The sequence below is a fragment of the Paenibacillus sp. J22P218 genome (assembly GCF_056269195.1).
Genome location: NZ_JBWDNL010000004.1, coordinates 230,687 through 288,357 on the forward strand (window position 1 = coordinate 230,687; position 57,671 = coordinate 288,357).

The following is a 57,671-nucleotide window of genomic DNA, read 5'->3' on the forward strand; positions in this document are numbered from 1 at the left end:
CGACATCCGCAGCAGATCGTAAAGATACGAACCAAGATAACCTTCGTCGAAGTCGTTCACATCGTACACAAGCGCGCCCTTCTCATTGCGGAACGCACCGAAGTTCTCGAAGTGCAGATCGCCTTGAATCCACGTCGGACGCGCAGGCGAAGTATGATAGGAAAACCATTCACGGCTTATGTCAAAATAAAATAAGTACGCGCTCCCGCGAAAAAAAGAGAATGGCGTCGCCGACATTTTGCGGTATTTCTCAGCTCGTTTGTCACTCTCCAGCATCATGATCTTGCTATCAAATTCTTGGAAGATCGCGGACAGTGTCCGCTTTCTTAATTTGTTGTGAGTCTGTTTAACCCGCTCGGTCCATTTTGCATCCATAGCTCTCTTCCTTCCTCCTTGCGAATCTTAAGTTACCAATACGTCAATAAATCTAGTCGGTTGCATGCTAACATTCTACACGGAGGAATGAATTTCCTGTTTGAATATGGAAGATGGCTGCTTCACGCCCGCTGCAGACGCAAATATTCGCTCACCATAGCGAGTCGCCAAGGCACAATCATACCGAACGCTAACAAATAAAAAATAGCGCCGGTCTGCGGAATCGACATAAATTCCTCTACAGCTTGATGCATAACCAAACGGATGGCGAACAATACAATAATAATGACGATAAACGCCTTGGAGCGCCTCACGTAAATGTCCGATTGCACGCGCTCAAGCCTCGTCGTTACGATAAGCGGAAAAGCGAACAGCAGCAGTCCCGTGCCGAAGGCGGACACTCCCCACAACCACGGGATGTGGGTAATCGGGGCAACGAACATGATGAAGCCGGTCGCCATGCCTAGCGGCGGTATGATAATCTTCTTCAGCGTAGTAGGTTTCTTGCCAGCCCTCATGCGCAATATAATAAGCGTTACACCAGCGATAACGGATACACATACAGATAAGAGCTGAACGATAGGAGCAGACCAAAACAACTTGCGTAACCTCCGATTCCGCCCTATTAAGAGGCGGGCAAATAATAGATTTAGTAATTGTATTTTACCACATCAGAATGTTTAAGTACTTTACAGCGATAAAGCGTAAAGTAGATCATTCAGATTGGCGATAAAAACTTCAGCTTAAACGCGGACGTTCATCCTCGACATGCTTCGATAGGAGTTTTTCTCACCACAACAGAATGTTGAACATAACCAAACAAGCAGGCGCCGCAAATCGCGGACACCTGCTCGTTATTTAGTATGAACCGCGAATATGCGGATGAACCTGCTCCTTGTAGAAGACGCGCAGTCTCTCCATCTCCTCATCGGAGAACGACGGTACGTTCATAGCTGCAAGGTTGTCTTCTACCTGGCGCACGTTGCGGAAACCCGGTATGACGCAAGTGACTGCAACATGATCGAGCAGCCAGCGCAGCGATGCCCGCGTCATATTGTCACGGCCTTCGGCGATCCAGCGCAGATGCTCGGCAAGCTCGACCCCTTTGGCGAAGCCAAGACCGGCGAACGTTTCGCCGACATTGAACTGTTCGCCGTTCTCGTTGAAGCGGCGATGGTCGTCCTCCTCGAACGTCGAGGCATTCGTGAACTTGCCCGTGAGCAAGCCGCTCGCCAGCGGCAACCTGACCAGTATGCCTACGCCCTTGCGATGGGCTTCATCAAGCAAGCTCTCAAGAGGTTTTTGGCGGAAAATATTAAAAATAATTTGCAGCGCCCTTACATTCGGCTGCTCTAGACAGAACAAGCCCTCTTCAACCGACTCGACGCTGACGCCGTACTCGCGGATCTTCCCTTCCGCCTTCAGCTTGTCGAGCGCCCCGAACACGCTGCCGTCCTTCAATATGGCAAGCGGCGGGCAATGAATTTGGTACAGGTCGATTCGCTCCCTCTCCAGCCGCTTCAGACTCGCCTCGCAATACGCGCGAATCGCCGCCTCCGAATAGGTAGCCGGATCGTGAATGTCGCCCGCCCGGCAAAACTTTGTTGCTATGTAGATAGAATCTTCTTTGCCCTTCGTCGCCCTTGCGAGCAGTCGCTCGCTGCGGCCGTCGCCGTATACGTCTGCCGTATCGAAGAAGTTGACGCCCGCATCCATTGCGGATGCAAGGGCGGCAAGCGATTCTTCGTCGCTCGTATTGCCCCATGATCCTCCGATCGCCCAAGTACCGAAGCTGATCTCACTCACATGAAGCTCTGATGATCCTAAATGACGGTATTGCATAACGGAATTCGACCTCCAACGCTTGAATTTATGCGCAATATGGATATGGTAATTGCAGCGCTTTCTTAGCCGCTCCTCCATCATACCCCTCCCGCCCGTGCACATGCAAACACAAACGGGAAGCCGCTTCTGAATAAGCGACTTCCCGTTTTTTTCGGTCATCCGTGTACGCGTTAGCCCCGAGGAATAAAACCGCAGCGCCGGACCGCGCTGTCCCGCTGTACGGGAATTCTGATTATCGCCAACCGGCGTTCCTTGATGTGATAAGGTTATGCGCGTGGCCTGTCATGAAATCAACATGAACGGTTCATGAATAATAGATGAAAAATGAAGCGGAGACATTTAATCGGCTAGCCGATAACCGACACCGCGCACCGTCACGATATATTTGGGCGCAACGGCGCTGTCTTTCAGCTTTTTGCGAAGACTCTTTATATGAACGTCAACCACATTGCTGCCTCCATAGAATTGAAGCCCCCATACCGTATCCAGCATCGATTCCCTCGTAAGAACAGAACCGTCCGACTTCAGGAAGAAGAGCAGCAGATCGTATTCCGTCTTCGTCAAGTCGATCCGATTGGTCCCTTGAACGACGGTCATCTTCTTCTTATCCACGCGAATATCCTTGAAAGCGATCGTTTCATCGGACACGCCTGCAACTGGGCGATTCATTAACATCTGATTAATTCGGTTCAGCGCCTCATCCGGGCTGGCAGGCCATACGAGCAGTTCCGCTCCGCCAAGAGCAGCTTCGCCGTTGTGGTTAGACGATTGCTGATCCGTCAACACGAGAACAGGAACGCCGGATCGATCGGCAAATTCTATTAATGCAGCGCCGTCCTGAAGCGTGTTGCTGCTCCCAGCCCGCGTAACCGGAATCGCATCATATACGAGCAGCTCAGGCTTCAAGCTCTGGAGCATGCTCGAATCAAAGTCATGAAGCGAGAACACATCGAAGCATTCCGCGGATAAAGTGATTAGCAGTCCTTTGACCCGCTCAGGCAATGGACTGATGATCATAACGCGCTTCGTTAGCGAACAAAGCACGCCGCCTTGAACAGCTTCTGCTGTCCCGAGCATCGATGCACCGACGACAGCATCCATATCCGTATTAACGATTACTTCGTCGCGCATTGACCGCACACTCCTTCAAGCACGACATGAGCGTGCGCAATCGCATACCCTGTAGACGATTGAACCGATTTAATCCACGCTTCCGGCAATTCGTCCATCACTTCATCAACCCGTCCGCATTTCGAGCAAACAATATGCTGATGCTCCTCTGTCCGGGCATCGTAGCGGCTAACCGCCTCGCCAAGCTTTAACTCCCGGATAAGTCCGACATCCGTCAAGTACCGAAGCGAATTGTATACCGTCCCATATGCGAAGTTAAAGCCTTTGCTGCGAAGCCGATCAATGACGTCGGCCGCTGTAGGATGGTCCTCAGCATGCTGCACCACTTCGTAGATTGCTTTGCGCTGTATCGTTAAATTAATTTTGGTCATTAGGAATCACCTTCTCATTAATATGATTTAGACTAAGTATAAATCTATTTGTAGAGTTGGTCAATTGAAGGTTATGGAACGTTATCCGGATTAGCCGCTTGATCAGCGTTTTCGTTATATTGACACAATAACCGTTATAATGACCTTCATTGCCTCGGAAATACACTTTAGTTTGCGCATTTTTAGATTGTTAAAAAAATATTGTCGAATTAATTATCTGAATATTTACAAAATTAAAAAAATAGAATATACTTAGCCTATCTCAAACGGATAGGAGGTAGCCGCAAGCATCACATATCAATTGTCCATTTGGGAATCTTGATTAACTCGCCGCTTACGGAGGCGAATTCCATAAGAGAGGGGATAGTCCATTGAAGGCTGTTAGCGAAGCATGTCTTCCATAAAAGCAGAAAGGAGTATCCGAAGTGTTAATCCAAGACATGCGGGGAAGCAGAGTCGTCCATCGTTGATATCGAGCTTGTCATCCGGTACTTATCGAAAGGGATTGATCGGAAAATAATGAATACATGCAAAGGGATTGGAGCGTTAAAATAAATTGAATAATAGTAGCAAGTGCACGTAAAGGGATTCTGGTTATCATCGATAAGCAGAATCCCTTTTTATGCGTTTGCAATACTTTATAAGATAGGCGATAACAGCCTTGAGACCGATTCCTTGAACTTATTCATAAGCGGACGAGACATATACAGCTCCTTGGTTAACTGCTGGCAATATTCGATATCTTGCTCGAAAATGCGTTGCAGCTTGGCAGCCGTCTGCGTATTATATAGAAACGCATTCATCTCAAAATTAAGCTTGAAGCTTCTGATGTCCAGATTCGCCGTTCCTACCGAGGCAATCTTGCCATCGATAACGAGCGTCTTCGCATGAAGGAACCCCTTCTCATACATGAACACCTTCACTCCGCCGGCAAGCAGCTCCCCCAAATACGAATGCGTCGCCCAATAGACGAAGAAGTGATCGCGCTTGCGCGGCAGCATAATACGCACCTCGACACCCGATAGCGCAGCGATCTTAAGCGCCGTCATCAAGCTCTCGTCGGGAACAAAATACGGCGTTTGGAGGCAGATCGTTTTTTTGGCGGCATAGATCATTTTGATATAAGCGTCTTTGATCTGTTGGTACTCGGTATCCGGTCCGCTCGCGACGAGCTGCATATCGATATGTCCGACCCGCTCTTCCCTATACGGAAAGTAGTTCTTGTCCAGCTCGATTTTGCCGGAAGCGGCCAAATTCCAATCCATGAGAAACTGCGCTTGCATTTGCAGCACCGCATTGCCCTCGACTCTTAGATGCGTGTCGCGCCATTCGCCGAAGTGGGCATTCAAACCCAAGTATTCATCTCCGATGTTGAAGCCGCCAATGTAGCCAATAGCGCCATCGATAATCGCAAGCTTGCGGTGATTGCGGTAATTGATCTTCATATTCACATAAGGAATGCGCGAAGGGAAGAAAGCCGCCTCCTTGCCGCCTGCCGCCCGCAGCTCAGAGAAGAAGCGGCGCGGAAGATTGGAGCTTCCGATATGATCGTACAAGAATCTAACCTCGACGCCTTCGGACGCCTTCACCGCAAGCGCCTTAACCAGCTTGCGTCCCAGCTCATCGTCCCGAACGATATAATAGACGAGATGGATATGATGCTGCGCCCCTTCGATGTCGTGCAGCAGAGCGTCGAACTTGCGATTGCCGTCCGTGAAGATCTCGACCGCATTATTGTTTGTAACGACCGCGAAGCTCGAATTCAAATTCATGTACATCATATCTTGATACTGCTGCATCTCGCTGTCGGCGAACGTAAATTCTGAGCTCTTCAGCTCGCGCTTCTGCCGATCAACCGTATCTTCAATAATACGCTGATTAACGCCCATGAGTTTGGTCAGCTTGCGTTTGCGAATTTTCTGGCCCAAAATCAAATAAAGAACGAAGCCGAGAACCGGAATGAACAACAGCACCATAAGCCAAGCCCAAGTTGAGCTGGCGTTTCGCCGCTCCAAGAAGATAATCGTGATAGCCAAAACAATATTAAGAACCAATATGATCGATACGATATTCTGCATAATTGCCATACATCTGTTGCACCTCAGTCACAAGTAAAAGTTAATGCGATCATACTCTATGCCCGAAGTATGTTCAAGTCTGAAAGTATGATAAAGTATGATATAAATATCAAGCGTATAAAGCTGACAAGGCCCTGGCGGCGACAGAAGCAGCACGGGAGGAACAATGATGGACTTACGAAAGCTTCGATTGGACGAACAAGCTCTTAGCACATTCAGCGAAGAGCGTGATGAATATGAACGAGACTACTCACGAATTATACAATCGCCCGCATTCCGCAGACTGCAAGGAAAATCGCAGGTGTTCGGCGCAGGTTCGGGCGACTATTATCGCACAAGGCTGACCCACTCGCTTGAGGTGTCGCAGATTGCGCGCGAGGTGGCACGAAGGCTTGGCAAGCAATACTCTTTTCTTTCCTTGGGTGAGCATCCTGGTCTTATGCTTGAGCCAGCCGTTGTGGAAATCGCCGCACTGGCGCATGACCTTGGGCATCCGCCATTCGGTCACAAGGGCGAAGAAGTTCTTAATTCGCTACTGAGCGAGGAATATGGCATTAAGTACGAGGGAAATGCGCAGAACTTCCGAATCCTGATGTTTCTCGAGAAACGCGCGGGAAGCGGCAGCGGGCTCGATCTGACAGCAGCGGTACTGCTGGCCGTGAACAAATACCCTTACGGGCTTGACGAGCCTGGCAGGCTCAAGGGCGTATACGGTACGGAATGGACAGAGATCGAACAGCTGCGAAACCTATGGAACATGCCCTTAGGCTGCTCCACTCTCGAAGCGCAGCTGATGGACCTATGCGATGATATCGCGTATTCCACGCACGATATCGAGGACGGAATTCGGGCCGGCAAGATTCAGATGAACCGCGCCTTCTTCGAAGACAGCCGCCTCATCGACCATCTCGTACAAGAGATTGTGAACGACAAAGGCAATATGGGCGTCGGCTGGGACCAGGTCGACATCCCTGCGATGGTGAAACGTGTGCTTGGCTCTTATTTCGAGCAATGGGAGGCGCTGTATGTCGGCTGCGACCGTGAGCCTTCGCGTGCAAGACGCGAGATGAAGGCGCGCTGGGTAAGCATCTTCGCCGGCAAGGTTGGCATTATTGACGATCCCGATAAAGGCTGGAAGAAGGTAACGTTCGTGGACGGCGGCAAGCAGGACATCGAGCTGCTGCGCACGATGGAAATATTGAAGAAGCTGGCTTGGGTAACGCTAATCAAGGATTTCCGGGTACAGCGTCTCCAAATGCGCAGCGAAATTATGATCCGCCGTCTGTGGGACAGCTTCAAAGTCCCCGAGTACGGCCGCCTTCTTATTCCGCCGGATTGGATCGATAACTTCGAGCATCACCGCAGCAAATGGAGTTGGCCGCGCTTCGTGGCGGATTACATCTCCGGCATGACGGACGCATACGCCGAGAAAGTGTATGCCGAGTTATATGCGAGCAAGTCAGGCTCGATTTATGAGGTAGACTAAAAAAATTAACAACAAAGCCGCCAATGCAATGAGATGCTGAGCATCTCTCCTGCCTTGGCGGCTTTATTCATGTTCTACCTATATGTTGCTTACCGCACTGGCCGCAAGCGATGTAATGTAGTCGAAGAAGCGGTCCGGATCAACGTCGTAGACGAGGCTGACCGGTCTGCCTCCTTCCTTCTCGATCGTACGGCCTTGGCTAGGTCCTTCGTCAATAACCGCGCTATGAACGGTCTTCACCTTAACAAGATCCGGGTTGCCGAGGGCGGCCGTCGTCAGCACATCCCACAAATAATACGTGGAGTTTGTCTCCATATACGTAAGCGGCGGACATACAGCATAACATTGCCCTACGAAATCAACACCCTCATGCTTGCGCAGCGAAGCCCAGCGGTTGCGCACCGCTACCGTTAGCGGCACTTTAATCGTACTTTCGAGTGCAACGAGCGTAATGGCAAGAGGGCTTGCCCAGACCCTGGCTGCCGCCTCCGGATCCCAATAAGCGTTCCACTCAGCCGTTCCGTCATGCTCCGGCTCCAGCACATTGCCCTTCTCATTAAATGTTCCGCCCATCCATACGAGACGCTCAATTTTGTCCTCAATGTCCGGCGCTTCGTCCAGTGCTCTAGCCAGATCGGTGAGCGGACCCGTGAATAGCAGCGTCACCTTCTCCTCCGACTCGCGCAGCTTCTGAATCATATGCTTATGGGCAGGCAGATCGGCTACGGCCGTCACCATCGTTCCCGATTCGTTCAAGATCGGCAGCGCATCGACATAGAACGTATGCATCCGCCATTCCGCAGGAAACGGATTAACGCCGCGTGAATTCGACCGCGCAACCTCGATAGCATCGCTGGCAGCGGCGCTTCCGAAGCGGTCGATGATTTTGCGGCTGGCCTTCACGCCCGGTTCCAAGTAGCCGTCTGCAGGAATAACGGAAACGCCCGTCAGTTCGACATTTTTCATCTGAAGCAGCAGAAACAGCGATACAAGATCGTCAACCCCGGCATCGTGATTAAAATATAACTTCATATCCATCGCTCCTGTCTATTTTCAAGTACAAGTTCAAAAAGTCAGGTTTTCAGCACCGAGAAGGTTGAAAGAAGCTAGGAAATGAGAAGCGGAGCGTAGCAAAAAGCTACGTGAGCATCGGAAGTTCCGGCTGAATTCAAGATTCGATGTCGAGTAAGCTACCTGATATACTTCGTGATCAAAATTGGACTTTTTGAACAACCTCTTCAAGTATAAAACGATATATCGTTTGTCCATCCTATTGGTGAGGAGGTGAATGTCAATGGCTAAGGATGTATTATGTGAAGTCAACTCCTGCAAGTATTGGGCAGCGGGTAATCATTGCGCCGCATCATCGATTTATGTCGTCAGCAACCGCGGCAAACAAGCAAGCAATTCCGAAGAAACCGACTGCAAGACGTTCGAACCAAAGATTTAATCGCACGAAAACGTCTTACATTAACAATGAGAAAGCGACGCAAGGCGACTGCCCGCGATCGGCTGTCCTAACCTTCTGGATCCGATTGGCTCTGTCTTCCTTGCGCCGCTGCTATTGCTGCCTATTTGCTGACCGGTATAACGCCGTAATGCTCCTCAAGCGTATCCCCGCTTTGCACAAGCTCTTGCGCCAATTCTTTGCCTACATAACGCAGATGCCATGGCTCGTATTGATAAGTCGTAATGTCATCCTTGCCTTGCGGGTAACGCACAATGAATCCGTAATCCGCCGCATGCTCGTCAAGCCATGCCGACTCCGGCATATCGCCGAAGCAGTCTTCTACCGCGCAGCTGCCGTCGCTGGCCGTTACATCGATAGCCAGTCCCGTCTCATGCTCGCTTGTGCCAGGCACAGCACTGTATGTTTTAGCTTTCTCGAGGCCGTCTTTCTTCACATAGCGGTCAAAAAGCGACGTTTGCGTCGCATGCGAACGATAAGCAGATACGCCCGCAAGCGGCATGCCGTCCGCGTCTGCCGCAGCAAACAGTTGTTCAAGGGCGGTTGCAGCTTCTTGGCGCATCTTTCGCTTCTCGATTTTTTCATTAAATACGAATCGCACATCGGGATATACCAAGTCAGTAGGATTGTAATCCTCAGGCAGCTTGTTGACTGGATTAACCAATGCCGTTACGCTATCCGGCTCGGCAACGACGACCATTTCTTCCTGCGTCCTTACGGGATATTCAGCTTGAACGTCAGGCGTGGCGCTTGGCTGCACCACGGTTTCTCCGGGATCGGCTTCGGCTTGTCCATCGCTAGCGAATATATTGCCCCACATCGTCTCCAGCGTTCCTGTCTTCACGAAGGAATAACCGATTGTGATGAGAAGGCATAATAATAAGATGAATCCTATTCTTCTTCGTCTTTTCATATTGCACCTCTTGCATTTATTTTTTTCCTAATAATTCTAATTCATTCATGGTATATGCTGAATACTTATTGTATAACAAAGTTATAGACTAGTGTAACCCGCCAAAAGTTACACTCCAATCGTTAGGATTAAATGAAAATAATGAGAACATCAATAATTCCGAAAATGATAATGATGTCAGTAAATTTTGTATTGGACAATGAGGGGTCATTTGCCTTTGACATTGCGTGCTGAAAAAGAGCATAATGGTTGTAAATGAGTCGTAAACATTTATATTACTTGAAGCTTGCTGGCTACTCCGGGAGATAGCCTGTTTTTGCTGTGAAAGGTAGGCGATTATGTGTCATCTATAGCACCGAAACGTATCCTGAGCACTCGTCCCATCCTATTTTTCTCGTTTATTCTGCTTCTCAAAAGCTACTTAACTTGGATGGTTGTTTTTGAGGGTGGCGTATCGTGGACGACAATACTCAAGGAAGTTCCGTTCGTTCTCATCGTATTCTGCTTGATCGAATGGTTCGCATCGAAGCGGAAGCTTGTTTATTATTTGATTGCCAATCTAGTAATGACGCTTATACTATTCGCCGTTCTTATGTATTACAAGTATTATGGCGTCATCGTCACATACTTTGCTTTGGCCCAGGTCAATCAGGTTACCGCCGTCAAGAACAGCGTGTTCTCGCTGATGGACCCGTATTATTTGTTTATTTTCACCGACATCATCATTATGGCCGTTCTTCTGTTCGCCCGCAAAAAAGCGATCAACTGGAAGAAGGAAAGCTCCAAGAAGGAAAACAAACGTCTCGTTGTCGCTTTGTTTACGATTTCGATCGGCTTGTGCTTATTCAATATCCTGCCTAACCGTGCCAGCATGAATGAAATCGTGAAGGCTGAGCAGATGGGCATTCTCAACTATGAAGCGTACATGATTTTCTCGAACAAGGATCTCGAGTACGTCGACCCGAATCAAATTACGCAGCCGAAAATCGATTCGCTCAAAAACGCTCAACCGCCAATTGAGCCTATACTTTATAAATCGGCCGAAGGCAAAAATCTGATAATAGTTCAGATGGAATCTTTCCAAAACTTTCTCGTCAATCTGACGATCGACGGAAAAGAAATTACGCCGAACTTCAACAAGCTCGTGAATGAGAACTATTATTTCAAACATTTTTACCAGCAGGTTGGACAAGGCAACACGTCGGACGCTGAATTCGTCGTCAACTCGTCGCTGTATATACCGCCGCGCGGTGCAGCAACGCAGATGTACGCCGACAAAGAGCTTCCAAGCCTGCCGAAGCTGCTGAAAGCAAACGGTTATGATACGACTACTTTCCACACGAACGTCGTTGAGTTCTGGAATCGCGGCGAGCTTTATAAGGCGCTTGGATTCGACCGATATTACGATCAGAAGTTTTTTGGACATGAAGATACGGTATTCTTCGGTCCTTCCGATGAAATGCTGTACGCGAAGACTGCAGCCGAGCTGGAGCGCATGAGCGAAAGCGGCAAGCCGTTCTACTCGCATGTTATCTCGATGACATCGCATCACCCGTTCTCGATACCGGAAGACAAGTATCATATGGAGCTTCCAGAACGCTATGAAGGCACGTTCGTAGGCGACTACATTCGCGGTCAGAACTATGCCGATTATGCGCTTGGTCTTTTCATTCAAGACTTGAAGGATCGCGGCATTTGGGATAACAGCTTGATCGTCATGTACGGCGACCATCTCGGTCTTCCGATCTACTCGCTGGATCGCGATGACAAAGAGCTGATGGCTGAAATTTACGGACGTGAATACGGTTATACCGATATGATTAACATCCCGCTCGTAATCATTAACCCTAGCGCTCCTGAAGCGAAAGTGTATGACCAATTGGGCGGTCAGATTGACGTATTGCCAACCGTGGCGAACTTGCTTGGCGTATCGCTCGACAATCAAATCCACTTCGGCCAGGACTTGTTCAATCAAACGTACAATGTGCTTCCGCAACGTTATTATTTGCCGAGCGGCTCGTTCTTAAGCAGCCAAGAGCTGTTTATGTCTGGCAGCGGCTATGATGACGGGAAGCATCTTCCTCTCGCTGGCGACGGCGTGAACGAGCAGGAAGCAACGGAAGACGAGTACCAGCGTGCGCTGGAGCTTCTCAAGCTGTCCGACAGCTACGTGAACTCGTTGCCGAGCTGGAAGACAGATAAGTAAGTAACCGATAGCCAGCTAAGCTGATAGTTGAATATACAGGTGAAGAACACCGCTTATCCTTTGGACGAATGTCCTTGGGATGGCGGTGTTTTTTGTATGATTTTATAAACTTTTCAAAGGGGTGTTTTGGAGATGAGGAGCATTAAAGAGTGGGGTGTGCAAAGCGCGTTGGGAAATGAGTTAGGATCGGCATCAAAAGAGTATGAGTCATGGCTTGCCTCACACATGGCAAAGAGGGCAGCAACAAGCGAACGGAAACGCCGATTAGTGGAGGGTGAGCGGTTCAGCGAGCAAGTATTCGCAACGAGCGTATGGTGGGATGCAGTTGGGAGCTTCGACTACTTGCATCCGGAATACGAAATCAATGATTTTCGTGATGGCAGCCGCTTTATTTATTTTGCTTATGTAAGGCCTCCCTATCGGATCGCTATTGAGATCGACGGTTATGGGCCTCATCAGCGCAACGCCTCAAGGCGCATATTCGGCGATGACCGATTCAGGCAAAACCAGCTTGTCCTTGACGGCTGGCATGTCATACGATTTGCTTATGATGATGTACGGGACAAGCCGCGACAATGCCAGCAATTTATCCAGCAGCTGCTTGGGAAACTATATGGACTCGAGCATAGCCACTCTAACTTAACGGCTGAACTTTCCGCTTATCATCGCGAGCTGCTGCGATGGGCCTTACTGCACAAGCGAGTCGTTCCAATACGCCCTAGGGAGCTGGGACGTGTGTTAGCCATAAGCGGCCCAACTGTGCGCAAGCTATTGCATCAGCTCGTTGAGCTCGGAATGCTGGAGCGAGCGGCGGGTAATCAGCGTATCCGCTCGTATAAGCTCACGAGCAAGGCTTATAAGCTGCATTTGTAGAAGGCGCGGAGCGACCGGAGCGGTGAATAGCGCAACGTTCTTGCGCTATTTGAGTCGCTTTGGGGTTTGTGTGCAAAATAGCGCAACGTTCTTGTGCTATTTCGGTTGTGGCGGCGCTCATACCGGAGGTTGGAGCGACCGGAGCGGTGAATAGCGCAATTTTCTTGCGCTATTTAGGGTGGTTTGAGGTTTGTGTGCGAAATAGAGCAAGGTTTTTTCGCTATTTCGGTTGTGGTGGCGCTCATACCGGAGGTTGGAGCGACCGTCATGGTGAATAGCGCAATTTTCTTGCGCTATTTAGGGTGGTTTGAGGTTTTGTGCGCGAAATAGCGTAAATTTTTTTCGCTATTTCGGTTGTGGTGGCGCTCGTACCGGAGGTTGGAGCGGCCTTGGCGGTGAATAGCGCAATTTTCTTACGCTATTTAGGGTGGTTTGAGGTTTATGTCCGAAATAGCGCAAGGTTTTTTCGCTATTTCGGTTGTGGTGGCGCTCATGCGCCAGCAAAACAGAAAGGGATACCCCAAAGCGCTCACAAGCGCTTTGGGGTATCCCTTTGTTCGTTAAAGGCTCTTAGCCGCCTCGAGAACTTCGGCTGCGTGGCCTTCTATGTTCACGCTGCGCCATTCCTTGGCGATCTTGCCTTGCTCATCCAGCAGGAAAGTCGAGCGCTCAATGCCCATGAACTCTTTGCCTTCCCAGCTGCGAAGCTTCCATACACCGAACAGCTCCGACACGGTATGCTCCGTATCCGACAGCAGCAGGAACGGCAGCTCATGCTTCTCGATGAATTGCTCATGCGACATCAGATCGTCTGGGCTAATGCCGATAACAGCCGTATTATGCTCAGCGAACTGTCCATTGAAGTCGCGGAAGTCGCAGGATTCGGTCGTACAGCCCGGCGTCATATCCTTCGGATAAAAATAAATAACAAGCTTCTTGCCTGCATAATCAGCGAGTGCCGCTTCCTTGCCGTTAGATGCCTGCAGCTTGAAATTAGGCACCTGATCTCCTACCTGCAAAACCGTTTGTCCCATCGCATATTCTCCTCTACTCTACTTATTATTAATTAATTTTGCTCGATGACGAGCTGTTGACCGCTCTCATATAAATGCAACTCACCGAGACCTCGTATGTCGGCACGTATAGGGAAGCTCTCCGCCGTCTTATTCGTGAAGTGCCACCTGCCCCCTACCGTTCGAATAATGAACAGACCTTCATCATCGCCGATCGGATTGAAGCTGTCATCTCTCGTCTTGTACGTCGGTATACCAAGTGCCTCGAGTGCATCCACTGCTGACCGCACATGGTGTGCCGGCAAACCAATTTCGCTAATGTTCAGCACATCCTGCTTCGCATCGAAAGGGCGGTCCACCTCGTTACCCATCGTATGACGCGCAATCAACTCCAATATATTACCCGCTGGATCGGCAAAATAGACCGAATGCGAATTCCACAAGGCACTATATGAGACATCCTCACCTGCCTCAACGCCTAGCTGCACATGCCGGCTGATCCAAGCCTTCGCTTCATCCAGCTTATTCGATGGAATATTGAACGCAAAATGGTAATAAGGATCGTTTTCTGCGCTCTCCACGGATACGAACGTCAATCTAGAGTAGCCCGCTTGAAACGTAACACGCCCGATCAAGCCTTCGTCTACAATCGGAAACTGCAGAGTTTCGTTGTAAAAGGATATAAGCCGATCCAACGGCTCAGCTGTTAGGAACTCCGCTCTGTCAATGAACATCGCATGCTTCATTCCTCTCGTAAAAGATAGACGCGCCCGTTACGAACGACTTAACGGTTTCGCGAGCATCGTTACCCGAACCGCCATATAAGCCCCATGCCAGCATGAGCTTCGTAATCGCAGCTTCTACCGATAGCTTCTCGATCACAATCGCTCCCGCCTCAATCAGCTTCAGCGACGAGGAATACATAGAATCGGAGCTGTCCTTGACCGGACAAAGGTAGACGTCAATCTGCTGTGCCTGGCAAGCTTCAATAAATCGAGTTAGGGAATACGGTTCTTCATCTACCGCGCAAGCCGTTCCCGAATGATGAAGATCATGCAGAATCGCCTTCGGCCGCCGCTCGTCAACCTCGCCAAACCGATAATAGCTATAGTTCAATCCCGGATAAGGCTTCACGTATACGATGCTTGAGTCTATAGCAGGCGATTCACTTTGCCATTTCGCCAAGCCGGTATCCTTCCGGCCGCGAAGCTGCTCGGGTGTCGGATTATGGTCATGCGCAAGCCGTACAAACTTACGATTGACCATTTTGCCATAAGGCAGGTCATACGGACAACGAAACTGATCGGTGAACGATTCGCATTGCGTAATCCGAGTACCGAGATAGACAATGGGCTCGCCCTTGTCGTTCGCATAGACGACAAAAACGCCCGGCAGCTCGCCATCCAATATGTAATCTATCGAGTGGCTGAAATTGCCGAGGCCATTGCTCCGCTCGTCTTCTAAAGGATAATTGCTCGCCGTGAACACGAGCGGAATCGTAATATCAGCGAACAAGTAGCTGAACATCGCCGCTGAATAAGCGAGCGTATCGGAGCCATGTGTCACAATAATGCCCACATAGGACCGCCAATCCGCTTCCTTGAGTGCGGCGGCTAAAATGCCCCAATGATTCGGCGTCATATTTTCGCTCAAAATATTAAGAGGCTGAATCGTATCCAATACGACTTCGTCGCGCTTCAAGCCGCTAGCCTGATAAGCGTCAAGCAAGGCATACGAGCCTGACTCATTCACCTGAATCTCGCGACCCGCGCTTCTGCTGCCAATGGTCCCGCCTGTAAATACAATTAATAAGCGCTTCATAGACTTTACTCTTCCTTTCACCTAATCGACTATCCCTCTTATCGTATCGGCGATGCAGGAGAAGGTCAAACGGCATATAGAGATAGTGTAAGCGAATGAAGCATCGTCCATTCATCGTTACGCTTGTATGTTCCTACTCAGGCGATCGTTCCCACATCTCGTCAAGCTGTTCCAACAGTTGCTCTCCCGTCCAATCTCCACGCAAGTACTTTCTTAGCATGTCCGGTCCATTTTGCGTGTAATCCCCATTTTGAGCAAAGCCGCCTAATGTTCTCGTTCCCGCATAGCGTACAGGATTGTTGTTCATAAGAATATACGGAGCGAACGCGCCAGTCTTGAAAAACTCCGAGTCGTCCACATTGTTATAGATCGGTATAACGCCGGTATCTTTGGCGAACTTCATATGGTTGTCTGTCGACGATAGGAAGGTGATCAGCTCCCATGCCTCGTTCTTATGCCCGGACTTGGATGATATTCCCCATCCCGCCCCGCCGACACTGTAATAAGACACCCCATCGGGACCAGCTGGAAGCGGAGCAGTAGCCCAGATGCCGTACGCAAGCTTCTCCTCAATAAGCGCGATCGCGTCTGAATCTTGAATCAGCATCGCCGTCATGCCGTTCGCGAACGCTTCTACCTGCTCGTTGAACCCCCAATTAATAGATTCCGGAGGCGACGTGTCGGCGTATATATTACGATACAGCTCTATAGCTTGGAGAGCTCCATCATCGGCAAATATAGACTTGCCGTCATGTCTGTACATCGGATCTCCCAGGTTCACATCGTCGCTGTTGTACGCCTGGATGATCTGATTCAACATTCGGGTTGCACCCGTTCCACCGCGGAAGGCATAGCCGAATTGGTTGCGCGGAGCGCTCGTAAGCTGCTTCCCGACAAAATACAACTGCTCCCACGTTTCAGGCACTTGAAGCGCCTTGGCTTCGAACAGATCTTTGCGATAATACAATTGCGACTGGTATAGACCGCTCGGAATGTAGTAAGGCGTACCGTCTAGATTGGTTGCAGCGGTACGAGCGTTCTCGCTTAACATGCTATATTGATCCCATTGCGCAACATAGGGCTGAAGATTTTCAATAAGTCCCTCCGAGACAAAGGATTGCAAATTGCCGGTTCTCACTTCTACAATATCTATCCCTTGCTCCTCGCCAAGCAGCTTCATTATCGTCTTATCCGCCGTGGCGTAGTCGGTTGATACGAGTTCAACCTTAATGCTTGGATGCTGCCGTTCAAAAGCTTCAATAAGCGTCTGCAGCGATTTGGATCGCACATCATTAGGCAAGCTCTGTGCAATCCTAATCGTAATACGATCCGTCACACCAGGCGGACTGCTTTCTTGTCTGGTTATGTTCTCGTTATGAGAGGCGCATCCACTGAGCAAGATAAACACAAGTACGAGTAGTAGCAAAAGCTTATTCCAGCCGCGCTTCCTCCACTTGTTATCCATTCCATACCCTCCCCGTAGCGCATTTCGTTGCGTCCTACCTTATTTATCGGTCGGCAACTCCCCATACAATACAGTTACGGCCTTGTTTCTTAGCGGAATATAATAAAATATCAGCTGCTTTCACGACATCGTCCGTCCATTCCCCGTGACAACGCGCCAAAAATCTGCTTTCGTATGATAAAAATAGTAAGCGTATACAATTCCAGCAACTACTAAGAAAAACCATCTGAGCAAGGAGAAGATTCTTTCGAGAAAGTGGTCGTTTTTGAAGTTCATGGTTTCAGCACATCCATTGAGGATCAAATGAGTAACCTTGGTCTTATTTTACCACAACGGGCTGTCTAGATCATCACACCGATGGCAGATTACCTTTCCGCTCCAAGCTTTGCTTAAATATTTTCCGATACTGTAAATAATAATAATAATCATTGTCAATGATGATAAGAGCCACACAATGACGAAGATGGAAAAAACGGATATTGACTTCAATGCGATATATCGTTAACTTAATATTACGATATATCGTATTATACAAGCGAGGTGAGACCTACTATGCATCCACATAAAGAACCTGGCTCCGGCAAACGTTACTTCGGCCGCGGCGGCGTGAAGATTGCGCTGCTCAGACTGCTCGCCGAGGAGCCGATGCACGGCTATCAGATTATGAAGACGCTGGAGGAGCAATCCGGCGGTCTCTATATTCCTAGCGCAGGCAGCATCTACCCGACACTGCAAGCACTGGAGGAGAAAGGCTTCGTCTCGGTCAGAGAGGACGACGGCAGCAAAAAGGTTTACTCGATCACCGAACAAGGCCGATCCGCGCTCTCCCTGCTTCCCGAACGTCCCAAACGGGACGAAGACGGGAAACTGCCTCCGGAAGTGGAGGCCTATCGATTCGAGAAGATGAGACGCAAGCTTGGCCTATCGAACGAGTCCTTCGACCTGCTTCGTCTTGTGACGCGCGCCGAGCAAGAAGCTTCGGCAAGCAAGGAGTTATCGTCCAAGCTTCAATCGCTGTTATCGCAGCAGCAGCAGCAGATCAATTCGTTGCTTGATGCATACGCACAGCAGGCGACCAGCGCTATCGAGGAAACGGAGTGATGCGAGCATGAACCCGAATCCAGGTTTTATGGGCAATCGAATGCCGCCTTTACCGGCCAAGAAACCAGCTCGCGGCAGCATATGGAGCATGTACAAGCGAATGTTTCTCCATGTGCGAGCGCAATGGATGCTCATGGCAGCCGCCTTCATCTGCATCATTGCCGTGTCGCTGCTCGAGTTCGCCATTCCGCGTCTTACGCAATGGACGATTGACGACATCATTCCGAGTCAGCGTTACAACAGCTTGATTTGGGTAGCGCTTGGCGTGCTAGGTACGGCGCTGCTGCTAGGCCTGTTCAATTATTTAAGCAGCTTATTAATGGCTTCTGTCGGCCAGCGCGCCGTATACGACATACGCGGCGAGCTGTATCGGCATATCCAGCGGCTTGATATCGGCTTCTTCGACCGCAACCGCACAGGCGATCTAATGTCGCGCGTCACGAACGATGTGAACATGCTTCAGCAGCTCGTCTCGTCGGGCATGATGTCGATCATAACCGACTGGTTCACCTTCATCGCCGTCGCTGCTTATATGATGTGGATCAACTGGCAGTTAACGCTCATCGTGCTCGCAACGTTTCCGCTTATGCTTCTTACGACGCAATTTTTCGGCAAGCGGATGCGAGCGGCCTTTAAGAAAGTGCAAGAGACGGTAGCCGAGGTAAGCAACCATCTGCAAGATACGTTATCATCCATTCGACTCATTAAATCTTTTTCCAACGAAGACTTCGAAGCGGAACGCTTTGCGCTGCGAAGCGAGAGCAATATGAAGGCGAATCTGCATGCCGTGAAGACGCGGGCTGTGTTCGAGCCGGTGATCGACATGCTCTTGTTCATTGGACTCGCTGCCGTATTGCTGTTCGGAGCACGCTTCACGATGGACGGAAGCATGACGATCGGCACCATCGTTGCCTTTATGGCATACCTTCGCCTGCTGCAAAATCCGATCCGCCGCTTCAGCCGCACCATTAATACCATTCAACAATCGGCTGCCGCTTACGAGCGAATCGTCGATATATTAGGCACGCAGCCGCAAATTGCCGATGCTCCGGATGCTATTGCGCTGACCCACGTGCAAGGGCACGTCGTCTTCGACAACGTCAGCTTCGCCTATCACAATGATGTGCCGGTGCTGTCGAACTTTGAATTCGAGATTGCTCCGGGGAAGATTACCGCCATCGTCGGATCTTCCGGTGCCGGCAAGTCGACGATAACGCATTTGATGACGCGGTTCTATGACCCTCAGGAGGGTACGGTATCGCTCGACGGCATTTCGCTTAAGCAATTGAAGCTGGCGTCCTTGCGCTCGCATCTTGGCATCGTTTCGCAGGATATTGTGCTGCTGAACGGTACGATACGCGAGAACATCGTCTACGGGAAGCAAGGCGCGTCCGATGAAGAAATCGAGGCTGCCGCGCGGGCCGCAAGCGCGCATGAATTCATTATGTCGTTCCCGCAAGGTTATGACTCCCAGATCGGGGAACGAGGCGTGAAGCTGTCCGGAGGACAAAAGCAGCGCATATCGATCGCCCGCGCCATACTGAAAAATCCAGCCATCATCATACTGGACGAGGCAACCTCCTCGCTCGATACGGAATCCGAGAAGTCGATTCAAGATGCTCTCGCGCACTTGCTCGAAGGCCGCACCTGCCTCGTCATCGCGCATCGGCTGTCAACGATTCAGCAGGCCGATACGATCTACGTGCTCGATAAAGGCGTTATCCTCGAATCCGGCACGCATGATGAGCTGCTTACGGCGCAAGGCAGGTACAAGCAGCTATATGAGCTGCAGTTCCCTCAGCAGGAAGCTGCGGCACCTGCCGCTGAACCACAGCTGGAGCTGCAACGAACGAAGAAATTTTAGTCGCATTATCAAGTCTCGCGAAAAAAGACCTCATATTCCACTATCCAGTGGCGTATGAGGTCTTTGCGTTACATGAATTTCACCACGCCCCATGACGAATAAAGCTAAAAAGTATATCTTTTCCATCAAATTCAGCTTGCTTGTGAGAAATAGATATAGAAACTATCTCTATCCCTTATACATAACGCTTCAACACCACTTACTGACCGCCTTCTCGACTGAATAAAGCTAGAAAGTATACCTATTCCACCAAATCGAGCTTACTTGCGAAAAATAGATATAGAAACTATCTCTATCTCATATAAAACAACAAAAAACCGTCCCAACAGCCTACTGGCTATTGGGACGGCCTTTTTCATTTATCAACAAACCTCTGACTTACTTCTGGTCATGCGAGGCAATGCGAGCTCGCTGACCGTGCGAACCGATGGAAGCGCCGGAGTCGGCATCACGCTCGCGTCCCATGAACGGCCACCAGTTGGCTGGGCCGAACATGCGAACCATGACCGGTATGAACAACGGCAGCATAACCATCGCATACAAGAACAACCCGCACAGGACGATCGTTGCGATTTGCAGCAGCGACATGACTCCCGATGGAAGCATCGCCGCGAACGTGCCGCCGAGAATGACGGCTGCGGACATAATGACGGTACCCATGTTTTTCATCGCTTCAAGGATCGCCTCGGAAGGCGACAGGTGACGATATTCCTTGAATCGATCCATTAAGAAGATGCTGTAGTCGATGCCGAGCGCCACCAGCATGACGAAACCGAAGAACGGCACGGCCCAGCTGACGCCCGAGTAACCAAGCAAACGTACGAATATAACTTCCGTAATCGCCATCGAAGTGTAGAACGTAACGAGCAGAGAGGCGATCATATAGAGCGGCATAATGATTGAACGGAACAGCACGATCAGAATGATCGCTATGCCGATCAGCATGAGCACAACCGTCTTCGAATAATCGGCCGACGATATATTGCTCAGATCGTGGTTCATGCTCGTCACGCCGCCGATCGCAATCTCGGCATCGCTATACGCCGTGCCTTGCAGAGCCCGTTCCACGGCTGCTTCCAGCGAAGGAACTTCAGCCATTGTATCTTGCTCGTAAGGATTTGTACGGAATACGACATCGAACTTAGCCGTATGGCGATCCTCGGACATATACACATGAAGTGCCGTTTGGAATTCTTCGTTCGCAATCGCTTCTTCGGGAATATACCAGCCCGTCATTTGTTTATTCGGCGATTCTGCCAAACCATTCAAGTAACCGCCAGCCGACTGCAGGCCATCCGTCACTTGCGTAAGTCCGCTGACACTATCGTCGAGTCCGCTTGTCAGTTCGCCGAGCTGATCACCAAGCGCCGTGAAGCCCGACTGCAGCTCCTTCTGCCCTTCTGTCAGTTGACCAAGACCCTGCGTTACGCCCGGCAGCTTGGAAACGATCTGCCCCTGGCCTGCCGCTGCCTGCGCAATGCCCTTCTGCAGCTCGGCAATGCCGGCTGCCAATCGTTCAAGTCCGCCTGCAAGCGCGGATTGGCCTTGCGAAGCTTGCGTGAAGCCTGCATTCGCCTGCTTCATGCCGGTATTGATTGCGCCAAGCTGCGCGTTCATCTGCGCAAGCTGGGCGTGAACGCCGGCAGCGCTTTGCTGCAGCTGGCCGAGCGCGCCCAGCGCCTCCTGGAATGCGGCATCTTCCGCCAGTCCAGGATAGTTGTCCGTCAGCCCGCTTAAGCCTTGCTGCACGCCAGAGAGCCCTTCCGCCAGCTTCGCCTGCTCAGCGGCGACTGCGCTATAAGCGCCGGTCAACTGATCGAGACCGCCGCCAAGCTGCTCATAGCTGCCCGCAAGTTCCTTGCTCGCAGCAGCCAATTGAACCGCGCTGGCATGCGCCTGCTCAAGCCCAGCGGTTAATTCCTTCGCTCCGGCCGAGCCGTCCAGCAGCCCTTGCTCGATCTTGCTCAGACCAGCGCCAAGCTGCTCGACGCCCGTCTTCAGCTCATTCGTGCCGGAGGCGAGTTCTCCAGCACCGTCGACCGCTTCGGCCAGCTTCGGCGCATTCTCGTTCAGCGCGCTGCTCGCCTCGGACAAGCCGCTGCCGATCTTGCCGAGCCCTTCGCCGCTCTGTCCAAGTCCATCCTCGAGCGTACCGACCTGGTCGGCGACGAGGAATTGCTCCATCGCCTCGCCCATCGGCCGCGTGGCGCTGCGAACCGCCTTCACGCCTTCGGCCTTCGCCAGCTCGCGGCTCGCCTGCTCCAGCGCCGCCAGTCCCTCCGGCGTATCCAGCGGCAGATCGGTCTTCACGACGACCGTCGTTGGCAACGATTCGCCTGGTCCGAACCCTTCCGCAATAATATTGAATGCTTTGACGGAATCGTATTTGTCGCCGATCTCGTCAAGCGAATTGAATGAGATAGAGCCCTTATAAGCGGTGAGGAACGGTACAACAATAACCGCCAATATAACAAGCGCCCACACCGGTTTCTTCAGCGAGAAGCTTCCGACAGCGCCCCATAGCTTGCTCGGCTTATGCTCCAATGAGCCTTTCGCCGGCCAGAACAGCGCCTTGCCCAGCACAGCCATAAAGAACGGGACGATGGTGAACAGCGCAATGAGCAGCACCGCTACGCCAACAGCGACCGCAACGGCCGAACGATACAGCATAAACGTCGAGAAGCCGATTGACGCGAAGCCGACCAGCACCGCAAGCCCGGAGAACAACACCGTTCTGCCTGCCGTGCGATACGTATGAACGATCGCTTCCGTAATGTCGCCGCGATGGGCCAGCTCTTCCTTGAATCGGCTGATCAACAGAATGCAATAGTCCGTGCCTATCCCGAACAAGACGGCAACGAGGAAAATTTGCGTAAAGTTCGATAGCGGAAAGTCAGCATACTTCACGAGGAATGCGACTATCGACTGTGAGGTGAGGTAAGTAAAGCCCACCGCCAGCAGCGGCACAATCGGCGCAACCGCCGAACGGAAGACGATGAATAAGATGATAAGTATGAATCCGACCGTAATAAGCTCCGTCTTCTTAAGCCCTTCCTGCGAGCTCTGCACAACATCCTCGGAGATAATCCAGTTGCCGGTATAATAATGCTCAATGCCAATGTCGGACAGCGACTCGTACAAACCGTCCTTCAGGTCGACCAGCTCCCGGTCGCCGGCCTCTACGCTCAAAAGGGTCAGAACGGTGCTGCCGTCCTCGGACACCATCTGCGGCTTCAGCTCAGGCGTATCGAAGTGGCTTGTAACCGACGTGACGCCGATCGCCTCGCCTTCCGCCTTCAACTTATCGACGCCGCCCTTCACTTCGGCTAGGTCGCTTTCCGATAAGCCGCCTTCCTTATGGAAGACGAGCACGGTCGCCATGCCGCTTGCGCCATCGTCGCCTCCTACTTCCTTCACGAGCTCGCTAGCGATATGCGAGGAGTAACCTTCCGGCACGCCGATCTGTCCTTTGGTCCGTACAAGCTCCCCCATTGCCGGCGCGGTTATCATCAGCCCTGCTGCCACCGCAATCCATAACACAAGCACTAACCACTTCAGCTTCAGTATGACTCTCATTCTCTCTCTGCTCTCCCTTCACGATTACGCTTCATAGCCTTACTGTGGTTTGCCTAGCTCATGAGCGAGCTTCTCGAACGTCTGAATAAACGTGATCGCTTCCTGCTCGTCGAACGGGCTGATATACTTTAGCAGCAGCTCATACATCTTCACGTCCATCTCGTCAAAAAGCTGCTTTCCCTCCTCGGTCAGCGCTAAATAAGTGACGCGACGATCCTTCTCGTCAGGCAGACGATAAATCAGATTCTTGTCGAAAAGACGATTGATAATGGCCGTAATCGAGCTTTTGCCCACGCAGAAAATATCAGCCAGCTCCGAGGACGTGCTTCGCCCCTGGCTATGCAAATATCGCAGCGTCGAGAACTGGTCGATCGTCAGCTCTTCCGGCATCAGCTCGCGTATCAAAGCGTTTAATCGGCGGTTAACCAAGAAGTGGGCAGCCTCGTAGCGATGTATAATTTCTTTGGATAGTTTGAGATCCATTCCCGCATCAGATCCTCCTTCTCTGTCGTAATGGTCCGAACGCTAATGACTCCAATGACTCGGACAAACTAATTCTACTGTAGAACTATTCGATAATCGAACTATATCAAAGACCCGGTTCGAATGCAACGCGTCAATCATGAACATATCGTGAACGGACTCGAATTGTCCGATTGATTTTTGCCGCGGAACATTTATATAATATTGGCGAAAACGAAAGGAACGAAATAAATACATTTGGAGGTTGGACGCGTGTACGATATTGGAATTATCGGAGCTGGACCCGCAGGAGCAAGCGCAGCGATCTTTAGCGCGAAGGCAGGCAAAAAAACAGTCATGTTCGAAAATAACAAAGGGATGACGAAGCGCGCATGGTTCGAGAACCATTACGGCGTTGTCGAAATCGGCGGTCCCGATCTCATCGAGACAGGCAAGAAGCAGGCGCTCAAATTCGGCACCGAGATTAAGGAGGAAACCGTTCAGAACATTACTGTCATCGAAGGCGGTTTCAAGATTGAATCCGATGGCGGAGCTTACGAGGCAAAGCATGTCCTGCTCGCTACCGGAGCCGCAACTGACCTTGCCGAGCATATCGGCGTTCAGACAAAAGCGGGTACAGAGCCGCGCATCAAGACGGTAGTCGCTGTCGATCCAAGCGGCAAAACGAACATTCCCGGAATCTGGGCCGCTGGAACGGTAGCAGGCGTAAGCGTTCATGCGATCATTACGGCCGGCGACGGCGCCAAAGCTGCTATCAACATCATTAGCGAAATGAATGGCGAGCGTTATGTCGATCATGACGTACTGAAAGCTTAGTTTTCAAGTTTGCGCAAAAAAAGAAGGAATTTAGAATAAATTGTCGAATATTAGGTGAAAAGCCGGATAGGCAAAGGGCAAACTATGCGAAAGCATAGGACGCAAAGCTACGGGTCTACAGCGTAATGACGCCATGATCGCCGGGTTACCCTAATGATTCGTGACCGCAGGAGGGTGCCGTTTGGCATCCTTTTTTTATTGTCAAATCCAACCGTAATCGTTCCATTGACATATTACCAGGAGGCCCGAATTGAGTACTGTACAGCAACCGAAGCGTAATCGATGGATCATCGCCCTGTCCTTTCTACTATGCACGCTGCTCGCTTTAATCTGCGAGAGACTTGGCTATCCCTTTCTATATGGCATAACATTCACCTTTACAAGCGTATTCCTGTTAGTCGGACTTCGCTTGTTCGGGTTCTGGCCCGGATTGCTTGCCGCCGCAGTCGTGCATACGATTGGGACTCAGCTTATGGATCAATCTCTATTCCATTACATCGGACTGCTGGAAATTGCCATTGTCGGTCTGCTCGTTCGCAAGTTCCCGAGTCACCTGTTCGTCTGCGACGCTGCCTTTTGGCTGCTTATCGCCGTTCCACTAACGTATATTACTCATGTTGGTCAATATAACGCTATGGGGACCGATCTGATGCTCGTTACGTCGATTGTGGCGATCAACGGACTGCTGAACGCGCTGTGTGCCGATATTGCCCTGCAATATTTGCCGCTCTCAAAGTGGTCCGGCATCGCTCGCAATTGGCGCAGATCCAGCTCCCTCAACCGCGTCATGTTTCATTTCTCGATCGTGTGCGTTATACTGCCGTTTCTATTGAATATTTACATTAGCAGCACGGGCTCATTCAAGGAAGCCAGCCGCCACGCCGAGCAGCTTTCCAGCAACGTAGCTTCGATGATCGGAAGAGAATATATGGAGAGCAGAATCCGATACGACGACAATAAGTCCGAGGCCACGCTTGCATACCTGCAATCGCTGATTGCCAAGCATTCGTCCGCTCTATACACCATTACCATTACGGATGGAAGCGGCACTGTCATCCCTTGGAACGGCAGCATCCGCAATGACACCTCAAGCTACCGGATTAACAAAGCGTTAAGCAACAACCTTCAATTGCTTATTCCTGTACGTAAAGAGCATCCGCTCCATATCTCGACTTGGCATGAAGGCAAGTTCCGTTACGCCTCGCCCATCCATGATACGGGCCTCATGATCCATATCGATATTCCTTTACATAACTATCAATACTATCTTTTTAATAAATACATCACGCATTTCATTTATTTAATTACGCTCGCCTTATTCGCCGCGCTTGTTGCGTTCTTCATTAACCGCTGGCTAGGCAGAAGCTTGAAGCGATTAGCCGAAGCGACGAACAATCTGCCGAGCCGCCTGAAGCAGGAAGACATGATCGAATGGCCTTCCAGCAATATTTTCGAGATTCACGCCTTAATTAGCAACTTCAAGCAAATGGCGGTCAATCTCGTCCATATGTTCGGTGAGACGCAGAAAAACAGCGAGCGCCTGCAAGCCCAAGCGTATATGCTTGGGCAATCGGAGGAGAAACTTCATCGCCTCGCTTATTACGACATGCTGACAGGTTTGCCGAATCGGCTTCACTTTACGAAGCATATTCAAGATATGATTACGATACATGCCGGTAATGAGCATAAGATTGCCGTTATGTTCGCCGATATTAATCGCTTCAAGCAAGTAAACGATACGCTTGGCCATGCAACCGGCGATAGACTCCTGAAGCAGGCTGCCAACCGCTTCGCAGAGACAGCAACGAGCTTCGATGTATTCCGTCTCGGAGGCGATGAATTCGTCTTCGCCGGCTCATACACCGACGTTGCCGAGGTACACGACATGGCGGAGAAAATCGGTGAAGCATTCTCCAAGCCCTTCGAAATCGACGGCATGTCGCTTTACTTAACAATCAGCATTGGCATTAGTCTATATCCGCTCGACGGCGAAGATATCGACACCGTTATTAGCAACGCGGATATCGCCATGTACAGCGCCAAGGAAGAGGGCGACGGCTGCTACCGCTTCTACAAGCCGAAGCTTGCCTCGGTCATGACAGAGAAGATGCACTTGGAGAACGGACTCTATAATGCGCTGCAAACGAACCAATTCTCCTTACACTATCAGCCGAAAATGAGCGCCTCGACAGGGAAGTTATGCGGCATAGAAGCGCTTATCCGCTGGCAGCATCCCGAGCTGGGCCTTATTCCGCCAGATAAGTTCATTCCGCTTGCCGAGCAGGCGGGCTTCATATTAGAAATTGACCGATGGGTGTTCCGCGAGGCTTGCCGCCAGAACAAAGCGTGGCAGGATGCGGGTTTACCTCCGATATGCGTATCGGTTAACATCTCGGGCAGACATTTTTTCCAAGGAAACTTAATCGAAATGATCGTATCCGCGTTAGAAGATACGCAATTATCGCCGGAATACGTCAGCATTGAAATTACGGAGGGCGTCTTCATGCGCAATATGGAGCAAGTCATTGAAACGATCCAGTATTTGCGCAAGCTCGGCATCTTAATTTCGATGGACGACTTCGGCACCGGATACTCAACGCTTAATCAGCTGCAAAGGCTGCCGATCTCCGATGTGAAGCTGGACCGCTCGTTCATTCAAGGCATTACGACCGACGAGAAGAAGTCCTCGATCGTTCGGGCTATTATCGAGCTTGTGCACAGTATGGATATGAGGGTCGTGGCAGAAGGTGTTGAAACCGATGACGAGTCGCAATTTTGCAAAGAGCTGAAGTGCGATGAACTGCAAGGCTACTTGTTCAGCAAGCCTCTTCCGGCGCATCAGTTCGAAGCGCTGCTGGCCGGCAGTGCCGCATAAAGCACTGCATAAACAACGAATGGCAGTACAGGATTAGCCTCCTGTACTGCCATTGTTCGTCTTAAGCGCTTGCCCCGGTTTCGGCTTGAGATGCCGATTCACTTTCGCTTGCCTGTGCCCCGTTCTCCGCTGCCGGCTTGTCACCTTTCTGGGCACCGCGCGCCCCGTTAGGACGCTCCCCGCGCGGACCTTTGCCGCCATCTTGAGCGCGCCCTTGAAGCTCGCCGGTTACAAGCTTCTCAGCCTGCTCAGCCAAGGTTGCAAGCTTCTCGTCATACTGCTCCTGCGTCAACTCTCCCGCCGCAAGCTTCTCGGCGAGTTTGGCTTTCACTTCGGTTATGTGAGCATCAATAACGGTTTGTACGGCTATGCCTTTCTCGGCAGCAAGAGCCGCAATCGTTTTCCCGCCATCCAGTGCTTCTTTAAGCTCATCCGCTCCTAGGCCTAGCGCTGCAGCTACCGCTTCAAGCCCTCCGCCTCCAAGGCCCTTGCCGCCGCGACCGTCATGCTTGCCTAGCCCCTGTCCGCCGCCTTTGGAATCGAGCAGCTTCTCCGCCTGCTCGGCAGCCGTCGGCTTCGTCTTCTCTGCTTGTCCATCCTTCTGCTTATCGGTGTCCGCAGATGCGGCCGGGGCGCTCGCACGCTCCGCCTCCAGCCATTCGATTAGCTTCGCTTTCAACTCTTCGCGAGTTTTGCCCTGCGCCACTGCGATTTCGCTGAGCGTACTCGTCTTAAGCTGTGTCTTCAACGCTGCTTCATCAATAGCCAAGTAAGCGAGAAGCTGTTCTTGTATGTTTCCGAGGCCATGTCCGCCGAATTGTCCGCCCTTGCCCTTCTTCTCTGTACCGTCAGCAGCTTTGCCGTTTTGATTTGAGTCGGTCTGGGCAACGTCGGCCGAGGCTGCATTCACATATTGACTGCTCCAAAGCACGCCGCCTCCTAGTGTCAAAGTAAGCGCGATGGCTCCTGCCGTTATCGCTTTTGCTTTCGGTTTCAATTGAAGCATTCGTAATTCCACCTCTCATCGATAATGTTGTTACAGGAACATCCTACCCTCGCTTCCTTAATTGTCCTTTAAAGCCGCCTGAAAGTTAGCTGAATTCGGCTCAGAAGCTTATATATTCAACACTTTTCTAACATTGATTCTCGCATTTTTCTAATATCCCATTGTTATGCTTATTGCAGAAAATACAACTAGAATTGTCGATTCCACAAATTACCACCTACATAATCCGACATAAATCGACGATATTCATCATAATCAATGTTTTGGAGAGTGATGAGATGTTCCGTGCGTTCAACAGAAGTTTAGTAGTGGCAAGTTCAATTGTGTTAGCTTTATTATTAATTATCGTTATCGGAGTTACGGAGACGTTGTCCTATAACAGCCAAAAAAGCGCCTTTACGCAGGAGATTAATCGTACCGGTGAAACACTCGGTGCCCAGATGGAAGCCAGTTACTTCTTGCTGGGCCGCGGCTACGAGGAGATTAAGGCTGGCGGCGATACGGAGGGCGATGTTTTTCAACAACTTAAGCAGCTGCTGGACACGATGATAAAGAACGAATTAGTGGCGAATGCTTATATATACATGCCCGAGGTAGCTGAACAAGACGGGAAAAAGATCGCGACCGTTATGCAAAGCAACGATGCGCTTCATGCTGCCGGTTTTGCTCCAGGCGACACCTATGAGATTCCGGAAATTTTGCAGCCAACGTTCACCGAAGCGTCGGCAGACGGATTTGCGGTTTCCAAGGTTTATGAGGACGAGATTGGGCAATGGGTCACCTTAATGACTGAGCTTCAATCTAAAGATGGTCAAGTAGTAGGCATGTTCGGAGTCGATATCGACTATGCTTTCATTAACGCCAAGCTTAGCGAGCTATTATGGAAAAGCATTATCATTGCTGTAATATTCTCAGTCATTGCTATACTAATAGCTGTCATACTTATCCGTTTGGTGCTTAAGCCGCTCAAGAGACTGGCAGAAGTGTCGGCGTTAGCCGCTCAGGGTGATCTTACGCTTGCCGTTGCGGTTAAAGGGCAGAATGAAATTTCCCAAGTAGGAACCTCGTTTAACGCGATGATCGCAAGCCTGCGCGAGCTGGCAGGTAACATTAGCACGACTTCAGGCGAGGTTGCGGGTGCTGCCGCCAACATGCAGCAGAGCGCGGAGCAGACCTCGCAAGCAACGCAAGATGTGACAGAAGCGATTCAAGAGGTAGCCGTTGGTTCAGATACGCAGTTGCAAAGCTTCCAAGAATGCCAGCGTGCAATGACGGAGATGACCGTCGGCATACAACGTATTGCGGAATCAACCTCTTCCGTATCCGAGCTAGCCGCAGATACAAGCCAGCTCGCTTCCGAAGGAGAGAGTGTCATTGATTCTACCCTGCAACAGATGCACGAGATTGAAGAGCATGTATCGACGACCGTCGCCACTCTTCACGAGCTGAAGGAGCAAAGCGATAAAATCGGCGGCATCCTCGCGATGATCGGCGATGTCGCGAATCAGACGAATTTGCTGGCGCTTAACGCATCGATCGAGGCAGCGCGTGCCGGCGAGCACGGCAAAGGATTCGCTGTTGTCGCTCATGAAATTCGCAAGCTGGCTGAGCGTTCGAAGGAATCATCGGAGCAGATTGGCGCGATTCTGCACAGCATCGGCAGCGGTACGTCGCATGCGGTGCTGACGATGGAGAAATCGGCAGTCGCAGCACGAGAAGGATCAATCGTAAGCGCGAAGGCAGGCGAATCGTTCCGCGCCATCGTTACGTCGATCCGCGAAGTATCCAGCCAAGTGCAAGAGGTATCCGCCGCTTCCGAGCAAATGTCGGCCGGCAGCGAGCAGATCGCCGCTTCGCTTGACCAGCTCGAAGGCATTGCAGCTACATCGGCAGATAACGCGCAGCGCGTAGCAGCCGCTTCCGAAGAGCAGCTCGCCTCGATGCAAGAGGTCGCAAGCTCATCCGAGCAGCTTCGCAATCTGGCGAATACGCTGAATGAAACGATCGGACGCTTCAAAACCTAATTTATCATTTCACGCTAACCCCTCCTCCTTATATATAAAGAAGGCTAGCCTCTCCTAATGGAGAAGCTAGCCTTCTTCGCTTATATTGCCTACTTCACTATCTATGAACCCAAACTCACTAATTACGCTGAATGTTACCGCTCTCCGCCAAATAATGAAGCAAAGCTCACTGCCCATGAAGTTAGCTTCACGGCTAATGAGGTTTGCCTCACTAATCCCCGCAATCAGCCAATATCACCACTTTATAGTGAGATTTAATTCACTATTTCATAAGATCCTTCACTATTTCCCGCTCGGCAAGCGGCAAGGAGCAGGCAGGCTTCAAACCGCCTTATGCCGGCTGCGTCGCGCCGCCCTGCTGCAGCTGATACATCGCGTAATATTTGCCGCGATGCTCCATCAACTGCTCGTGATTGCCGCGCTCGACGATCTCGCCGCGGTCGAGCACGAGAATCTGATCGGCCGCGCGAATCGTCGACAGCCGATGCGCGATAACGAACGTCGTGCGCCCCTTCTTAAGCACATCGAGCGCCTCTTGAATGATCGCCTCGGTCTCCGTATCGATACTCGCCGTCGCCTCGTCCAAGATCAGAATCGCGGGATCGTATGCGAGCGCCCGCGCGAACGAGATCAATTGACGCTGGCCTGCCGACAGCGTGCTGCCCTTCTCGATAACCGGCGCGTCAATACCGCCCGGCAGCACGCTGAACATCTCGTAGGCGCCGACATCGCGCAGCGACTGCTCGACCTTCTCCCTGCTGATCGCCGGGTTATCCAAGCTGACGTTCGAGGCTATCGTACCGGTGAACAGGAACGGATCCTGCAGCACGATACCCATATGCTGGCGCAGCAGCTGCTTCGGTATATCGCGAACTTCCTTGCCGTCCACGACGATACGGCCCTCATTAATATCGTAGAAGCGGAACAGCAGATTCAAAATCGAGCTTTTGCCCGAGCCGGTATGACCGACAAGCGCGACCGTCTCGCCCTGCTTCGCATGGAAATCAATGTTCTTCAGCACGTATTCGCCTTTCTTGTAAGCGAACGAGACGCGCTCGAACTGCACATCGCCCTTGTAACGCTCCATCGTGCCGGGCACGACGTCGATGCCTTCCTCGTCCATGAGCAGAAACACCCTCTCGGCCGATACGCGCGCTGTCTCTAGGTTGGACAGCTGGTTCACGATACCGACAATCGGCGCGAACATCCGGTTCATGTAATCGACGAAGGCGTACAGAACGCCGACCGATACAGCCGTGCCGAACCAATCGCCCCAGAACAGCCAGATGACAATGAGGAACAAAATGTTCCGCACGACGTTAACGAGGTTATGGGATGTAATGGAGTTCAAGCTGAGCAGCTTGTTCTGATACTTGTAATAATGCTCGTTGAGCGCCTCGAATTCCTTGTTCGTCTCCTCTTGGCGACGGAACGCTTGAATGATCGGCATCCCTTGAATCGACTCGTTAAGCATGCCGTTAATCTCGCTCAGCTTGGAGCGGATAATGCGGTTATAACGCGCCGCGAACTTGCGGTAGACGATAATCCATACGATAAGGATCGGCACAAGCGGCAGCGAAATGAGCGCCAGTCTTGCATCGAGCAGGAACAATGCCCCGTAGATCGCCGCCATATAAATAATGCCCGTAAAAAAGTTTGCCAGCACCGCGACATACAACTCGCGGATCGCCTCGGTATCATTCGTGATGCGCGAGACGACCTGACCCGCCGACAAATTGTCGTAATAGTTAACCGGCAGCCGCTGCGTATGCGCGAAAATGTCGTTCCGCATCCGGCGGACGATCTTGTTCGCCGACGTCTGCAGCATCAGCCGCTGGCCGTACGTGAACACAGCCACAAGCAGCAGCAAGCCGAAGTACAGCGCCGCCATTGTCAGCAAAGCCGGAAATTCCGGCTTATAGAAGCTATACAGCTCCGAGGACGAGAGCTTGGTCACGGGATAGCTCGCTTGCTCGCCTGTTTCCTTGCTCGTTATGGTCATCGTGTCGTCCGTGACGACACGCTTGCCGTCCTCGAACTTCAGCAGCTCTTCCAGCCAGTAGAACTGGCGCACCGATTGAAGCACGCGAACCTCTGCGCCCTTCTGCTCACCCGCAGCGAAGTGATCCTCCCGCTTATACCATTTATCTTTATAAAGAACCGCATACGGCTGTTCTGCCGAAACCTCATGCCACTTCTTCTCGATGCCGAGAATGTTCTGGTCAATCATTCGCTTAGCGATGAACGGTCCTGCAAGCTCCGCGCTGACCGCAAGCACGAGCAGCAGCAGCGCCAGCAGGATCGGTTTCTTATAAAGCATGGCGTATTGAAACAACCTCTTGCCCGTTGTCTGTTTCATTGTCCTTCACGCCCCTAAATTATGAATCTGCACTTATTACTCTTCGATAAAAGCTTCCAACTGCTGGCGATCGTATTGCTCGCGATACCAGCCGCCGTTCTCCAGCAACTGCTCATGCGTGCCTTCCTGTACGATGCGTCCTTCGTCGAGGACGATAATCCAGTCCGCATGCTGCACGGCGGATAGCCTGTGCGTCGTAATGAGCGTTGTCTTGCCGACGCGCTCCGTACGGATGCCGTCAATGATTTCCGCTTCCGTCTTCGCGTCTACCGCGGACAAAGCGTCGTCCAGCAGCAATATTTCCGGATCGGCGATAAGCGCCCTGGCGATGCTGACCCGCTGCTTCTGCCCGCCGGACAGCGCAACGCCCTTCTCGCCTACCATCGTCTGGAGACCGTCCGGGAGGAACTGAATATCCTTCGCGAACGAAGCGCGTTGCAGAGCACGCTGCATATCTTCATCCGTCGCATCGCTCTTCCCAAACATAATATTTTCCTTCACCGTTCTCGAGAACAAAATCGGCTGCTGCGGCACATAGCCAACCCAGCGCAGCCACTCCTGCGTGCGCAGATGACCAATCGATGAGCCCGAGATCGTAATATCGCCTTGTCCAAGCGGGTATTCGCGCAACAGCTGCTTCAGCAGCGTCGTCTTTCCGCTGCCGGTCCGACCGACAATGCCGAGCGTCTGGCCTTGGCGAAGCGTGAACGACACGTCCGTTAAGTTGTCGACAGTCGAAGACGGGTATCGGAACGTAACATCTCGGAACTGAAGACCTTCCGGCTCCTTCACCGCAACCGGATCGGAAGCTTCGGGAACGTCCGGCTTATAGCCAAGCGTCTCGTTGACCCGGTCGAGCGAAGCGTTGCCGCGCTGCATAATGTTGATAAGCTCGCCGATGGCGAACATCGGCCAGATGAGCATGCCGAGGAATACGTTAAACGAGACAAGCTCGCCAAGCGTAATTTCATTATGGAATACGAGATAACCGCCATAGCATAAACCGATTAAGTAGCTCGTTCCGACAAGCACTTTCATCGTCGGCTCGAACAATGCGTCGATCTTGGCGACTGCGATGCTTTTGCCTAGTACTTCCTTCGTCTTAGCCTTGAATCTCGATTCACTCGCTTCCTCCTGTACGAAGGCGCGAATAACCCGCACGCCCGCTACGGACTCCAGCACCTGGTCGTTCAGGTCGCCGAAGGCGTCCTGCGCATCCATGAACCGCTCGTGAATCTTCTTGCCGAAGTAGCTCATCGCCAGCGCCATAAGAGGCAGCGGCAGAAGCGAAGCCAGCGTCAGCTTCACGCTGATAAGGCCGGCCATGACGATCAGAATCGTAATCATGAACAGCGTCGAGTCGACGAGCGTCAAGATGCCGAAACCGGCTGTCGTCGCCACCGCGCCAAGGTCATTCGTCGATCGGGCCATTAGGTCGCCCGTACGGTTACGCTCGTAGAACGTCGGCGTCATCTTCAGGAAATGCCGCATCAGCCTCGACCGAAGCAATCGTTCCAGCACGAATGCGCCCCCGAACAATTGATAATGCCATACATATGTAATGACATACCCGATAATCGTTAAAGCGATCCAGCTGACTACAATAAGCTGGAAGTCGGCGTCGCCCAGCACGCCTTGGTGAATGCCGTCAATCGTATAACCGATCAGCCACGGCGGAATAACATCGATGAATCCCGTCAGAACGAGGAGCGTGATCGCTAGCGTATACCGCTTCCAGTTCATCCCGAAAAACCATTTTAATTTTTTGAGTACAATAAACATCCTTCTCTACCACACCTTCCGCTATCCATCCTTACGACATTCTTCCCTTAGAAAAAACAAAAGAAGCGCGCCGCCGCAACGACACGCTTCTTCCTTCCGCCGCGGGACGTGCGGGCAGCCTGCGAACAGGCTGCCGCAACCCGATTGCGGCAAACGAAAAGGCGCAAAGTTACGGTAACGTAACCCTGCGCCCCTATTGACGGGTATACTCCCTTATTACTGGGAAATGACGCGCGGATGGATTACGTTATTCATGTTGAAACGATGAATCATGATTCCTGCTGCAATGGCTCTCATAAATTTCCGCATGTAACGTAACCCTCCTCTCGAATAAAATCTAATTGTCACTTTACCATCCGTTGAAAACGATGTCAACCACAAAATTACAGTCCCTGTCCCTTTACAAAACCTTCGCATCACAATAATTTTAAGTTAACATTCAACTTGTATTCTAGTTGAGTACCAGTTATGTTAACGGAATAAACGGGTCTAGATGAAGGGAGCTTATACGATATTATGACGACGACAACGCAGCAAGTTAACGATTCCGATGTAAAAGTTCTGCCTTTCCAGGGCGTACTTAACTTCCGCGACATGGGCGGATATGAGACGAATGACGGACGCAAGGTGAAGCGCGGGCTGCTCTTCCGCTCGGCCGAGCTGACAGGCATGACAGAGAGCGACCGCGAGCTGTTCGCTTCGCTTAGCATTAAGACTGTGTTCGATTACCGCGACGACAAGGAAGCCGAGCTTAAGCCGGACCCTCTCTTCGACAACGTAAATAACGTTCGAGTTCCAGCGATGAACCAGCCTCATAATACAGGCGATATTCGAGAGATGCTGAAGTCCGACCTGTTCCGCAATATGTCCGTCGAGACGTTTGCCGACATGTACGTACAGATGGCCATCGACAACGCCTCCTTCAAGAAGCTGATGTCGCTCCTTCAGGAATCGGAGAGCCTCGGGCTGCTGCACCACTGCGCAGCCGGACGCGACCGTACCGGCATCGGCAGCGCCTTCATTCTGCTTGCTCTCGGCGTCGATCGCGAGACGATTATTGCAGACTACCTGATCTCGAACGTCACGCTTGTCTCGATGAACGAGAAGATGAAGGAGCAGCTGGCGGGGCTTCTCGACGAAGAGCAAATGGAGCGCTTGTCAGCGATGTTCCAGCTTCGCCGCGAGTTCATGGAAGCCGTATTCGGCGCTATCGATACGAAGTACGGCGACACGAACAGCTTCCTGGAGCAAGAGTTCGGCCTCGATGCCGATAAGCTCGCAGCGCTCCAAGACCGCTGTCTGGAATAGTCGGCCCTAAATTATACGCAAAGGACCTTCTGCTTCCACTGTAAAGTGGAGGCAGAAGGTCCTTTTTCGATTGTCCGATTCCTATTCGGAGATATGAATGGATTTCATCCAAGCTGAGCTAAATGACATCGAATACGCAGTTTGATTGGATTGTGTACAACCAAATGGACAGAGGAACCCTGCAGAGGAGCTAAAATGCCGGTTTTGACTGTATGTTTTCCACTCAAAAGTCGCTTAACAGGCGATTGGAGCCGATTAGACTGTATGAAATACAGGCAAAAACATCATGTCAGCTGGAGAGGCCGGGTGCTCAGGATTGGAATGATTATACGACAGCTTTCTTCTGGTCCATCGGTGACCAGGATGAGATTGCACGTTTCCTCTACTATTCGAAAAATGGCTTTTGGCCAAGCGCCGTACTCGCCACCGCAGACTACATGCATGAATTTATCGCCGCTGGATTGGCTGATCTGCCTAAGCTGCTCGCTCCGGAGCGTTTATCCGAGCCGCGGGACATGATTCTGCTTCTTGATGGGCGGCTGCGCTCCCTTCTCCAGTCGCATAACGTACACATCGCCGAATTTGAGACACTTCAGCAGCTAAAGCTGTTACTAGACCGTCGCGGTTAGCTCCTACTCGGCGTTCCGTCACAAATCGTTGCCTTTTGCTGTGTTTTCAATCACATATATAGCTTCCTGCGATTGTTTATACTGAGGTTGCATTCCTATCAACACAACCATTCGTATAAACCTCCAGGAGGGGATATTTCGTGTTAAGCAACAATACAGTAGCCATTATCAAATCAACCGTTCCGGTTCTCGAAGTGCACGGACTTGCCATTACGAAGCGTTTCTATCAAATGCTGTTCGCAAGCCATCCCGAGCTGCTCCATATTTTCAACCATGCGAACCAGAAGCAAGGAAGACAGCAAACGGCGCTTGCCAATACGGTGTATGCGGCCGCACTGCATATTGACCGTCTGGCAGACATCCTGCCCGTGGTCAAGCAAATCGCGCATAAGCACCGTAGCCTAGGCGTGAAAGCGGAGCATTATCCGATTGTCGGGCATCACTTGCTGCAGGCGATCAAGGACGTCCTTGGCGATGCTGCGACGGATGACATTTTGCAGGCTTGGGGTGAAGCTTACGGCGTCATTGCCGATGTCTTCATTAGCGTAGAAGCTGAAATGTACGAAGAGGCGAAGCGTCAGTCCGGAGGCTGGGACGGTTGGAGAGCGTTCACTGTTGAGAAAATAGTAGAGGAAAGCGACGTTATTACCTCCTTTTATTTTGTTCCGCAGGATGGCGGAGCGCTTGCTCCATACGAGGCAGGTCAATATATAAGCGTCAAATTGGACATTCCCGGCGAGAAGTATACGCATATACGTCAATACAGCTTGTCCGATAAGTCAGGCAACCCTTACTATCGCATTACCGTCAAACGCGAAAACACGCTGCAGGATCGGCCGGCCGGCATCGCATCCGTGTACCTGCATGAGCATGTACAGCAGGGCGATGCGTTATGGCTGTCGGCGCCTGCCGGAGATTTCACGCTGAATACGAATGACGATCGGCCGCTTGTCCTGCTCAGCGGAGGTGTCGGCATTACGCCTATGCTTAGCATGCTCTATACAGCTCTCGCACAACAGCCCGGTCGCGAGATTACGTTCATCCACGCCGCGCAGAACGGAAATGTTCATGCCATGAAGCAGGAAGTTGAAGCGCTGCAAAATAGACATCAACATCTCAAAGTCTATTATGTGTATAATCAACCGACCATACGCGACAGAGAGCAACAAGCCTTCCATAAAGAAGGGCATGTGGATCTAGCTTGGCTGCAAACGGTCGTCGCTTCGCCGGACGCGCGCTTCTATTTCTGCGGCCCCGTCCCTTTCATGAAGACCGTATACGGTATGTTGAACGAATGGGGAGTCGCTGCGGCTCACATCCGCTACGAGTTCTTCGGACCTTCCGGCAGCCTAATCGCGGAATCAGAAGCTTGAGCGCGAAGCAGCCGATTGACCGTCTCGCGGCGCAGGCCGATCAATTGGCCGATCTCGTCCTGCGTCAGGACGTCCGTTAGCGAAGATGCACCGATATATTGACGGAACCATTGCTGCAGCTTGATCAGCTTGTCCATCGGCTTCACCTGCGACAATTGATCAATACGCTGCTGCAGCATGCGAAGCTTGCTTTGCAGAAGCAAAGCGACCTCCTGATATTTCTCCGGACTGCGAGCCAGTTCTTCATACCATTCGCTCGGCTGCAGCATGACCACCTCGCTCGTAACGAGCGCAACAGCCGTGCCGTGGTAGGGCATCGGGCTAATCAAGGAATGGTGAGGAATCGTTTCATCCGGCGTAATAATATTAACGAGAAGCGGATTCCCGTCCTCGTGCGTTCGGACGATCTTGAGCATGCCGCTGCGGAGATGGTAGAGCGATCCCGACTCCCCTTGGCGAAACAATATTTCTCCTTTATGCAGCAGCATTTCGCCACTCCTTCATTTGTTAATGTATACCATATAACGTCGTCCATCTCTATGGCCGGCGTTTTTTTGTGTTATAATACTTGTTGCTGCGCCTGCGTTACGTAAGCGCCGAAGCTATTATTCTCATCAAAAAGAAAGAAGGATCCAATCATAATGACCATTAAGTCCGTAGCTATCTGTGCTTATATTGTTCTGATCTACTGGATCTCCCTGCATGTTCCGATTATGCATACTTTATTTTTCCCTACGCTGGGCGCATTCAGCCTGTTGTTCATATCGAAGCCTTTCAAAAAGGATGTCGTCGGAAAAATCGCCTTTGGCGCAATAACCGCATCGCTGATCGGCTCGCTGTGCATGCACTTCAGCACCGGCGTTCTGTCGATACTGTTGAATACGGTCGTCGTGATGTGGCTGATCCGCAAGTTCAAATGGAACGCTCCGCCCATTCTGGCCGTGTCCTTTATCCCCTTCTTCACCCAGCCGTCAACGGTATGGATTACGCCGTTGTCCGTAGCGGTATCGCTGCTCGGATTGCTGCTCTTCCTCTATGCCGCCGTTCGCCTGGAGCGCAAGTTCGGCGAAGCCCCGCTGTTCATCCGCCGCAGTACAGAACAAGAGGCGCCAGAACGCGCTGCGATGTAATTTTAACGCTTTTAACGCCTCCACTCCTCCGGCAACAAACGGTTGTAATGAGGCTGCAAGTAACGGTCGTCAATAAGCATCAGCGTGCCGCGATCGGTCTCCGAACGAATGAGACGTCCGCCTGCTTGCAGCACCTTGTTCATACCGGGAAAGACGTAAGCATAGTCATAGCCGCTCTTCCCCTGCTCGTTGAAGTAATCGCGAATCATATTTCGCTCTAAGCCTAACTGCGGCAGTCCCACGCCGACAACGACGACGCCGACCAATCGGTCTCCCGCCAAATCAACGCCTTCGGAGAAAACCCCGCCCATGACCGCAAACCCGATCAATGATCGCTCCTTGCCCCCTTGGAAGCTGTCCAGGAACTGGTCCCGCTCTTCCTCGGACATATCTTTCTGCTGCAGCAGTACCTCAGTCTTCTTCTCATTCTCATCCCTCATCGGCCAGCTCTCCATAAAGGTCTGATGGACCGCATTCATATACGCGTAAGAGGGGAAGAATATGAAGTAGTTGCCAGGCTTCTCCGCTACCAATTGCGCAAGCTGACGAGCAATCGGCGCATACGAATCATCGCGATCCTGATAACGGGTCGACACCGGCTTCACGATCACTTCAAGCTGTTCCTTATCGAACGGCGAAGCGACGGCCAGCGTATAGTCTTTCTCTCCCGCCCCAAGCATGTCCATATAATAAGAAACCGGAGACAGCGTTGCCGAAAAATAAATATGGGATCGATACCCTTTGCCCATCAATTGCAGCATTTGCGAAGGATCGAGACAGAACAGTTTCACGCGAAGCTCATTTTTCGTGAGTTCCGTCAACGTCACATATTTATCGTCGTAATGCTTAGCGGTACGAATGAAGTTTTGCGCGGCAAAATACGTGTCGAGCAGCAGCTCGCTTACACTTCGCCCTCCGGCGAGCAGCCGTTCCGCCGCAGCGGCGAACGTTTCTACTAGCGCTACAAGCTCCGCTGGAAGCAGCTTTTCTACAAGCTGCGGCGAATCCTCGCTCCCCTTGCGAAGCGCAATGAAATAATCATTAACCGCCTTGGCTGCTTTGTAGCCTGCCTGATCCGTTCCCTTCAACTCTCGCTGCAGCGCAAGGAACGCCGACTTCACCAGCTCGGCCGAATACATCTCGCGCGCCCTGTCCACTAGATTATGCGCTTCGTCGACAAGCAGCGCGGTCTTGCGCTTCTGCTCATTATATTGCCGCTTGAACGAAATGCGCGGATCAAAAATATAATTGTAATCGCAAATGACCGCATCTGCCGCGTAAGCGAGATCCAGCGAGAATTCGAACGGACATACCCGGTGAGTCTGCGCATATCGCTCGATGATCGAACGCGTGATGACCGTCTCGTTAGCGAGTATATCAAGCACCGCCCCGTTGATCCGGTCATAGTAGCCTTCCGCGAATGGACAATGCTCTTTCTCGCAGCGCACTTCGTCCTGAAAGCATATTTTATCCTTTGCCGTAATCGTAACCGTATGCATCCGCAGTCCCTGCTCATCCATCAGCAGCAATGCATCCTCAGCAGCCTTCCTCGTTGTTGTGCGAGCCGTCAGATAATAGAAGCGCTGAAGCATGCCGGTTCCAATCGCCTTGACTGCCGGGAACGTCGTCGAGATCGTCTTGCCGATGCCCGTCGGCGCTCTGGCGAACAGCCGCACGCCCTCATCGATCGACTTATAGACCGCGCCGGCCAGCTTGCGCTGTCCCGCACGATAGGTCCCGAAAGGAAAGCCGAGCGATTCGATGCTCGCATCCCGCTCAGCTGCATGACGAACGCGAAGCGCTGCATACGGAATATATTGATGTACGACTTCCTCTACGAATCGTTCGAGTTCCTCGAAGGAAACGATACGATCGAATTGCTGCAGCCTGTCGGTCTGCGTATGCACATAGGTCAACTGCACCCGCATCTGCGGCAATTGCTCATCCTTGGCATACATATAGGCATAGAACATCGCTTGCGCCCAGTGCACCGGATAAGAGTGCTCGGTTATAAGGTCTAGTTCCCCGGATGTTGACTTAATCTCATCTATCGTGATAGCAGGCTCGGTTGCAAGCAGTCCGTCGCATCGGCCATCCACCGCAATGACGAGACCTTCCGCCTCGATGTCCGCCTTCAAATATACTTCCTTGCGGTCAAGCTCACCGTACTGCTGCTGAATCCGCTGATGCGCTTTCGTTCCTTCATGCAAAGCGTCTACCGCATTCAGCTTCACGTCGATGCTGCCGCTCAGATAGACATATTCGACCAGATGCCTTACCGATATCGCGATCGTACTCGGTTTGTCTGACATGACTTAGCTCCCCGACTCCTCCAAGAACATTTGTTCCTCTATTGTATCATGATCAGCGGCAACAGACACAAAGAAAAAGGCGTCCTATACGGACGCCTTCTCCCTACTACTCCTCCGTCTCTTCCTCGGGATGCAGCCCGACGCCGTTCAGCAGATCCGTGCCGTGGAAATCCTGCTCCGGGGACGCCGGGTCTATCGGGCTGTTCATTGCGATGTCATCGGCATCCGGCACGGCAGCCATCTCAGCCGAAATCTCCTCGGGCGTGTCTGTCTCGTTATCCCCTTCACCCGAGATGATTGCGCTGGATAAACCCGCCTCGCTATCCGGATATCTTCGCAACAGCTCGTCCGTCGCGTCCAGCACGGCGCTCGTCTGCTCCTCGTCCGCAAACAGTCCAAAAGCCGGATCGATATCCCGCTCCGTCACAAGATCGTTGTGCTCACGATCCGTATGCTCCTCATTCCTATACACATCTATCGCCTCCGCTTAAATATCCGTTATCCGTCATAGATTTCCCCGAATCGGCGTTATTCTAACCAATTTACTTTTGAAGGGAAAACTGTCGAATAATAAAGGAATCGCTGCCTGCTCCGTAGAACATTGCAGGTACGATATCGATAGCGGTCTTTCATTATTTCACCCTTTAGAAATGAGGATGTTATGTCTCTGCCCATCTACCGAACCATGCGTACTCCACAAAAATGGAATCGCGGAATATTAAACTTATTTTGGGCCATGTCTACGATTATTCTTGGCTCGATGCTCCTTATCCATTATGTGTTGTCACCGCATGTTCCTTTCTTAACGCCGGTGAACTATCTGTTTAACGGCATGCTCGTACCTAACGCGATTTTTCTGCTGCTCGTGCTTGCGCTGGAAATTGTCTACCGCAGATGGCCGAACGGAATGGAGCTTGCGACGGTCATTTCATCCATATTAACCTCGCACTCGTACTTCTACTTTATCCATGACAGCTACGATACTTTACCTATCATTCTTATATTCCCGCTGCTTATCTCGATGATGTATTTCAAGAAACGTTATTTGATCATAACGTTAGCGATGTGCCTGATGGCCATGGCAGCCCTCTATGTTCAACCCGGCCGTTATGTGAGGGAAGAGGATCTCGTAGAGATTATTATAGTCGGAGGTATCCTATTCTGCGCGGCAATGACGGGGCTTGGCGTTATCCATCGCAGCCATGCGCTCGTGGAAAAGCTTGATCAGTCGATGCAATCCGAACAGGAGCTGCTCGTCCAAACGATTGTGATGGAGAGAATGACGAAGATCGATCCCCTAACCGGACTGCATAATCACAAGTCGTTTCATGAATATTTTGCGCAGTTGCTTGAACAATATAATCGAAGTCCGTTTCCGCTTCAGCTTGCGATACTCGACATCGACAATTTCAAGCAAGTCAATGACACATACGGGCACTGGGTCGGAGATATTGCGCTCAAGCAGGTTGCCGCTTGCATCTCCAAGCACATTACCGCCAATGCCTTCGCTGCCAGATATGGCGGTGAGGAATTTGTCGTGCTGTTATGCGAGACGAGTGAGGCGGAAGCGTACGCTTCCATTGAACGCCTTCGCAAATCGATTGCGTTAAACCCTGTTCCTGAGCTGAATCGGCGCCCCGTCACCGTAAGTGTCGGCCTGCATGCCGTTGCGCCGGGCGAGACGAAAGCCTACTGTTTTCAACAAGCCGACCATGCCTTGTACGAATCCAAAAATAACGGCAAAAACCGAACGACCGTGCAATAGCTTTCTACTCCGGACCAAGGCTCTCGATGAGCGTTACCGTTTCTCCTCTCTCCAGCTTCGTACCTGCGAGCGGGTACTGATCAACTATCATTCCTAACGCAATGGACTCGCTATAACGATATTCTACTTTGTAAGCCATGTTCCAGGTCCTAAGGTCTCTAACGGCAGAGTCGCTGCTATGTCCAATATAAGCAGGCACGCGGAATCCCCGATTCAGCACGAGAAGGGAGAACACGATAACGATAATAAGGAGCAGGCCCCCGCCTCCAGCGAAACGCATCCACTTCGGAACGGCGCGGCGACGAGCAAGCGAGGCGCGCACCTGCTGCTTCTTAGATCGAGAAGGCTGTGGAAGCGAACGCGGGGGCTGAGGCAGCTTTGAATGAGGCGACTTCTTTGAAGGAGATACGTTTCTTTCTTTTTTGCCCGCTTCAAGCGCAGCTTGAAACGATTGCAGCGATTGGAAGCGATCGGAGGCGTGTACGGAAAGTGCCTTCATCAGCACCGCTTCCTCATGAGGATGAATGACCGCGTGAAGCCGCAAAGGCGGGACAAGCGATTCCTGATCCAGCCTATCCAGCGATTCAGGCGGAATCCGACCTGTGATTGCCCGATATAAAGTTGCCGCTACCGCATACAGATCGGTCCACGGACCTTGCTTTCCTTTCGTTCGGTATTGCTCCTCCGGCGCGTAGCCCGGCTTTAAGACGACCGATAAGCTATGCTCGCCAGCCACTTGCCTGGCAGCCCCGAAGTCAAGCAGCTTTACTTGGCCGTTCGTTGTTATATAAATGTTTTCCGGGCTAATATCCCGATGCAGCATGTGATGCGCATGCAGCTCCTGCAGCACATCCATGATCGGGCGCATAATGCCAAGCGCGATAACAAACGGCACGCGTCCGCCCTGCATTTTCAGAAACTCCTTGAAGGTCTGCCCTTCCAAATAATACATGACCAAATACGCTGTTCCATTTTCCTTGAAAAAGTCACGCACCGTCACTACGCCGGGATGCGGTCCTAACTTGAACACCCGCCTGGCTTCTTCTAGAAACTGATCGAGCCCATACGCATAACGTTGCTGCGCTTCCCCCGAATAGACGTTAATAAGCGGCTGATTGTGACTTCTCGTCGCCAGCTCGCGAGGCAAATATTCCTTAACCGCCAGCTTCGTCTCGAGACTGAGATCCCAAGCCAAATACGTAATGCCGAAGCCGCCTTGCCCCAGCACCTTGCCGATCAAGTAACGGCCGTTCAGAATCGTACCCGGCATCAAATGCCACGGAGCGCTTGGCAGCGTTCCCCCCGCATAACCGCAGGAAGGACATACTGCCGCCCGGTCCGTCCGTTCCATGCACCCTAAGCAAATGCGATCATCTCTCATCCCTATGCCCGCCTTTTTTAGTTGCCAAGTCATGTAGAAGCGTCGAAAGGCCGATATGTACCGATACCGTATAAGAGTGAAACGATAATCTTTCTATATTTTCAAAATAGCGACGGTTGCATTATCCTGATACGGACGTTCCTCTTCGATTATCTGCTGCACCATATATTCCGCTGCCAGCTGAGGCGGAAGCTTCGCCGCTTCACTCATCAGCAGCTCCGTCAGCCCGTCATAGAAGCCGTCGCTGCATAACAAGATCCAATCCTTCGGCTGCAGGTGAAATGGCGTCCAATTACGATCAAGCTCCCGCAGCTCCGGGATACCGAGGTAACTCGTCAGCAGCATCCGCTCCGGATGCGTATCCGCTTCTTCACGGGTCATAAGACCGGCTTTGGCGAGCTCATCCAGCTGCTTCGCATAGATATGGTCCTGCGTAAGTGCCCGTAACGCACCTTCGCGGTACAGGTATATTCGGCTATCCCCCGCCGAAGTCCAATACAGCCGGTCTTCCGACACAACAACCGCAATAAGCGTCGTGCCTACGCCCCATTCAAGCCCATGCTCTATCGCCAGCCCGTAGACATCACGGTTAGCCGCGTGAATCGCCCGCTCCAGCGCTTGCGGAATGCTCTCATCATCCGCTTTCCGCCTATAAGCTTGAAGCATCGATTGCACAGCCAGTTGACCCGCCTCGCCTCCCATTGCAAGACCGCCCATGCCGTCGGCGAGTACGGCCAGTACGCCGCGTCTCTGAATCGCCTCTCTGTCGTGAAGCTCGGAGAAGCAGTAGGAATCCTGCTGCTCCTCCCGTTCTCCGATATGCTGAGCAATTCCCGAAGCAATCTGCACTGGCACAACATCACGTTCGGACTCAGCCTGCGCTTCATCAATATGCGGCTGGCTGCCGGATAGCAGCCCCACAATAAGAATCATAAATACTAGGCTGCATCCGATCATCATCCACATCACAACCATGAAATCACCCTGAACAATAAGGAAATCGCGCCTATGCCAAGTCCGATAAGCGAAGTGAAGATTCCAACTCTCGCTAAGCCTGGTCGCTGTGAATCGATGCCTTTGAAGCCGAGCAACAGTCCAATGACTCCGCACGCGATGCTTAGCAGCCACGTCCACCAAAATAGGATGCTGCATATGCCGAGTATCATCGATGCAAGGGCATGGCCGTTCAATTGGCGGTAACCTCTCGGTTTACCCGGCCGATACGGATTGTAATACGGGTAACGATTGCTCATGCGCCCACCCTCTCCGGCCACTATTATACTCATCCATATGGATAGGACTTTCGTTTTATGCCAACCGCCGGGCAACGGCCAAAAAGGCTTGCCGAAGCGGAAGTTGTCCCTTTTCAGCAACCTTTTTATCCATGAACACGACTTCATTAGATGGTGCGAAAAAGTGCTTATCGCCAGCCTGCATTGTAAATATTGCCAACCGCAACTCGGCATGGTAAAGTTAAGTTAATGAGTATTTGAAATAGGTTACCTTAATCAAATATAGCGAGGAGCTTAATCCCATGCCCGCGAAAAAAATAAAGCTCGGCATTCCCGAGCACGAAGGACAGCTATCGATCATGTTCTCGCAAGGCGGGCCTCGTACCGGCGCCGGCCGCAAAGGCATTGGCGAAACGAGAAAAATATCGTTAACGCTGCCTTCGTCAACTTGGGAGCAAATCGAGTCCCAATGCGAGAAGGACGGACGTTCACGATCGGAAGTGATACGAAACATGATTGAAGCTTACTTGTCCGATCAGCAAACGGGAGAACGGTGAGCGCGATGCGAGTTGAAATTGCGAGACACGACCTCCATCACGCCTTGCAGCATGTCGCGGCAGCACTGCCTGCAAGACCTGTCCAACCCATTCTCGCAGGCATTAAGCTGCAGGCCGATATGCGCCAGTTAACGGTGACCTGCACCAAACTAACGATGACACTGCAATATCAATTACCCTCGTCCTCCGATTCGCTTGCGGTTGCGCAAGCAGGAAGTACCGTCGTTCCCGCCCGTTACTTCATCGATATTGTCCGCAACTTGCCAGAAGGCATCGTTTCGCTCGAGTTAATCGAGAATACAATCTTGCACATCCAAGCCGGCCAATCCAACTACAGGCTCGCAACGATGAATGCCGATGAATTCCCGGATACCTTGCATGGCGTAGCGCGCTCATCTTTCCTTATTAACAACGGAGAGCTGCGAGGTATGGTGAAGCAAGTCGCTTTCGCCGCCTCTGCATCGGAAGCGCGTCCTGTCCTTACCGGCGTGTCCATGTCCGTACTCGAGGACGGCCGTAAGCTGAAGCTGCTGGCAACGGACGGCGTTCGGCTCGCATCCCGCTCCTCGCGACTTCACGCAGATGACAGCGGCAGCTTGCCTACAGCTATCGTCATTGAAGCTAAGCATCTGCTCGATTATTCGAAAATGCTCACCGACAACGCCGTTGACACGCAGATCAGCTTCAGCGAACACGGTGTGCAGTTCGCCACAAGCAGCTTCAGCATGCAGACGTCGCTTATTCCAGGCCAATTCCCGCCGACCGACAAGCTGCTGCCGTCCGCTTTCTCTACAGCTACAGCGCTCAAGCTGAATACCGCCCCTTTTGCTGAAGCGGTCGGACGAGTATCGCTGTTGGCTGGCAATATGCACATCATCGGACTCCGTATTAGAGAAGAGGATGCGGAATTGTTCGCCGCTTCGCCCGACATCGGCGATGTGACGGAAGCTGTGACGGTTGCGGAGAGGTCGGGGGAAGCGATTACGGTATTTTTTAACGGGAAATATATGAAAGATATGGTTGATGCTATTGAGAGCGAGCATATATACTTACGCCTGACAGGAAGAGAGAAACCGATCATTATTGAAACTACGCAAGGGCATGATACGTATTACATTCTTACTCCGATCCGAAGCGCCTATTGATCCCGCAGCGAAAGAAATAGTCATTGCTAGTGGATGAGCATCATAGGATGTGATAGAATCGGGACAAAATGATGATGAGGTGAATTACCCATGTTAGGAAGAAGCGGTAATCCGACATTAAGAGATCATACGTTTGATCGGCACGGCAATTCGTTGAATGACGCGATGACGATCAACGGAACGGTCAATAAAGCGTTCATTACGCTCGCATTAATGCTAGGCGGCGCGTTCTCGACTTGGAACATGTATTTCAACGGCCAGAACGTCATGGGCTATATGATCGGCGGCGTTATTATCGGTCTTGTGATGGCGCTTATCATAAGCTTCGTGCCGAGAACAGCGCCGTACTTAGTACCGGTCTACGCCATAGCAGAAGGACTTTTCCTCGGCGCATTATCGGCTAATTACGAATCGCTGTACAACGGCATAACGATGCAGGCAGCACTGCTGACGATGTGTGTATTCGTAGCGTTGCTCCTCGCATACAAGACAAGACTTATTAAAGCAACGGAAAACTTCAAGCTTGGCGTATTCGCCGCTACAGCAGGCGTGGCCCTTCTTTACTTGGTAAGCTTCGTGCTCGGAATGTTCGGCATCAGCGTACCTTTCCTGCACAGCAACGGCCTGATCGGCATCGGCATCTCGCTCGTTATCGTCGTCATCGCAGCGCTCAATCTCGTGCTGGACTTCGACTTCATCGAGAACGGCGCACAGCGCGGCGCTCCGAAGTACATGGAATGGTACGGCGCGTTCGGCCTCATGGTCACTCTCGTATGGCTCTACATCGAGATGCTCCGTCTGCTCTCCAAAATCTTCAGCCGCGACTAATCGCGGTCGCTGCATAGAAGTAAACAGAGAAGAAGCCATCCCCGCGCGGGATGGCTTCTTCTCTGTTAGACGTGTTTACATCGGTAACCTGACTGCTGCGATTTGAGAAATAACTGGAATTCCTCCTGTTAATTTGGACGGCATTACGCCATCGCGATCAATAACGGGACTATTTCCAGCTATTTCGACATCAGGCCTGAACCGACCTGGATTGGATTAAGATGGATAATCCGTCTTATTTCCATTCAAAAGAGCGATATTCAATGAATAGGATGAATTACTAAGCTTATCCTACTCATTCTATAACAAATGACAATTCCTTTAGACGATTCCAAGTTTATAAGATGGGAATTTCATCCTATTCATTATATAGCGGTTGATTTGGAGTCAGTAGGATGGAATTTCCGTCTTAACCTCTACTTCTCCGCTTCCGCTCCGCACGCAACAGCATGCTGCCTCAATTAACTATCCCAACGTGCACAAGAAAAGCTCCGACCGCGCAGCCTAAGCTGTGTGATCGGAGCTTTCCGTCTTACTCGCTATTATTTCTTCACGATATCCTGTACTGCTTTGTCAAGCTTCGAGAGCAGCTCGTCGCCCGAGATTTGCTTGCCGAGGTACTCCTGCATCGCCGCGCCCCATTGTTGCGTTACGCCGTCCGGGAAGCGGTCCCAGTTCCAGCTTTTCACTTGTGCAGGGTTGGCATTGGCGAATAGCGCGAAGTCGCCGCCGATGCTGCCGATTGCTTCAGGGTTAGGCTCGATCGAAGATAGTGCAGGTACGAATTTGAAGTCTGTTGCGATATATTTTTTGCCTGTTTCCGATGTAACCATCCAGTTCAGGAACGCTTTTGCTTCTTCCACGTTAGCGGATTTGCTGTTCACGATCCAGTTGTTCGGAACGCCTGTGAATACGTTTGGCGTATCAAGAAGAGGTACAGGCATCATACCTAGGTTCATGCCTGGCGTTACTTCGTCGATCATGCCTTGAATCCAGTTGCCGTGTTGGATCATCGCATACTTGCCAGCCGCGAATTCAGCAACTTGCGTGTTGTAATCCGTCGTAAGAGCGTTCTTTTGTCCGTTCGCGAACATAATGTCTACGAAGCGTACCCATTGCTTCATCGTAGCGTCGTCTTTCAATGTTTTCGTGCCGGCTTTCACTTCTTCGATGAAGGCAGCAGGGTCAGCTTGGTTAGCAAGCGCGATGTTCAGCGTGTGGATACCCATCGACCACCACTCGTTCGTCAAAGCAAACGGCGTAATGCCTGCGTCTTGCAGCTTCTTCGCAGCAGCTTCCAGCTCGTCAAGCGTCTTAGGAAGCTCCGTGATGCCAGCTTTGGCGAACAAGTCTTTGTTGTACGTGAAGCCGTAAGCTTCAAGGTTCATCGGCATGCCAAGCAGCTTGCCGTCACGCGAGATTTGAGCTTTCGAAGCTTCTACAAGATCCTTCGCCCATGCCTCGTTGCTAAGATCAGTAGCACGATCCACGTAAGGATCGAAGCCTGCCCAACCGCTGGAGTTGAAGATTTCCGGTTCTTCGCCAGCCGCCAGCTCGGCTTTCAGCAATGCGCTGTAGTCCTCGCCGCCGCCATGCGTCTCTACGTCAACTTTAACGCCTGTCTCTTTCTCGTATTCCTCTGCCATCTTGTTAAGCGCTTCCGCAATTTCGACTTTGAATTGGAAGATCTTAATCGTTACGTCCTTCTTAGGCGCCTCTGTTTGTGCAGCCTCCGTAGGTTTGTCCGTTGCTTTCGTACCGCCGTTATTTGCCCCTTTGTTATTGCCGTTATTGCTGTTGTTGCCCCCGCACGCAGCCAGCACGATCACCATAACCGCGACGAGCATAAGGAAAGATAATTTCTTCATCTTACATGACCTCCCGCAACTTTATTATTTAACAATTAAAGCCTTTTCTTGTTTACATCGTCATTATAGTTGTGCAACAAACTTGCACAACACCGAAATTATTGAACAACTAGGTGTAATATTTTGATTATTTACGCATTACCCTTTGACAGAACCCGCTGTTATGCCTTCGATAATGTGTTTTTGCAGGAAAAGGAAGAAAGCAATGACAGGGAGCGTGCTAAGCGTCAGCGCCGCCATCGCCAAATCCCATTTGCGCAAGTATTGGCCAAAAAACTTCTGTACGGCGAGCGGAATCGTCGTCATATTATCGTTAATGACTAGCATCGGCAATAAGTAATCATTCCAAATCCATAGTACGTTCAAAATAATAACGGTAACCGAGATCGGCTTCAAGAGCGGGAACACGATTCTCCAGAAAACGCCGTACGGGGAGCAGCCGTCCATGACCGCAGCCTCTTCGATCTCCAGCGGCACCGACTTAACAAAGCCGTGATACAGAAACATCGAGAGTGATATACCGAAGCCCATGTAGCAAATAACGATCCCGTGAAAATGTCCTCGAAGCTCCAGCCACGACGTAACGCGCATAAGCGGCAGCATGACCGATTGGAAAGGTATGATCATGGCGGCGATCAATGCTGTAAGCAACAGCTTGTTGAATGTCGTCGGCCTGCGTACGAGCCGGTAAGCCATCATCGAGCTGATGACGACCAGCGTAAGCACGCTGACCGAAGTTACAAGGAATGAATTCATGAATACGCGCGGGAATTCTACAGCTTCCCAGGCTCTCTGAAAGTTGATGAAGCTAATGCTCTCCGGCAAGGATGAAGCATTGAGAAGAATATCGCCCAGCTTCTTGAACGAGTTGACGATCAAGAAGTAGAACGGAGCAATGAACAATAATGCGAGTAGAATACCGATAATCTCTGTAACGAACAGGAGCGGCGTATATTTTTGTCTTGTTTCCATCAGGCTTCCACCTCCTGCTTCTTCGTAATCCACACTTGCGTAACCGTGATGAGCGCGACGCCGAGGAAGAAGATCATCGCCTTCGCCGTCCCAAGTCCGTATCTGCTATAGCCGAGCGCTTCGCGGTAAATATTCAGCGCGATCGATTCCGTTGCGTTGCCCGGTCCGCCCGAAGTGAGCGACAAGTTCAGATCGAACATTTTGAACGCGTTCGACGTCGTGAGGAACAAGCAGATCGTAATCGCGGGCATAATAAGCGGGACTGTCACCGAACGAAGCATCTGCCACATGCCTGCGCCGTCGATCTTCGCAGCCTCGATCAAATCCTTCGGCACGCCGATCATCGCGGCGATGTAGATAATCATCATATAACCGGCCGTCTGCCAGACGAACACGATAACGATGCCCCAGAAGGCCGTATTCGGTGTTCCGAGCCATTGCAGATTGAAGAATCCGATACCTGTCGCCTCGCCGATCGCGGCAAAGCCCCTTACAAAAATAAAATACCAGATGTAGCCGAGCAGCAATCCGCCGATGACATTCGGCAGGAAGAAGATCGTCCGCAGCACATTGCGGCTCTTCAGGTTGCGGCTAAGCATGAGAGCCAGCAAGAAGGCAGTCAGGTTCGTAATAAGCACTCCGGCAATCGTGAACTTGAGCGTGAACAGGAACGCGTCCCAGAACCTCTCGTCATCGGTGAAAATTTTCGTCAGATTACGCATGCCGGTCCATTTGGCGTCGCCTATATTAATGCCGTCCCATTCGGTAAACATATAATAAAAACCCATAACAAACGGCGCGAGCACAATCAGAATGAAAGCAATGAGGCCTGGACCGACGAATACGGTCTGCTGCGCCCATTCGCTCCATCTTTTTCGAGTGAATCCTTTGGACATCGCGATCTAGTCCCCTTTCTCTATCTTCGTGTCACCTGTGTAGGCCGTGGGATCAAACAAGCTTATGCCTTCCCCACATCCAAAGTATAAAACCATGCTCCCTATGCGGACTACCGAGGATGATGATAACGTTGGTGGAATATATTGACCATCCTTGGCTCAATCGGTTACTGTGTATCCACAAGGCGAAACGGCTGTCGCCGTGAGCAACGAGCGCCTATCAGCGGGAGGAATAGCGACTTGAAACCTGGAAAACCGTTCAACACGATACGAAATAAGCTCATGCTGCTTCTGCTGGCGGCTACCATTTTACCTATCGCAACGTCCATGATTATTTCCTATAACGCCACGACGGGCTCGATTACGGAAGAAGCGATTTCCAAAAACAAGCAGTTGCTCTCTCTAGGGAAAACGAACATTATGAACTACATGAGCAACATCAACCAGAAGTCGCTGGCCGTATACAACTCCATGAATGTGCCTCGCTCGTTGTATTATATTTTGGAGCGCAGCCTGGAGGACGAGGTATTTCCGAACGACTTGACGGATGTCATTAACAACCGCAACCTGCTCAAGGATCATCTGTACAGCATCTACCAAAGCGTAAGCGAATTCAATAAAGTTCGGCTCTATGTCGTCAAGCAAAACGCGACTTATTTGCTCTGGAACGACGACATCAGAGTCGGCGAAAATGACAAGGACACACTGGCTGAGACGGTCAAAAAGGCAACCATCGAAGCCACTCACCAAAGCCATAATTACGGACTTAACGTCAAGTCCGGCGCTAATGACGAGATGGTTTTTACGCTGCACCGCCCGATCTTCCGCGCGCCGAGCGAGGAGCTGCTTGCCGAGCTGTCCATCGACGTGCGCCTGACGGTGCTCGAGGACCTGAACCGCCAGCTGTACGACAGCGGCAAAGAGGATTTCTATATCGTGGATATGAAAGGGCAGATCGTTCTCGCCTCCAACCAAGAAGAGATCGGCGGCAAGATCGACCATGCTTGGATGGACAGCGTCTATAGTTCCAGTGAGGACAGCGGACATTTCGACTGGACGGAGCAATCGTTCGAAGGAATGATTTTTTACGATCGGATCAAAACACCGTACATGGACTGGTACCTCGTCAAGCAGACGCCATACAGCCATCTGTACAGCGCCGCCGACCGCGTCGCGCGAATCAACATTTGGGTTGGCGCCGCTTTTCTAGCCATCGTCGTTATCGCCACACTATTCATTTCGATTACGTTCACGAAGCCGCTCCTGCGGCTGATCGGATATGTGAACAAGATCGAGACCGGCAATCTGAACGTCTCGATCGACATTCAAAGCAATGACGAAATCGGTCTGCTCGCCCGCCGCTTCCGCTCGATGATGCAGACGATCAACAACTTGATTTTGGCGGAATATCGGCTGGAGCTCGCCAACAAGACGAACCAGCTCAAGGCGCTGCAGGCGCAGGTTAATCCGCATTTTCTGTATAACGCGCTGCAATCCATTGGGACGGTCTCGCTTCAGCACGGCGACCACAAAGCCTACTCCCTCATTACTTCGCTTGGCAAAATGATGCGATACCACATGAATACGATGGATTCGGTCGTCGAGCTTAACCGCGAGCTGCAATATGCGCAAGCTTATCTCGATCTGCAGAAGCAGCGGTTCGATACAGCGCTTGGCATTCAGCTTCAGATCGATAACGCCACGCGCCGTATACTCGTCCCGAAGATGATTCTTCAGCCGCTGCTCGAGAATTTCTTCAAGCACGGCTTCGCGGGAGCGGATTCGCCGAGCGAGCTGACAATCGCAAGCTGGCTGAACGAGGATAGCAGCCAGTTAACCATTCGCGTGCTGGACAACGGCATCGGCATATCGGATGAACGGCTCGCCGAACTGCGATATGAGCTGGATAAGCCGCTTTCTCATGGAATGCTGCAATCGCAAGCTCCGACATCGCAGGAATCCGCTTCCGCATCGTCCCAGGACGCTGGCGGCATCGGGCTTCAGAACGTGCTGTCAAGGCTGCGGCTGCACTTCCATCCGTCCGCGGCTATCGAGGTGGAGCAGGTTCGACCGCATGGCTTTTCCGTTACGATTCACATTCCGCTGGGCGAAGGAGAATGAGCCATGAAGGCTTTGATCATCGATGATGAGAAACATGTAAGAGAAGCGATACGGCTCCTTGTCCCTTGGGATACATTCCAGATCGATACGCTGTTGGAAGCCCAAGACGGGCAAAACGCAATTGAACTGATCGAGAAGGAGAAGCCGGAGATCATCTTCACCGATATGATGATGCCGAATATGGACGGCACGAAGCTGCTGGAATGGGCCGCGAAACATGCTCCGTCCAGCAAAATCATCGTCATTAGCGGCCATGACGACTTCAGCTTCGTCCGTACGACGGTGAAATACGGCGGCATCGACTATATCCTGAAGCCGATCGATGCCGAGCAGTTAACGTCCGCGCTCGCGACGGCGATTGAAAGTTGGAAACGCGAGGAGAAGGAGCGCAGCCGCAGCCTCCATATGAACATGGAGCTGAATCAACTCAAGCCGATCTTTTTGGAGCAATATTTCTCAACATTAATCAGCGAGCCCGGCAATCACCCGGCATTTGCCGAGACGATGGAGCAGGAGCTTGGCCTTACGCTGCCGATGCCGCATACGCGCATCGCGGTTGTCAGTCTTGAGCTGTCTCCTCCGGCTGTCAGAGCCAAGTTCGCCGCCGGGCTGGATCTGCTTTTCTTCGCGCTGACGAATATATGCAATGAATTTCTTCGCGACAAAGGGCTCGGCTACGCGTTCCGTTATCGCGGAAATGAGATGGAGATGGCGCTGCTGCTATGGGGTGAAGCGAAGAATGCGCCTGAGCTGTTGGGCGAGATTAACGAGGCTATCTTCAAAGCGCTTAAGACGCGTTTCGTCTTCGGCATCGGATTGCCGAACGCTTTTCCAAACGATGCAGCTGCATCCTATCAGCAAGCGAAGCTCGCTTTGCAGCGGCGCAACCTGCTCGGCAGCGGCTCGGATCTTCACTTCTACGAGCCAAGCACGGCCCATGCCGCTAAGAACCCGCTGCTTATGTGGAGCGAGCATGAGGAGCGAATTCGCTTCGCCGTCCAGAGCGGACAGCAGGAGCAGATCCGCCGCGCCATGCAGCCGTGGTTCGATGCGCTCGATCAGAGCGGGTATGTTTCACTGGAGCAGCTAGGCCAGTGGCGTCAACAATTCGAGCTGGCCAAATCCATGTGGGAAACGCATGATGACGGGGCGACAGCCGAGAAGAATGCAGGCATGCGCACAAGCAACGCTTACCCATTACCGGTAACTCAGCTTGGCCAATTCGATTATGAACAATGGAAGCACTCTGTATTCGATGAAGCTTGCCAGTCTGCGAAGCGCATCGCCGAACGGGACAAGGAAAGCGGCGTTATTTACGACATTGCCAAATACATCGAGCAGCATGTGCATTCGGATATTACGCTGCAAGAGATCGCAAGCCGTTTCTTCTTGAGCAGGGAGTATATTTCGCGGAAGTTCAAGCAGGAGATGAACGAGAACATTTCGGACTTCATCGCCAAATGCCGCATTAAGCGGGCGAAGGAGCTGCTCGCGAACGGACAGCTTCGCATCACGCAGATCGCCGAGCAGGTTGGCTTCCAAGACGAGAAATATTTCAGCAAGGTGTTCAAGAAATGGACAGACTGCTCTCCGAACGATTACCGCAAGCGGCATTACGGCGATGACGGCGGTGGCGGAGGAAAGTAAACGACGGGGATCGAGAAAATAAAAAAGGAGATCGAAGCAGACGGCGCTGATGCCCGCTGCTTGATCTCCAGCCTTTAATTTAATCACGACAATCACTAAACACTACGTAATTGCCGTTCCTTTTTTCAACGATTTCATGTCGGCGTTCGTGTTGACTAGCGTAGGCAGCATCTTCATGCCGCTTACCATCGGTGCGTGGCAGAATGTGCAATTTGGAACGTGGTCAAACGCAAAGTTATCCCGCATCCAACTGTTGCAGCCCTCCGTCTCGCAAGTCCAAACCTTCGTGTTTTCCTCCGGCACTTCTTCGGCCGGTTTTTTACGATTATACATAGTCAGCCTCCTCCGCACAAAAAAGGAAAAACTGCCTCTATCGCGCACGCTTAGGGGCAGTTATCGTTTATGTACATCTGTAGTATTTGTAATTGGGTTTCATGTCTGACGACTAATCATATCGTACCATATTGACCAAGCAAAGGCAAATGATTACCAGCTCTTCAGCTCATATTATTCGCTTCCATAATATGCAAACAGCGTCTCGATCGGTTTAAAATACAGATGTCCATCCTCCCACGGCTGAAAATGCAAGTCCATTCGCGAATCGCCCCAATTGCTTGGCGTACCTGTCGTACCGAGCTTGCCCGGCAGCTCAGGCTGCTCCACTACCGCGGGAAATTCCTGATAACCGAACAATAGGTTCTCGTGAATAGCGATTATTTCATATTTCGGTCCATGGAAAGCTTGTTCCTCTTGCAGCTGGTAGTGGTAATAAATATAGCTGGCAGCCATCTCCGGCTTCAAGTGCGCGACGCGCCCCACGCGGCGTTCAACCGCTTCCTTGCGCAGCCAGTGTTCCCGGCTTGCCGGCGCGTTAAAGTGAAACACATCGATCATCGGAATCCACTTTCGCTTGATCGCTTGACCCGGCCAATCCTCCAGCAAATCCATCGCCTCCGGCATAAGAACATCCGCCTCTAGAGGCTCATTCATGCATTCCGCGTAAACGAACAAATGATTTCCCCATCTGAATGCCGCACCCGTCATAAGCTGACCGCTGCGAACGAGCTGCAGCATCGTCTCGCCACAGGTTTCTTCTATGATTGCATCTCGCTTCAATTGCGCCCTCGCGATTACTCTATACATCGTCTGCCCAAGCCCCTTCCGCCTATTTCCATCTATTTATGCCAAAAAACCTGCCCTCGGGCAGGTTCGACTATGCACTGCTATTATAAACCTAAAATGTCGGCTGGAATACCATTAAAAGTATGAGCACGAAGGCGCTGGCATGAGCAATCCCTTCCAAACGCGACGATTTTCTGCCGATAACCGCATATTCCGAAGGCAAATCCTCTCCAGAGGTTTGTTCCAGCAAATCGATTTGCGCTTTCATCGTTTTCGGTAAAAATCCGATGACGACGATTTGCGTACCCAGATATACGACTATTGAGGCAATGAACCAAAACTGACTGAATAATGCCGTTTCTAAAATTCCCATCACAAGCCCGGTAATCAAAAGCGTAATACTGCCGACCTTCGGCATAATCTCGAGCTTCTTCAGCAGTTGCAGCGTATACTT

Annotated in this window: 48 protein-coding genes and 1 riboswitch (2 of these 49 running past the window's edge); of the genes, 19 read left to right on the forward strand and 29 right to left on the reverse strand. The window is 51.4% G+C overall.

The genetic code is table 11. From position 1 onward, the window contains the following. From AC0YN0_RS19180 to cls, 6 genes are all read right to left on the reverse strand, one after another. Positions 1-375 carry the 5' portion of a DUF2252 domain-containing protein gene (locus AC0YN0_RS19180; protein ID WP_475822681.1) on the reverse strand. 957 nt of this gene lie to the left of the window's left edge, so the window shows 375 of its 1,332 coding nt (coding positions 1-375); its start codon is at positions 373-375; its stop codon lies off the left edge, out of view. Between the two features lie 122 nt (positions 376-497). Then, a complete protein-coding gene (locus AC0YN0_RS19185; protein WP_475822682.1) occupies positions 498-974 on the reverse strand; it encodes a CcdC family protein in 477 nt (158 codons plus the stop codon). Between the two features lie 259 nt (positions 975-1,233). Then, positions 1,234-2,217 carry an aldo/keto reductase gene (locus AC0YN0_RS19190; protein ID WP_475822683.1) on the reverse strand — a complete coding sequence of 328 codons (984 nt, stop codon included), beginning with the start codon at positions 2,215-2,217 and terminating at the stop codon, positions 1,234-1,236. 342 nt (positions 2,218-2,559) lie between these two features. Further along, the gene (locus tag AC0YN0_RS19195) at positions 2,560-3,351 is read right to left on the reverse strand and encodes a response regulator transcription factor (RefSeq protein WP_475822684.1); all 792 of its coding nucleotides are present in this window, start codon (positions 3,349-3,351) and stop codon (positions 2,560-2,562) included. Continuing rightward, complete coding sequence (locus AC0YN0_RS19200; RefSeq protein WP_475822685.1) at positions 3,336-3,722, reverse strand: Fur family transcriptional regulator; 387 nt, start codon at positions 3,720-3,722, stop codon at positions 3,336-3,338. Before AC0YN0_RS19200 ends, AC0YN0_RS19195 begins: the two co-directional genes overlap by 16 nt. Before the next feature lie 638 nt (positions 3,723-4,360). Then, positions 4,361-5,809 carry a cardiolipin synthase gene (cls, locus tag AC0YN0_RS19205; protein WP_475822686.1) on the reverse strand — a complete coding sequence of 483 codons (1,449 nt, stop codon included), beginning with the start codon at positions 5,807-5,809 and terminating at the stop codon, positions 4,361-4,363. A gap of 160 nt (positions 5,810-5,969) precedes the next feature. Between cls and AC0YN0_RS19210 the strand changes: the two genes are divergently transcribed. After that, complete coding sequence (locus AC0YN0_RS19210; protein WP_475823036.1) at positions 5,970-7,286, forward strand: deoxyguanosinetriphosphate triphosphohydrolase family protein; 1,317 nt, start codon at positions 5,970-5,972, stop codon at positions 7,284-7,286. A gap of 78 nt (positions 7,287-7,364) precedes the next feature. Here AC0YN0_RS19210 and AC0YN0_RS19215 read toward each other — a convergent pair whose 3' ends face one another. Continuing rightward, entirely contained in the window at positions 7,365-8,324 is a 960-nt protein-coding gene (locus AC0YN0_RS19215; protein ID WP_475822687.1) for a nucleoside hydrolase, read from the reverse strand. Positions 8,325-8,580: 256 nt separating this feature from the next. Here AC0YN0_RS19215 and AC0YN0_RS19220 point away from each other — a divergent pair, with 256 nt between their 5' ends. After that, positions 8,581-8,736, forward strand: a complete 156-nt coding sequence (locus AC0YN0_RS19220) for a DUF1540 domain-containing protein (protein WP_169084362.1) — start codon at positions 8,581-8,583, stop codon at positions 8,734-8,736. A gap of 121 nt (positions 8,737-8,857) precedes the next feature. On the opposite strand, the gene AC0YN0_RS19225 is transcribed toward AC0YN0_RS19220, so the two are convergent. After that, positions 8,858-9,667: a M15 family metallopeptidase gene (locus AC0YN0_RS19225; protein ID WP_475822688.1), complete on the reverse strand. Its 810-nt coding sequence runs from the start codon at positions 9,665-9,667 to the stop codon at positions 8,858-8,860. Between the two features lie 340 nt (positions 9,668-10,007). Between AC0YN0_RS19225 and AC0YN0_RS19230 the strand changes: the two genes are divergently transcribed. Continuing rightward, the gene (locus tag AC0YN0_RS19230) at positions 10,008-11,873 is read left to right on the forward strand and encodes an LTA synthase family protein (protein ID WP_475822689.1); all 1,866 of its coding nucleotides are present in this window, start codon (positions 10,008-10,010) and stop codon (positions 11,871-11,873) included. Between the two features lie 132 nt (positions 11,874-12,005). After that, positions 12,006-12,746, forward strand: coding sequence for a DNA-binding response regulator (locus AC0YN0_RS19235; protein ID WP_475822690.1), 741 nt, complete (start codon positions 12,006-12,008; stop codon positions 12,744-12,746). A gap of 560 nt (positions 12,747-13,306) precedes the next feature. Here AC0YN0_RS19235 and bcp read toward each other — a convergent pair. From bcp to AC0YN0_RS19255, 4 genes are all read right to left on the reverse strand, one after another. Next, positions 13,307-13,780: a thioredoxin-dependent thiol peroxidase gene (gene bcp, locus AC0YN0_RS19240; protein ID WP_475822691.1), complete on the reverse strand. Its 474-nt coding sequence runs from the start codon at positions 13,778-13,780 to the stop codon at positions 13,307-13,309. A gap of 32 nt (positions 13,781-13,812) precedes the next feature. Further along, positions 13,813-14,493, reverse strand: coding sequence for a VOC family protein (locus AC0YN0_RS19245; protein ID WP_475822692.1), 681 nt, complete (start codon positions 14,491-14,493; stop codon positions 13,813-13,815). After that, entirely contained in the window at positions 14,483-15,580 is a 1,098-nt protein-coding gene (locus AC0YN0_RS19250; RefSeq protein ID WP_475822693.1) for an asparaginase, read from the reverse strand. The genes AC0YN0_RS19245 and AC0YN0_RS19250 overlap by 11 nt, the downstream gene beginning before the upstream one ends. A gap of 133 nt (positions 15,581-15,713) precedes the next feature. After that, positions 15,714-17,045 (reverse strand): ABC transporter substrate-binding protein, encoded by a 1,332-nt coding sequence (locus AC0YN0_RS19255; protein WP_475822694.1) that lies wholly within the window; start codon positions 17,043-17,045, stop codon positions 15,714-15,716. 552 nt (positions 17,046-17,597) lie between these two features. Here AC0YN0_RS19255 and AC0YN0_RS19260 point away from each other — a divergent pair. Then, a complete protein-coding gene (locus AC0YN0_RS19260) occupies positions 17,598-18,146 on the forward strand; it encodes a PadR family transcriptional regulator (RefSeq protein ID WP_475822695.1) in 549 nt (182 codons plus the stop codon). A 7-nt stretch (positions 18,147-18,153) separates the two neighbouring features. Further along, the gene (locus AC0YN0_RS19265) at positions 18,154-20,010 is read left to right on the forward strand and encodes an ABC transporter ATP-binding protein (protein WP_475822696.1); all 1,857 of its coding nucleotides are present in this window, start codon (positions 18,154-18,156) and stop codon (positions 20,008-20,010) included. A gap of 378 nt (positions 20,011-20,388) precedes the next feature. On the opposite strand, the gene AC0YN0_RS19270 is transcribed toward AC0YN0_RS19265, so the two are convergent. Together AC0YN0_RS19270 and AC0YN0_RS19275 are read right to left on the reverse strand one after the other, a co-directional pair. Beyond that, positions 20,389-23,586 carry an MMPL family transporter gene (locus AC0YN0_RS19270; protein WP_475822697.1) on the reverse strand — a complete coding sequence of 1,066 codons (3,198 nt, stop codon included), beginning with the start codon at positions 23,584-23,586 and terminating at the stop codon, positions 20,389-20,391. A 39-nt stretch (positions 23,587-23,625) separates the two neighbouring features. Continuing rightward, the gene (locus tag AC0YN0_RS19275; RefSeq protein WP_475822698.1) at positions 23,626-24,069 is read right to left on the reverse strand and encodes a MarR family winged helix-turn-helix transcriptional regulator; all 444 of its coding nucleotides are present in this window, start codon (positions 24,067-24,069) and stop codon (positions 23,626-23,628) included. 252 nt (positions 24,070-24,321) lie between these two features. Between AC0YN0_RS19275 and AC0YN0_RS19280 the strand changes: the two genes are divergently transcribed. Both AC0YN0_RS19280 and AC0YN0_RS19285 read left to right on the forward strand, forming a co-directional pair. Beyond that, positions 24,322-24,885 (forward strand): FAD-dependent oxidoreductase, encoded by a 564-nt coding sequence (locus tag AC0YN0_RS19280; protein WP_475822699.1) that lies wholly within the window; start codon positions 24,322-24,324, stop codon positions 24,883-24,885. Positions 24,886-24,951: 66 nt separating this feature from the next. Continuing rightward, positions 24,952-25,038: riboswitch (cyclic di-GMP riboswitch) on the forward strand. Positions 25,039-25,135: 97 nt separating this feature from the next. Beyond that, complete coding sequence (locus AC0YN0_RS19285; protein ID WP_475822700.1) at positions 25,136-27,760, forward strand: putative bifunctional diguanylate cyclase/phosphodiesterase; 2,625 nt, start codon at positions 25,136-25,138, stop codon at positions 27,758-27,760. Positions 27,761-27,821: 61 nt separating this feature from the next. On the opposite strand, the gene AC0YN0_RS19290 is transcribed toward AC0YN0_RS19285, so the two are convergent. Further along, positions 27,822-28,766: a hypothetical protein gene (locus tag AC0YN0_RS19290; RefSeq protein WP_475822701.1), complete on the reverse strand. Its 945-nt coding sequence runs from the start codon at positions 28,764-28,766 to the stop codon at positions 27,822-27,824. Between the two features lie 308 nt (positions 28,767-29,074). On the opposite strand from AC0YN0_RS19290, the gene AC0YN0_RS19295 reads away from it, so the two are divergent. Then, positions 29,075-30,790, forward strand: coding sequence for a methyl-accepting chemotaxis protein (locus tag AC0YN0_RS19295; protein ID WP_475822702.1), 1,716 nt, complete (start codon positions 29,075-29,077; stop codon positions 30,788-30,790). Positions 30,791-31,121: 331 nt separating this feature from the next. On the opposite strand, the gene AC0YN0_RS19300 is transcribed toward AC0YN0_RS19295, so the two are convergent. Both AC0YN0_RS19300 and AC0YN0_RS19305 read right to left on the reverse strand, forming a co-directional pair. Then, positions 31,122-33,149 (reverse strand): ABC transporter ATP-binding protein, encoded by a 2,028-nt coding sequence (locus AC0YN0_RS19300; protein ID WP_475822703.1) that lies wholly within the window; start codon positions 33,147-33,149, stop codon positions 31,122-31,124. A 36-nt stretch (positions 33,150-33,185) separates the two neighbouring features. Next, positions 33,186-34,931: an ABC transporter ATP-binding protein gene (locus AC0YN0_RS19305; protein ID WP_475822704.1), complete on the reverse strand. Its 1,746-nt coding sequence runs from the start codon at positions 34,929-34,931 to the stop codon at positions 33,186-33,188. Positions 34,932-35,447: 516 nt separating this feature from the next. Here AC0YN0_RS19305 and AC0YN0_RS19310 point away from each other — a divergent pair. The 3 genes from AC0YN0_RS19310 to hmpA all read left to right on the forward strand — a co-directional run bounded on the left by AC0YN0_RS19310 (position 35,448) and on the right by hmpA (position 38,241). Next, on the forward strand, positions 35,448-36,239 hold the full coding sequence (locus AC0YN0_RS19310) for a tyrosine-protein phosphatase (protein WP_475822705.1): 792 nt from the start codon (positions 35,448-35,450) through the stop codon (positions 36,237-36,239). 212 nt (positions 36,240-36,451) lie between these two features. Next, entirely contained in the window at positions 36,452-36,868 is a 417-nt protein-coding gene (locus tag AC0YN0_RS19315) for a hypothetical protein (protein ID WP_475822706.1), read from the forward strand. A gap of 140 nt (positions 36,869-37,008) precedes the next feature. Next, entirely contained in the window at positions 37,009-38,241 is a 1,233-nt protein-coding gene (gene hmpA, locus AC0YN0_RS19320; protein ID WP_475822707.1) for an NO-inducible flavohemoprotein, read from the forward strand. On the opposite strand, the gene AC0YN0_RS19325 is transcribed toward hmpA, so the two are convergent. Then, a complete protein-coding gene (locus AC0YN0_RS19325; RefSeq protein ID WP_475822708.1) occupies positions 38,190-38,729 on the reverse strand; it encodes a Crp/Fnr family transcriptional regulator in 540 nt (179 codons plus the stop codon). The two genes, hmpA and AC0YN0_RS19325, sit on opposite strands and share 52 nt — an antisense overlap. A gap of 153 nt (positions 38,730-38,882) precedes the next feature. Here AC0YN0_RS19325 and AC0YN0_RS19330 point away from each other — a divergent pair, with 153 nt between their 5' ends. Continuing rightward, positions 38,883-39,371: a hypothetical protein gene (locus AC0YN0_RS19330; protein ID WP_475822709.1), complete on the forward strand. Its 489-nt coding sequence runs from the start codon at positions 38,883-38,885 to the stop codon at positions 39,369-39,371. An 11-nt stretch (positions 39,372-39,382) separates the two neighbouring features. Here the strand turns inward: AC0YN0_RS19330 and AC0YN0_RS19335 are convergent, their stop codons facing one another. Together AC0YN0_RS19335 and AC0YN0_RS19340 are read right to left on the reverse strand one after the other, a co-directional pair. Continuing rightward, positions 39,383-41,683 (reverse strand): ATP-dependent DNA helicase, encoded by a 2,301-nt coding sequence (locus AC0YN0_RS19335; protein WP_475822710.1) that lies wholly within the window; start codon positions 41,681-41,683, stop codon positions 39,383-39,385. A 106-nt stretch (positions 41,684-41,789) separates the two neighbouring features. Then, positions 41,790-42,155, reverse strand: a complete 366-nt coding sequence (locus tag AC0YN0_RS19340; RefSeq protein ID WP_475822711.1) for a hypothetical protein — start codon at positions 42,153-42,155, stop codon at positions 41,790-41,792. Positions 42,156-42,419: 264 nt separating this feature from the next. On the opposite strand from AC0YN0_RS19340, the gene AC0YN0_RS19345 reads away from it, so the two are divergent. Continuing rightward, positions 42,420-43,448: a GGDEF domain-containing protein gene (locus tag AC0YN0_RS19345; protein WP_475822712.1), complete on the forward strand. Its 1,029-nt coding sequence runs from the start codon at positions 42,420-42,422 to the stop codon at positions 43,446-43,448. Between the two features lie 4 nt (positions 43,449-43,452). On the opposite strand, the gene AC0YN0_RS19350 is transcribed toward AC0YN0_RS19345, so the two are convergent. The 3 genes from AC0YN0_RS19350 to AC0YN0_RS19360 all read right to left on the reverse strand — a co-directional run bounded on the left by AC0YN0_RS19350 (position 43,453) and on the right by AC0YN0_RS19360 (position 46,082). Continuing rightward, the gene (locus AC0YN0_RS19350) at positions 43,453-44,829 is read right to left on the reverse strand and encodes a protein kinase domain-containing protein (RefSeq protein ID WP_475822713.1); all 1,377 of its coding nucleotides are present in this window, start codon (positions 44,827-44,829) and stop codon (positions 43,453-43,455) included. A 93-nt stretch (positions 44,830-44,922) separates the two neighbouring features. After that, positions 44,923-45,804 carry a PP2C family protein-serine/threonine phosphatase gene (locus tag AC0YN0_RS19355; protein WP_475822714.1) on the reverse strand — a complete coding sequence of 294 codons (882 nt, stop codon included), beginning with the start codon at positions 45,802-45,804 and terminating at the stop codon, positions 44,923-44,925. Continuing rightward, the gene (locus tag AC0YN0_RS19360) at positions 45,795-46,082 is read right to left on the reverse strand and encodes a hypothetical protein (RefSeq protein ID WP_475822715.1); all 288 of its coding nucleotides are present in this window, start codon (positions 46,080-46,082) and stop codon (positions 45,795-45,797) included. Before AC0YN0_RS19360 ends, AC0YN0_RS19355 begins: the two co-directional genes overlap by 10 nt. Before the next feature lie 281 nt (positions 46,083-46,363). Here AC0YN0_RS19360 and AC0YN0_RS19365 point away from each other — a divergent pair, with 281 nt between their 5' ends. The 3 genes from AC0YN0_RS19365 (at position 46,364) to AC0YN0_RS19375 (ending at position 48,591) form a co-directional block, all read left to right on the forward strand. Continuing rightward, positions 46,364-46,618, forward strand: a complete 255-nt coding sequence (locus AC0YN0_RS19365; RefSeq protein WP_475822716.1) for a ribbon-helix-helix domain-containing protein — start codon at positions 46,364-46,366, stop codon at positions 46,616-46,618. Between the two features lie 5 nt (positions 46,619-46,623). Continuing rightward, positions 46,624-47,763 carry a DNA polymerase III subunit beta gene (gene dnaN, locus AC0YN0_RS19370; protein WP_475822717.1) on the forward strand — a complete coding sequence of 380 codons (1,140 nt, stop codon included), beginning with the start codon at positions 46,624-46,626 and terminating at the stop codon, positions 47,761-47,763. A gap of 90 nt (positions 47,764-47,853) precedes the next feature. Then, the gene (locus tag AC0YN0_RS19375; protein ID WP_442050133.1) at positions 47,854-48,591 is read left to right on the forward strand and encodes a Bax inhibitor-1/YccA family protein; all 738 of its coding nucleotides are present in this window, start codon (positions 47,854-47,856) and stop codon (positions 48,589-48,591) included. 542 nt (positions 48,592-49,133) lie between these two features. On the opposite strand, the gene AC0YN0_RS19380 is transcribed toward AC0YN0_RS19375, so the two are convergent. From AC0YN0_RS19380 to AC0YN0_RS19390, 3 genes are all read right to left on the reverse strand, one after another. Beyond that, on the reverse strand, positions 49,134-50,459 hold the full coding sequence (locus AC0YN0_RS19380) for an ABC transporter substrate-binding protein (protein WP_475822718.1): 1,326 nt from the start codon (positions 50,457-50,459) through the stop codon (positions 49,134-49,136). Positions 50,460-50,597: 138 nt separating this feature from the next. Further along, positions 50,598-51,431, reverse strand: a complete 834-nt coding sequence (locus AC0YN0_RS19385; RefSeq protein WP_337100822.1) for a carbohydrate ABC transporter permease — start codon at positions 51,429-51,431, stop codon at positions 50,598-50,600. Beyond that, positions 51,431-52,327 carry a carbohydrate ABC transporter permease gene (locus AC0YN0_RS19390; RefSeq protein ID WP_475822719.1) on the reverse strand — a complete coding sequence of 299 codons (897 nt, stop codon included), beginning with the start codon at positions 52,325-52,327 and terminating at the stop codon, positions 51,431-51,433. The genes AC0YN0_RS19385 and AC0YN0_RS19390 overlap by 1 nt, the downstream gene beginning before the upstream one ends. A gap of 240 nt (positions 52,328-52,567) precedes the next feature. Here AC0YN0_RS19390 and AC0YN0_RS19395 point away from each other — a divergent pair, with 240 nt between their 5' ends. Beyond that, positions 52,568-54,448 carry a cache domain-containing sensor histidine kinase gene (locus AC0YN0_RS19395; protein ID WP_475822720.1) on the forward strand — a complete coding sequence of 627 codons (1,881 nt, stop codon included), beginning with the start codon at positions 52,568-52,570 and terminating at the stop codon, positions 54,446-54,448. A 3-nt stretch (positions 54,449-54,451) separates the two neighbouring features. After that, on the forward strand, positions 54,452-56,095 hold the full coding sequence (locus AC0YN0_RS19400) for a response regulator (protein ID WP_475822721.1): 1,644 nt from the start codon (positions 54,452-54,454) through the stop codon (positions 56,093-56,095). 102 nt (positions 56,096-56,197) lie between these two features. Here AC0YN0_RS19400 and AC0YN0_RS19405 read toward each other — a convergent pair whose 3' ends face one another. From AC0YN0_RS19405 to AC0YN0_RS19415, 3 genes are all read right to left on the reverse strand, one after another. Beyond that, positions 56,198-56,428 (reverse strand): cold-shock protein, encoded by a 231-nt coding sequence (locus AC0YN0_RS19405; protein WP_337100818.1) that lies wholly within the window; start codon positions 56,426-56,428, stop codon positions 56,198-56,200. Positions 56,429-56,602: 174 nt separating this feature from the next. Next, positions 56,603-57,238, reverse strand: a complete 636-nt coding sequence (locus AC0YN0_RS19410; RefSeq protein WP_475822722.1) for a hypothetical protein — start codon at positions 57,236-57,238, stop codon at positions 56,603-56,605. Between the two features lie 91 nt (positions 57,239-57,329). Further along, positions 57,330-57,671: the 3' portion of a DUF2269 family protein gene (locus AC0YN0_RS19415; protein ID WP_442049415.1), read on the reverse strand. It continues 114 nt past the right edge of the window; only the last 342 of its 456 coding nucleotides appear in the window; the start codon falls outside the window, past its right edge; its stop codon occupies positions 57,330-57,332.

Bases quoted from the DNA above. Each gene is read 5' to 3' on its own strand.
- AC0YN0_RS19215 (WP_475822687.1), bottom strand. From the start codon at position 8,324: ATGGATATGAAGTTATATTTTAATCACGATGCCGGGGTTGACGATCTT.
- AC0YN0_RS19410 (WP_475822722.1), bottom strand. From the start codon at position 57,238: ATGTATAGAGTAATCGCGAGGGCGCAATTGAAGCGAGATGCAATCATA.
- AC0YN0_RS19385 (WP_337100822.1), bottom strand. From the start codon at position 51,431: ATGGAAACAAGACAAAAATATACGCCGCTCCTGTTCGTTACAGAGATT.
- AC0YN0_RS19200 (WP_475822685.1), bottom strand. From the start codon at position 3,722: ATGACCAAAATTAATTTAACGATACAGCGCAAAGCAATCTACGAAGTG.
- cls (WP_475822686.1), bottom strand. From the start codon at position 5,809: ATGGCAATTATGCAGAATATCGTATCGATCATATTGGTTCTTAATATT.
- AC0YN0_RS19190 (WP_475822683.1), bottom strand. From the start codon at position 2,217: ATGCAATACCGTCATTTAGGATCATCAGAGCTTCATGTGAGTGAGATC.
- AC0YN0_RS19310 (WP_475822705.1), top strand. From the start codon at position 35,448: ATGACGACGACAACGCAGCAAGTTAACGATTCCGATGTAAAAGTTCTG.
- AC0YN0_RS19315 (WP_475822706.1), top strand. From the start codon at position 36,452: ATGTTTTCCACTCAAAAGTCGCTTAACAGGCGATTGGAGCCGATTAGA.
- AC0YN0_RS19195 (WP_475822684.1), bottom strand. From the start codon at position 3,351: ATGCGCGACGAAGTAATCGTTAATACGGATATGGATGCTGTCGTCGGT.
- AC0YN0_RS19305 (WP_475822704.1), bottom strand. From the start codon at position 34,931: ATGTTTATTGTACTCAAAAAATTAAAATGGTTTTTCGGGATGAACTGG.
- AC0YN0_RS19260 (WP_475822695.1), top strand. From the start codon at position 17,598: ATGCATCCACATAAAGAACCTGGCTCCGGCAAACGTTACTTCGGCCGC.
- AC0YN0_RS19300 (WP_475822703.1), bottom strand. From the start codon at position 33,149: ATGAAACAGACAACGGGCAAGAGGTTGTTTCAATACGCCATGCTTTAT.
- AC0YN0_RS19210 (WP_475823036.1), top strand. From the start codon at position 5,970: ATGGACTTACGAAAGCTTCGATTGGACGAACAAGCTCTTAGCACATTC.
- AC0YN0_RS19400 (WP_475822721.1), top strand. From the start codon at position 54,452: ATGAAGGCTTTGATCATCGATGATGAGAAACATGTAAGAGAAGCGATA.
- AC0YN0_RS19390 (WP_475822719.1), bottom strand. From the start codon at position 52,327: ATGTCCAAAGGATTCACTCGAAAAAGATGGAGCGAATGGGCGCAGCAG.
- AC0YN0_RS19360 (WP_475822715.1), bottom strand. From the start codon at position 46,082: ATGAGCAATCGTTACCCGTATTACAATCCGTATCGGCCGGGTAAACCG.
- AC0YN0_RS19365 (WP_475822716.1), top strand. From the start codon at position 46,364: ATGCCCGCGAAAAAAATAAAGCTCGGCATTCCCGAGCACGAAGGACAG.
- AC0YN0_RS19255 (WP_475822694.1), bottom strand. From the start codon at position 17,045: ATGGATAACAAGTGGAGGAAGCGCGGCTGGAATAAGCTTTTGCTACTA.
- AC0YN0_RS19290 (WP_475822701.1), bottom strand. From the start codon at position 28,766: ATGCTTCAATTGAAACCGAAAGCAAAAGCGATAACGGCAGGAGCCATC.
- AC0YN0_RS19225 (WP_475822688.1), bottom strand. From the start codon at position 9,667: ATGAAAAGACGAAGAAGAATAGGATTCATCTTATTATTATGCCTTCTC.
- AC0YN0_RS19335 (WP_475822710.1), bottom strand. From the start codon at position 41,683: ATGTCAGACAAACCGAGTACGATCGCGATATCGGTAAGGCATCTGGTC.
- AC0YN0_RS19345 (WP_475822712.1), top strand. From the start codon at position 42,420: ATGTCTACGATTATTCTTGGCTCGATGCTCCTTATCCATTATGTGTTG.
- AC0YN0_RS19235 (WP_475822690.1), top strand. From the start codon at position 12,006: ATGAGGAGCATTAAAGAGTGGGGTGTGCAAAGCGCGTTGGGAAATGAG.
- AC0YN0_RS19270 (WP_475822697.1), bottom strand. From the start codon at position 23,586: ATGAGAGTCATACTGAAGCTGAAGTGGTTAGTGCTTGTGTTATGGATT.
- AC0YN0_RS19355 (WP_475822714.1), bottom strand. From the start codon at position 45,804: ATGGTTGTGATGTGGATGATGATCGGATGCAGCCTAGTATTTATGATT.
- bcp (WP_475822691.1), bottom strand. From the start codon at position 13,780: ATGGGACAAACGGTTTTGCAGGTAGGAGATCAGGTGCCTAATTTCAAG.
- AC0YN0_RS19245 (WP_475822692.1), bottom strand. From the start codon at position 14,493: ATGTTCATTGACAGAGCGGAGTTCCTAACAGCTGAGCCGTTGGATCGG.
- AC0YN0_RS19265 (WP_475822696.1), top strand. From the start codon at position 18,154: ATGAACCCGAATCCAGGTTTTATGGGCAATCGAATGCCGCCTTTACCG.
- AC0YN0_RS19405 (WP_337100818.1), bottom strand. From the start codon at position 56,428: ATGTATAATCGTAAAAAACCGGCCGAAGAAGTGCCGGAGGAAAACACG.
- dnaN (WP_475822717.1), top strand. From the start codon at position 46,624: ATGCGAGTTGAAATTGCGAGACACGACCTCCATCACGCCTTGCAGCAT.
- AC0YN0_RS19330 (WP_475822709.1), top strand. From the start codon at position 38,883: ATGACCATTAAGTCCGTAGCTATCTGTGCTTATATTGTTCTGATCTAC.
- AC0YN0_RS19350 (WP_475822713.1), bottom strand. From the start codon at position 44,829: ATGAGAGATGATCGCATTTGCTTAGGGTGCATGGAACGGACGGACCGG.
- AC0YN0_RS19380 (WP_475822718.1), bottom strand. From the start codon at position 50,459: ATGAAGAAATTATCTTTCCTTATGCTCGTCGCGGTTATGGTGATCGTG.
- AC0YN0_RS19275 (WP_475822698.1), bottom strand. From the start codon at position 24,069: ATGGATCTCAAACTATCCAAAGAAATTATACATCGCTACGAGGCTGCC.
- AC0YN0_RS19250 (WP_475822693.1), bottom strand. From the start codon at position 15,580: ATGAAGCGCTTATTAATTGTATTTACAGGCGGGACCATTGGCAGCAGA.
- AC0YN0_RS19220 (WP_169084362.1), top strand. From the start codon at position 8,581: ATGGCTAAGGATGTATTATGTGAAGTCAACTCCTGCAAGTATTGGGCA.
- AC0YN0_RS19375 (WP_442050133.1), top strand. From the start codon at position 47,854: ATGTTAGGAAGAAGCGGTAATCCGACATTAAGAGATCATACGTTTGAT.
- AC0YN0_RS19325 (WP_475822708.1), bottom strand. From the start codon at position 38,729: ATGCTGCTGCATAAAGGAGAAATATTGTTTCGCCAAGGGGAGTCGGGA.